The sequence below is a fragment of the Streptomyces asoensis genome (assembly GCF_016860545.1).
Taxonomy (GTDB): Bacteria; Actinomycetota; Actinomycetes; order Streptomycetales; family Streptomycetaceae; genus Streptomyces; species Streptomyces asoensis.
Genome location: NZ_BNEB01000003.1, coordinates 1 through 57,671, shown reverse-complemented (window position 1 = coordinate 57,671; position 57,671 = coordinate 1). Strand labels below are relative to the sequence as shown.

The following is a 57,671-nucleotide window of genomic DNA, read 5'->3' as shown; positions in this document are numbered from 1 at the left end:
GGGCCGCGCGAGACCGCCCGCATCGGCCTGGGCCTGGTCACCGCACTGCGCCAGGTGCACGCGGGAGGTGTGCTGCACCGCGACATCAAACCGGGCAACGTCCTGGTGGAAGGCCCGCCCGGTCAGGGCACGCGCGGCGCGGCGACGGGCGCCCGCAGGGTCGTCCTCACCGACTTCGGCATCGCCGCGATCCAGGACACGAAGGCGCTGACCATGGTCGGCATGCTGGTCGGCTCGCCCGACTACATGGCCCCCGAGCGCATCTCGGGGCGCCCGCAGGGCCCGCCCTCGGACCTGTGGTCCCTGGGCGCGACGCTCTGCGCCGCCCTCGGCGGTCGCTCCCCCTTCTCCCGGGACACCACCCTGGCGACCCTGCACGCGGTCCTCTACGAGGAACCCCGACTCCCGCCCCGGGCTGGCCCGTTGAACGACATCCTCGCCGCCCTCCTGGAGAAGGAGCCCGCGGCCCGTCCCACCCTCACGGACCTGGAGTCCGCCCTCGCCCCCCTCGCCTTCCCGCCTCCCGCGCCGACCCCGGCGGTGCCCGGGCAGACGGGAACGGGCGACGCGGGAGCGCCGGGCGCGGAAGGCGGCGCACCCGCCGACCGCGCCGGGGCACCCCACGCCCACACCCCCGTCGGCCCTGCGCAGGCCGGGACCGGGGCCGCCGGGACGGCCGCAGGGACCGGGGCGGCCTCGGAGCTGCGTTCGGAGTCGGGCTCGGAGCCCCCGTCCGAGGGCCCGCCGGCGGATCCGCGCGTCCGCCCCGGAATCTCCCTCGCCCGTCCGCGGCAGGCGACGGAGCCCCGCCCGGCCCCGGAGCCCCGCCCGGCCCCGGAGCCCCGCCCGGCCCCGGAGCCCCGCCCGGCCCCGGAGCCCCGCCCGGCCCCGGAGCCCCGCCCGGCCCCGGAGCCCCGCCCGGCCCCGGAGCCCCGCCCGGCCCCGGAGCCCCGCCCGGCCCCGGAGCCCCGCCCGGCCCCGGGGACCCGCCCCGCCCCGGATACCTCCGGGGCACCGGAGCCGCACCCCGCCCGGGAGCCGCACCCCGCCCGGGAGCCGTACGGCGTCCCGGAGGCGGACGGTGCGGCCCCCGTGCCGAGCCCGGACGCGCCGACGCGTCGCGTCAGGGGGCGGCCCGGCGGTGAGCCGCCCGGTCCGGCCGTCGCGGCCCGCTCCGCCACGGTCCGCTCCGGCGGGGGCGGGCCCGGCGGGGACGGGGAGGCGACGGGGGGCGGCGGCGGACGTCGTCCGGGGCGCGGCGGGGGACCGGCGCGCCGCCGTACCGGCGCGGTCGTCGCCGTCGGTGTCCTCGTGGTGGGTACAGTCCTCGCGATCGTGCTGGCGTCACCGCCCGGCTCGCACGACGGCGACGACCGGTCGGGCGGCGCCTCGCCCGAGCCGTCCGTGCTCACCACCGCGAACCCCGGCTCCGGCTCCGGTTCCGGCCCGGTCGACCCGGCGTCACCGACCGTCGAGGGGACGTTCCGCCCGCCGAGCCTGCCCCCGGGCGCCCACCAGGAGGCGGGCGGGTACGCGTGGGCGACTCCCGCGGGCTGGCGGCGGGACGTGAAGACGGGCGCGGAGGTGCACTACACGTCACCCGACGGCACCCAGGAACTCGTCGCCAGGTCCTCCCTGGCGCGGGGCGACCTGATGGACACCTGGCGGACCTCTGAGGAGAACGCCCGGCAGGGCAGGGACTACACCAAGATCCGTCTGGCGGAGACGACGTTCCGGGGCCGGCCGGCGGTGGTCTGGGAGTACACCTTCACCCTGCGGGGCACGCCCTGGCACGCCCGTCTCCTGGGCTTCGACGAGGACGGCAAGTCGTACCAGGTCAACACCTGGTACCGGCCGGGGACCGAAGCGCAGGCCCTGAGGACGTACGAGAAGGTCAAGGACAGCTTCACGGTGATGTGAGCGGCAAAAGCGGCGAGGGGCCCGCCGCGGCGGACCCCTCGCGCACTCGCGCCGGCCGCCGCTCGCACGCGCGAGCCGGCCGGCGCGGGACTACTCGGCCTCGACCCGGGACGTGGCCGGGACCTCGGAGGCGGCCCTGGCCCTGGCCCTGGTCCGGCCCTCCTTCACGAAGGCGACGGCGACCACGAGGGCGGCCACGAGCAGCGACAGCAGCACGGTCGTGCGGCCACTGCTCTCGCCCTCGGTGTCGGTCAGCATGTACCCGAGCACGAAGACGATCAGCGCGGCCGTCGCCCAGGTCAGGTAGGGGTACAGCCACATCTTCACGACGAGCTTCTCCGGCGCCTCGGCCTGGATGATCTTCCGCATCCGCAGCTGCGAGAAGCAGATCACGAGCCAGACGAACAGGGCGACGGCACCGCTGGAGTTGACGAGGAAGAGGAAGACGGAGTCCGGGAACTTGTAGTTGAAGAAGACGGCGACGAACCCGAACAGCACCGAGGCGACGATCGCCGCGAGCGGAACACCCCGACGCGTCGTGCGGGCGAACATCTTCGGCGCGTCCCCGCGCTGACCGAGCGAGAAGGCCATGCGGGAGGCGGTGTAGAGCCCGGAGTTGAGACAGGACAGCACCGACGTCAGCACGATGAAGTTCATGATCTGACCGGCGTGCGCGATCCCGAGGGAGTTCAGCGCGGCGACGTAGGAGCCCTGCTCCTTGATGGACGGGTCGTTCCACGGCAGCAGCGTGACGACGACGAGGATCGAGCCGAGGTAGAAGACGCCGATCCGCCAGATGATGCTGTTGGTGGACTTGGTGACCGCCCGCTGCGGGTCCTCGGACTCGCCGGCCGCCAGGGTCGCGATCTCGCTGCCCATGAAGGAGAAGACGACGAGCAGCACGCCGGTGAGGATGGCGCCCGGCCCGTTGGGCAGGAAGCCGCCGTGGTCGGTGAGGTTGCCGAGCCCGGCCTTGTCGCTGTCGCTGCCGGGCAGCACGCCGAAGACGGCCAGTCCGCCGACGACGATGAAGGCGCCGATCGCGACGACCTTGATCCCGGCGAACCAGAACTCGAACTCGCCGTAGGAGCCGACGGACACGAGGTTGGTGGCGGTCAGCACCACCATCACCAGGAGCGCCCACCCCCACTGCGGTACGGCGGGGATCCACCCTTCGAGGATCTTGGCGCCGGCGGTGGCCTCCACCGCGAGCACGACGACCCAGAAGAACCAGTACAGCCAGCCGATGGAGAACCCGGCCCAGCGGCCGAGCGCCCGGTCGGCGTGCGCGGAGAAGGAGCCCGAGGTCGGGTTGGCCGCGGACATCTCGCCCAGCATCCGCATCACCAGCACCACGAGCGTGCCGACGAGGGCGTAGGAGAGCAGGATGCCCGGTCCGGCGGTGGCGATGCCGGAGCTGGAACCGACGAACAGTCCGGCGCCGATGACACCGCCGATGGCGATCATCGACAGGTGCCGGTTCTTGAGCCCTGCGTGGAGCCCGGTCCCGGGCCCGGCCCCGGGCTCTTCGGAACCTCCGGGGCCGCCGTCGGCCTTGGTGAGGGTCGGCTGCGAAGTCATGAGGGTGTTTTCCTTTGCGCCGCGTGAGGGGAATCAAGTGGATCGTGCGTGGGGGGCGTACGAGCCGGTCCAGTGAATCCGAGGTGAATGAATTCGGGAACCTTCGATTCCAGATTGTTATTTGAGGTTTTCCTGAGGTTCTGTAGGATTACTCACAGTTTTCGGACGCGGCACCCGGCGCTGCTACCCCACGGCGCCCATGTCACACTCGACGCATGCGCGTGTATCTCGGCTCGGACCATGCCGGCTTCGAACTCAAGAACCACCTCGTGGAGCAGCTCAGGGCGGCGGGTCACGACCCGGTCGACTGCGGGCCCCACATCTACGACGCCCAGGACGACTACCCGCCCTTCTGCCTGCGCGCCGCGGAGCGCACGGCGGCGGACCCCGGCTCCCTCGGCGTCGTGATCGGCGGCTCCGGCAACGGCGAGCAGATCGCGGCGAACAAGGTGAAGGGCGTCCGTGCCGCCCTGGCCTGGAGCGAGGAGACCGCGTCCCTCGGCCGCCAGCACAACAACGCCAACGTCGTCGCCGTCGGCTCCCGCATGCACTCCCAGGACGAGGCGACGAAGTTCGTCGAGACGTTCCTCGCCACCCCGTTCTCCGAGGACGAGCGTCACATCCGCCGCATCGACATGCTCTCCGCGTACGAGACGACGGGCACCCTCCCCGAGATCCCGGCCCACCACCCCCAGCAGTAGCGACCCGCCCGGGGCGCGGCCCCGGACGGCCTCGGCGCTCACCCGGTCCTGCCGGGTGAGCGGCGCGAGGACGAGGAGACACCGGTGCCGGAAGGCCACACCATCCACCGGCTGGCGCAGGACTACGCCCGCTTCACCCGCCGACCCCTGGCGGTGAGCAGCCCGCAGGGCAGGTTCACCCCCTCCGCCGAGCTCCTCGCCGGCGCCTCGCTCACCCGCACCGAGGCCCACGGCAAACACCTCTTCCTCGGGTTCGCCGGCGGGCGCTGGATCCACATCCACCTGGGCCTCTTCGGCAAGGTCACCTTCGGTCCGGCCCCCGCGCCACCGCCCACCGACACGGTCCGCCTCCGCCTCGCCGGTCCCACCGGCTACGTGGACCTGCGGGGCCCCACCACCTGCGCCCTGATCACGGACGACGAGAAGCGGGCGATACACGGCCGCCTCGGCCCCGACCCGCTGCGCGCCGACGCCGACCCCGCGGCCGCCTACGCCCGCATCGCGCGCAGCCGGACGACGATCGCCGCCCTCCTCATGGACCAGAAGGTCATCGCGGGCGTCGGCAACGTCTACCGGGCCGAGGTCCTCTTCCGCCACGGCATCGACCCCTACCGGGCGGGCAGGGACATCACCCCGACCGAGTGGGACGCGATCTGGACCGACCTCGTCGCCCTCATGCGCGACGGCGTCCGCGACAACCGCATCGACACGGTCCGCCCGCAGCACACCCCGCAGGCCATGGGCCGGCCGCCCCGCGTCGACGACCACGGCGGCGAGGTGTACGTCTACCGCCGTACGCACCAGCCCTGCCACCTCTGCGGCGACACCGTCCGCACCGCCGACCTCGCCGCCCGCAACCTCTTCTGGTGCCCGACCTGCCAGCGGAAGTGACCCGCGGCCGGACCCGGCCGGACACCGGCGGCGCGCCCGCCCTCAGAAGCCGTGCGGCAGCCAGGGAGCCGTGACGGCGCCGAACCCCACGGCGGCCTCGGCCAGCGCGCCCCTCCTGAGCTCGTCGACCCGTCCGGCCCGCGCCAGCGGGGCCGGGCCGACGCCCCCGAGGTAGACCGCCCCCAACTCCCTGACGGAGAGCGCGAGATCGGCGGCGTCGGAGGTGCGCCCGCACACCGCGCCCTTGGTGTCGCCCGAAAGCCGCCAACGCCCCGCGTTCCAGGGGCAGAAGGCGTCCTCGACCTCGAACACCACGTCCACCGGCGCCTGGTAGGTACGGGCCTCCAGCGCCGCGCCCACGTCCACGAGCCGCACGTACAGCGAGTCCCGCACCCGCAGCTCGCACCGCCGTACGTCGGACACCAGGTACTGCCAGGCCTCGTCCACCGGCCGCCCGCGGACCTTCAGCGAGGTCGTGAGGTCGATCCCGAACAGGAACCGCCACAGCGCCGCCTCCGACGCCGGATCGGCGGCTGTCAGATCCTGGAGCAGCACCTGCCCGTTGTGTCCGCTGTCCCGCCACTCGGGCCGCACCCGGAAGCGGACGTACCCGGTGACCTCACCGTCCCGCTCGGCGAGGACGCACTGGAGCGGCGACGCCCCGCCCCGACCGCTCTCCGGGTCGAGCAGCCCCAGCCGCTCCCAGCCCGGCCGGCGCGCGAGCATCCCGGGCCGGTCGGGCACGGTCCGCGCGTACAGCGCCTCGCACACGTCGAGTTCCGCGACGGGATCGGCGTACCGCAGCCGTACGTCGTCCGTGCCGGGCGGGACGGACAGCCGTACCCGGCTCGTGTCGATCTCGGCGTGCAGCCCGAAGGCCGCCGCGGCGTACCCGAACCGTCCGTAGATGTCCGGTTCGGAGGCCGTGAGGACCGCGAGCGGCTCGCCCCACGCCCGCACATCGTCCAGCTGCCGCCGCATCATCGAGGTCAGCACCCCGCGCCGCCGGTGGGTCGCGCTCACACCGACCATCGTCACGCCCGCGGCCGGCACCGAGGCCCCGCCCGGCACGGTCAGCCGGAAGTCGTAGGCCCCCGCCGTCGCCACGCACCGCCCGGCGTCCCAGACGCCCAGGGAGCGGTCGTGCGGGGTGAGATCGCGGAACAGCTCCCGTTCCTCGGCCGGCTCCGGGACCCCGCCGAAGGTGCGCAGGAAGGTGTCGTACCACTCGTCCCATTCGTCCCGCAGCAGCGTTCGCGTCTCGCGTGACTCCCGCATCTCCCGCACCTTCCGCAGTTCGTGCCGCCCGGCCGCGGAGGAGGCCGAACGGCCTGCCGCGTCACCGGTCATGGCCCCATGCCTAGCAGCCCTCCACAGGACGGGCCAGGCAATTTTCCCCTCCTCGGGGCGTGAGCGCTTTCCGTGAAGTTCACTGTGAAGTTGAGCCTGAGAGGGGGGACAAGTGGGACCTCCCGTGCCAAGCGGCGGGTTCGATGGATAGGGTCCCGAACTAATGGCAGCAGGACGACAGCGGCGCGCGGAAGCCGAGACGTTGACGGCCCGGTTGAAGCACTTGTGGCACCGGGTCCGCACCGGCGTGCGCAGAAGCGCCGTGGACTACTTCCGCGGCGACGGCTCGGACTGGATCGCGCTGGCGTTCCTGCTGCTCACGGTCCCGCTGATCGCCGCCACCACGCTCGCCGACTCGGTGTGGTGCTCACCGGCCGCCCTGGTCCTGCCGATCGTCGCGGGCGGACTGCTGCTGCGCCCGTCGAGCCTGCTCGGCCTGTACGCCGCCGCGGCCACCGCGCTGATCGTGGAGTCCGTGCAGCTGGGCCCGTACACCGAGGGCCCCTCCCGGGTCACCCCGGGCGTGGTCCTGGTCGTCGCCGCATGCGGTTTCTTCGGTCTCCTCATCGCCCAGTTCCGCAGCCGGGTCGGCGTGCCCTGGCGGCGCGGCGGCACCATGCTCTTCGACCTGCGCGAGCGCATCCGGGTGCAGAGCAAGCTGCCCGGTCTGCCGCACGGCTGGCACCGCGAGATGGCCCTGCGGCCGGCGGGCGGGCAGTCCTTCTCCGGAGACTTCGTCGTCGCGGCCCGCACCAACGGCGGCCGCACCCTGGAGGTCGTCCTCACCGACGTCTCCGGCAAGGGCATGGACGCCGGTTCGCGCGCGCTCCTGCTGTCCGGCGCGTTCGGCGGTCTGCTCGGGTCGCTGCCCCCGCACGCCTTCCTCCCCGCCGCCAACGGCTACCTGCTCCGCCAGGACTGGGACGAGGGCTTCGCCACCTCCATCCACCTGGTCCTCGACCTCGACTCCGGCGACTACGAGCTCTACTCGGCCGGTCACCCGCCGGGCCTCCAGCTCAGCGCGGGCAGCGGCCGCTGGGAGGAGAAGGCCGCCGAGGGCCCGCTCCTCGGGGTGTACGACGGCGCCCAGTTCGACCCGGTCAAGGGCTCCCTGCGCCCCGGTGACGTGCTGATGCTGTTCACCGACGGTCTGGTGGAGACCTCCGACCGGGACATCGTGGAGGGCATCGACCGCCTCACCGGTGAGGCCGACCGCTATGTGGCCGGCGGCTTCCAGGGCGCCGCCTGGCACCTGATCGAGGCGGTGGCGAAGGACGTCAACGACGACCGCGCCCTGCTGCTGGTCTGCCGCGAGGGCCCGACCGCCCAGTCGCTCGCCCTGTCCTGACTCCGCCGAGACACCCGGGGGGAAGACCCGCCATGCTCACCCTGTCCGAGGTCGAGAGCCTCGCCCGCGCCGCCCACGAGGGACAGACCGACAAAGCGGGCCGGCCCTACACCGAGCACCTGCGGGCGGTCGCGGAGGGCGTCCGCGCGCGGGGCGGCGACGACGAGCTGATCGCCGCCGCCTGGCTGCACGACTCCGTCGAGGACGACGCCCTGTCCGCGACCTGGCTGCGCGAGGCCGCGCTGACCGACCGTACGAAGGCCGTCGTCCTCGCGGTCACCAAGCGGGCGGGGGAGACGCCCCAGGCGTACGCGGAACGCATCCTGGCGACCCCGGGCGCCCTGCTGGTGAAGGAGGCCGACCTGGCGCACAACGCGGACCCGGCCCGCCTCGCAGTCCTGGACGCGCCCACCCGGGAGCGGCTGACCGGGAAGTACGCGCGGATGCGCGCCCTCCTCGGCCTCTGCGCGCCCGGGGACGAAAGCGACTAAACCGCCGGATCCGCCGACCGTGTCCGCGCGTCCTTCGTGCCGGGATCCTGCCGCTGCGCGTCCTTCTCCTTCTCCCTCTCGCGTCCGCGGGCGAGCTCGGCCGCGTCCCGCTTGAACGCCCACTCCATCCTCGGCTCCACCACGCACCGCAGCACCCTGCGGACCGGGCTCGTGCACAAGGCGGTGACGGCCGCGGCCGCGGCGACGGTGACGGCGATCTCCCCGAGCGGGCGGTGCAGCGCCGGGTGGTCGAACCAGCCGCGGTAGTCGGCGGTCTTGAGCAGCAGGCCGTGCGTCAGATAGCCGTAGAGCGTGCCCGCGCCGAGCGTCGTGAACCACGTCGCGCGCCCCGGCACCCAGGACAGGAAGCAGGCGGTCAGCAGCAGGGAGCAGCCGAACAGGGCGAGCTGCATGACGGGACCGACCCACCACGGCACGCCCAGCTCCTGCGCGGAGTTGCGGTGGTAGAGCCAGCCGCTGTTCATCCGCGGCACCGCCCACCAGGCGAAGACCAGCGCGAAGGCGAACACCGGCACCGCCGCGATCCGGGCCGCGCGCCGGCGCACCAGCGCGAAGTGCTCCGGCCGCAGGTTCAGTCCCAGCACGAAGAAGGGGAGGAACTGAAGGACGCGCGGGAGGTCCAGGTCACCGCCGATGCCCGGGGTGGCGGACGCCAGCATGGCGATGCCCAGCGCGAGCGGCACCGGATGACGCACCAGCTTCCACAGGGGTGTGGTCAGCCGCCAGATGAACAGGGCGCACAGGAACCAGGTCAGGTAATAGGGGTCGAGGAGGCTGATGTCCTGGGGCGCGCCGCCGACGTACGTCTTCAGGAGCGGGTAGGCGGTCTCGAAGACGACGTACGGCACGACGACGCCCGTCACCAGCCGCTTGAGCTTGCCGGGGCTCGCGTCGAAACCGCGGGAGAAGTAGCCGGAGATGACGATGAAGGCCGGCATGTGGAACGTGTACAGCAGCACGTAGGCCGCCGTGAGCACCCGGCTGTCGCCCTTCAGCGGTTCCCAGGCGTGCCCCATCGCCACCAGCACGATCGCCAGGTACTTCGCGTTGTCGAAGAACGCGTCGCGCTTCGCGGCGGGCGGTGCCGACGGCCGTCCGGCGGGTCTGTCCGCGGGCCGGCCGGGTTCGTCCCCCGACCGGTCCTGCCGGTCGTTCTGGTTCTGGGACGGGCGCGGACTCGGAGCGAGGGACGAGGCGGCGTGGAACATTCGAGGCACCCTAGCGTCGCGTGTGCGTATTCGTAAAACGGCCCAGGTCGCCACCGGTTAAGGCGCTGTGGCTTATTCGCCGCACGGGTCGCCGGACCGGCTCCCGGGGCCGCCGTACGTCATTCACGGACCTTGATGTCATGATTCATCCCGACTAAAAGGTGCATAACGGCGGTTGTGCGGGCGCAGTTGGAGCACCTGCGGCGATAATTCGAATTACCTGCGCAGGCGTTGTGTGGGCACCGCAACCAAGTGCCCCGAATTCCGCGTGGATACGCACCTGAATTGCCGCGCCGGGCGCCCCCGGTCGAGGGACGGCGCGCGATGATGCGTCACGGGCCGCATAGGGAGGCCCTGTTGGTGGCACGATGGTCTCGGGAGTGCGGACCGACCGAGGGTGTGTGATCAGTTGTGGCCATTTCACTGTCAGTGGTGCTGCTGTTGGCGATCATCCTGGTGGTGCTGATCCGGGGAGGGTCGATCAAGGCGGGCCCGGCCATCGTCGCGATCCTGTTCGGCTTCTTCCTCGCCTCGACCGGCATGGCCCCGTCGATCAACCGCTTCCTCGACTCCCTCGCCGACACCATCAACTCGATCAGCTTCTAGCCGGGGCCGGCCGCAGCGGGGCCGCCCCCGGGCGGGGCGAAACATTGGCGGTCCGCTGGGCTGGCTCTGGACGCGGTCTTCCTGCGGTTCCGGCGCGCCCGCGACACCCCGCACGACGGCCCGGGCGGCGCCGTCCCCGCGCCCGCCTGTCCCGCCCGCCGCACCCGGACCACCGGACGACGCCGACCAGCCTGGACGGTCACGCAACGTCGTCGCGCCGCTGCGTCGAGTTGCTGCCTCATCGGGCCCGTGTCGTGATGGCTCCGGAAGGGACGAACCCCCGAGCGCGGCCGGCCCGTCACGGACGGCCGGCGCGGTGACCACGGCGCGGCCGGGCCGCGGAAGCCGAGGAGGACAGGGATGGCGAGGCGACCGGCCCGGGCGGACCCGGGCGGAGCGGAGCGGCGCAGCGGCGTCCTGAAGATCGGCGCGGCGCTGGCCGTGGTGCTCGTCGCGCAGGCGCTGCTGGCCCTGTGCCTGGTCAGCGCACAGCAGCTGCTCGTGCCGCGGAACATGCCCTTCGGTGTGACCGGCCCGCCCTCTCCGGTGGTCGCGGCGGTGGCGTCACGGGGCGGACTCGACCTGACCTCCTACCCGGACGAGTCGGCGGTCATGGACGCGGCGGGCCGGGGCGAGCTGTACGGGGCCTACCTCGGCCAGAAGTCGTCCGACACCCTGGTCGTCGTCCCGGCGAAGAGCTTCTTCGCGCAGACCGAGCTGGAGCCGGCGTTCCTGGCCGCCGCGCACAAGCTGGACCGGCCCGTCACCGTGCGCAAGGTCGCGCCCCTGGCCTCGGGCGACCCGGTCGGCGCAGTGACGTCACTGCTGTTGCTGCCGCTGCTGATCGGCGGCTATCTGGCCGCCGTGCTGGTCTTCAAGGCGGCTCACGGCGTCGCCGCCGCACCCTGGCGGGCGGCGATCCTGATCGGCTACGCCCTGGTGGGCGCTCTGCTCACCGACCTCATTGCCGGGCCGGGCATCGGCGCCTACTCCAGCAGCCACTTCTGGCCGCTGCTGCCCTGCTTCTGGCTCATCACCTCGGCCGTGGCGCTGGCGGCCGCCGCGGTGCAGGCTTTGGCGGGCAAGCTGGGCACGTTGCTCGTGGCGGTGCTGTTCATCGTCGTCGGCGGCCCGCCGGCGGGCGGACTGGGCACCTACCTGCTGCCGGTGTACTGGCGCAACATCGGCGTGCTCCTCCCACCGCAGAACGCGGTCACCCTGGTCAACCACGTGCTCTATTTCGACGGCAACGACATCACCACCCCGCTGATCGTGCTCTTCCTGTACGCCGCCGCCGCGACGGCCGTCATCGCCTGGTTCGGCCGCGTCCGCCCGGCCCGAGCGGCCACCGGCACCGGTGCTCCGCAGCTCCCCTCGCCGTCGCCCGGCCGTACGGCGGGTGCTCCCGGCCGCCGCCGGGCCGTGATCGGGATGTTGGCCGCGCTGGCCGTCTGCACCGTGATGCAGAGCCTGTTCGCCACCACCTACATGAGCGCCGGACACGCCCCCAAGGCCTCCGACCTGCCGTTCGGCGCGGTCGGCTCCTCGCCCGTCCTGGCCGCGGCCGAGAAGAACATCTCCCTGAAGGTCACGGAGTACCCGGACGAGGCGGCGGCCAGGACAGCCATGGACGAGGCCCGTATCTTCGGTGCGCTGGTCCCGTCGGGCGGATCGGACACCCTGATCGTGGTGCCGTCCATGAGCGACCTCGCGCCCCTCGACCTCGCCGTGCGCTTCGAGGAGGCGGCCCGCGCCACCGGGCACAGACTCCAGGTCCGGCAGTACGCTCCGCTCCCGCTGGTCGCCAAGGACCCGTTCGGCCTGGTGCAGGCGCTCATGCTCGTCCCCCTGCTCATCGGCGGGTACATGAGTTCGACCCTGCTCATGGCCGCCACGGGCAGGGCGGCGGGGCGCTGGCGGGCCGCCCAGCTGGCCGGGTTCGCCGTGGTCAGCGGTCTGGTCGTCGACCTGATCGTCTGCTACTGGCTCCAGGGTTTCCCCAGCAGCAGGTTCTGGATCACCTGGCCCATCTGCTCGCTGATCGTCGCCGTGGTCGCCTTCGTCGCCGCGATCCTGCAGAAACTGCTCGGACCGATCGGCACGCTCGTGACGGTCGTCCTCATGATCCTGCTGGGCAACCCGTCCTCGGGCGGAGCGAGCGGGGTGCCGTACCTGCCTGCCTTCTGGCGCGACCTCGGACCGTACCTGCCGCCCCGCAACGGCTACATCCTGCTGCACCACACCATCTACTTCGACGGCCACGGAACCAGCCAGGCGCTGATCAACCTGCTCATCTATCTCGGCGTCGCCGCGGCCGTCCTCATCGTGCTGGACCTGAGCCGCACCGAGGCTGAGGTGCCCACCGACGCCACCGAGGCCGCAGCCGTGTCCGTGCCGATCGGAGCCGTGCCCTGAGGGTGGGGCCGGACCGTTCCATGATCTTCGACACAGGGTGCGGGGAGCGGCGCGCGAGAGCCTGACGGGCCCCGGTCCGTACAGAGCGGGCGACGGGAATCGAACCCGCGTAGCTGGTTTGGAAGATCGCGGATGCGGATCGGGGCTGAGCCGGCGAGATGCTGACGTGCGGGTCATCCCACCGGTCGTCGCCGTTCCCCGTGGCTCCCCGTCAGCCGCCGCTCGTTCCCGGGCCCGTTCGGCGGCGGGCCGGGCCTGCCAGGAGGCCACCCGGCGATCACTGACGCAGCCGAGTCGGTCCCGCGGGTGCGGTCAACGGTCCAGAATGTGAGTAGTCATTGACCGATTGTTCTGGGGGCGGACAGCGTGGAACCACTCAGGGCCGAGGATCCGTCCCGGATCGGCGACTACCGGCTGCTCGGCCGGCTTGGCGCGGGTGGCATGGGGTTGGTGTATCTGGGGCGCGGGGCCCAGGGGCGGATGGCCGCGGTCAAGGTGATCCATGCGCAGCTGGCCCACGATCAGGAGTTCCGGCGGCGGTTCCGTGCCGAGGTGCGGTCGGCCCAGCGGGTCGACGGTGCGTGGACGGCTCCCGTCCTCGACTTCGACACCGAGTCCTCCACGCCCTGGCTCGCCACGGGCTACGTTCCCGGTCTCACCCTGCACGAGGCGGTGACGGGCCACGTCGGGCGGCTGCCTGAGGAGTCGGTGTGGTCGTTGGCCGCCGGGCTGGTCGGGGCTCTGCAGAACATCCATGGCAGCGGGCTGGTGCACCGGGATCTCAAGCCGTCGAACGTGATGCTCACCCTCGACGGCCCCCGGGTGATCGACTTCGGGGTGGCGCGGGCGGCCGATGCCAGCGTCGCCACCCGGACCGGAGCGGTGATCGGCTCGCCGGGATACATGTCCCCGGAGCAGGTCAGGGGGAGGCATGTCACCGCGGCCAGCGATGTCTTCAGCCTCGGTTCGGTGCTCGCGTTCTCCGCCACGGGCCGGCATCCGTTCGGCGACTCCGACAGCGGTAGCTACGCGCTGATGATGCGTGTCGTGGAGGACGATCCGGACCTGGTGGGACTGCCGGAAACGCTGGCCGGTCTCGTGCGTCGGTGTATGGCGAAGGACACCGGGCAACGCCCGCCGTTGCATGCGATCGCCGAGATGGCGGCTGCGGCGACGGCGGGTGAGCCGCAAAGCACATGGCTCCCACCGGCCTTGACGGCGGAGATCGGGCGCAGGAGTGCCCGCCTGCTCGGTCTCGACGACCCGCAGGGCCCGCCGCGGACTCAGGTCGACACTCTGCAGGGGGTGCACGCGATGCCGACGGCGCACGCTCCCGCATACGGTCGGCCCCTGGAACGGCCCATGCCGCCCCCGCCCTCCGTGCCGGCCCCGGTGCGGATGCCGATGCCGATGCCTACTCAGGTTCGAGCTCCAGGGGGACGGACCGTCGTTGCGCCGAATGGTGGAGGCGGCCGTAACCGCGCGCTCGTACCGGTTCTTCTCACCGTCGGCGCGATTGTGGTGGCCGTCGTCCTGACGCTCGTGAAGCCGGGTGACAACGGGCGGAACGACGACCGGGCAGCGGATCCGGGAACGGCCACCGCGTCGTCGCCCCCGAGCGACGGCAGCTCACCGGCGCATACGAAATCACCCTTGGCGAAGGCGTTCACCTACGAGGGACCGTGGAGCGGGCTGCTGCGGCAGGACGGGTCGCAGGAGTACACGGTGAAGGTGGACTACACCGGTGGGAAGGTCGGCGAGCGGGTGGCGACGGTCGACTACCCGTCCCTCGGCTGCAGCGGTCACTGGATCCTCACCGAGGAGTCGGCTGGCGGCGTCCGGGTCCGGGAAGAGATCACCAAGAACTCCACCTGTATCACCGAGGTGGGGATCCGCTTGACCCGCTCGGGCAGTGACCAGCTCTTCTATGAGATCACCGACCCTGTCACGGTGGTGGGCTCGCTGAACCGCAACGACTGAACGGCCGATGCTGGAGCCGCGGGCCGTGGCGCGACTGCATGGTTCTGCGGCCCCGGTCCGATCCGGCGTACCCGCGGCAGGGTCTGATCCCCCTCGATGCCGAACCACGGGCCGGACGGTCGGTGAGGTCTCCAGCCCTGCTCCAAAGGGCTGCCAGGGTTCTTGGCCGTCTTTCCGGGCTGTCCCGTCCAGGTCGGCACGTACTGCGACGGCCGTGGCCGCGAGAAGCACACCGGCGCCCGCACGGCTGCGCGCTACGTGTTGCGCATGCGGCTGCACCCACCCCGTACGCCTCGACGGCCACCGCACCGAGTACGCCGTCGACACGACGACCGGTGAGGTCGGGCGCGTCCTGCACCACCTCGGCTCCACCGCCCTACCCGTCGGAAACCTCCTCGTCCGCTGCACCAACCGCCGTACCACCCGGTGCGCGGCCTGCGCGGAGGTCTACCGCCGCGACACCTTCCACCTGATCATCTCGGCATCCGCCTGTGGTCCCGCGTTCCTCCGCCGGTAGCTCCGCTGGCACCTGGAGAACTACGCCGAGTCGGGCCCGGACGGGCTGATCTTCGTCGGTGGGAAGGACGGCCCCTTCCGCCGCTCGACCTTCGGCCACACCGGCAACACCCTCGCCGCCGACACCGGCGTCAAGCCGAAGGACCTGATGGTCCGCGCCGGCCAGTCCTCGGAGCGGGCCCATCTGATCTACCAGCGCTCGACGGCGAAGCACCAGCGAAAGTTGGCGCAGAGCATCGAGGTGGAGGTGCGGCAGCAGTTGCGGGAGTCGGATGCGGGGCGGCAGCAGGCACGTGGAGCGTAGTCGTCCACTGGAAGCAGGCACGAGGCCTCGTGCGAAGGAGAGGTGTATCCGTCCTCCGCTATAGCATCTTCAATGGCATACTCGGAGTCATGGCTGACGACGTGGACTTCCTCCCCGGTGACGGTCCCACCAACGGCATCTCCGTCACTCTGACCGCCGGCACCCTGCAGGCGATCCGTGATCGGGTCGGTAGGCGGGGCGTGTCGGCGTACCTGGAGAAGGCGGCCCAGCGGCAGATCGAGCGGGACAACCTCGACGAGCTGATCGCGGACTTCGACAAGGTGCACGGCCCAGCCGACCCGGAGGCGGTGGCGGCCAAACGTGCGCGCCTGAGCGGCGGCACCTCGGGCGCAGGGGCGGCCGCGTGAGCGGTGTCCTGGTCCTGGACAGCGAGGGCCTGGCGAAGGCGGTGCAGCGTGACCGTGAGGTCCACGAGTGGCTGACGGCCGCCCGTGACGCGGACCTGCCGGTCATCACCTCCGCGGCCGTCCTTGTCGAGGTCATCCACCCGAAGATGAATGAAGCCGCGCTGAGGTGGACGCTGTCCCGAATCCGCGTCGAGCCGGTCACGCAAGGCTTGGCGCAGGCTGCCGCCACCCTGCTGATGACAGCGGGTCTGCACGGCCACAAGTACGCCATCGACGCCATGCTGTGCGCGACCGCGCTCCAGCATCCTGGCCGGGTGACGATCCTGACGTCCGACGTCGAGGACATGGGTCTGCTCACCGCCGGGTATCCGCGCGTGCTGGCCGAGAAGGTGTGAGGGACAGAACCGCGCCACCGACTGATGGCGGGTCGGCGAGTCGGCGGGGCGGCGTCGGCACGCGGCGGACTCCCGGCCATCACCGATGCCCTGCCGCTCGCCGGAAGGCCGCCGGCGCGTAGGGGGCGGTGGCTGACCCGTCGGCTCCTACGCCACCACTGCGGTCCAGGGCGCTGCGACGGCCGGGGCCCCCGCGGCCCAGCCGTTCACTCAGGAAACGCCGGACTTTTCGTTAGGAGCTTGAACGGAAAGTCCGCTCCGAGCTTGAACGGTCTCGCAATGGTGGCAACCACCGGCACCCCTGCCCCGGTGGCGCGGTCTTCCCGCAGTCGACGTCAGCGCGAACTGGCGCTTTGCAAAACCGACTTCATTGGCCTGGCGCCCGGAAGTGGCGCAGGCCACAGAGCGTGTGTCTCGCCATTCGAGATGATTGGCTGACGTACCATCAGGAATGCCCCTTCGGAGTCGCCTCTGGTGGCACGGCGGTGCGACTTGGGGCACATGGAGGGCGCGGAAGCCTCAAATTGTCCTAGACGACAAATAAACCCCAAGCCGCCGCCGACCTGGGCTGTCACCTCCTGGACGCCGCAGCTCTGCACCACTACCGCACCAGATCCAGCGGGGAAGCTGGGCACGCTCCGTTCATCGAGGCGGATCTTCACCTGACGGTTGTGATCCGCGTGCCAGATCACCTCACAGGCGACAGCACCGCCCGCGCCGCGTTGATCTATCAGCATGCCGGCGCCGGACGCGACCGGCTGATCGACGACGCGGTGAGCGGTCTCGTCGCCAAGGGGCGGAAGAAGGAGCCGAAGATCAAGAAAAAGAAAGATCCAAAGCCCAAGGGGCACGCGGGGGACAGGCCGGACCGAACACAGTCCCCGAAAACGATCAGGGCCAGGCGGAGAATGCACTCTCCGACCTGGCCCCGGTCCGTACAGAGCGGGCGACGGGAATCGAACCCGCGTAGCTAGTTTGGAAGACTAGTGCTCTACCATTGAGCTACGCCCGCACACAGTGCGCCGCAGGTCAGCGACCGCGGCACTTCAGGCATCGTAGCGGGTCCGCGCCCCTCGGTGCACACCCCGTTTCCCCGGCCCGCCGGAGCCCTCCCCGTGGCTCGGCAAAAGCGGCGGTCGGACGGCCTGCGGCCATGTACCCTACGTGACGCACCAGACGGGGTGTGGCGCAGCTTGGTAGCGCGTCCGCTTTGGGAGCGGAAGGCCGTGGGTTCAAATCCCGCCACCCCGACCACCGGTCGGCGCGCGTCGACACGGACCGGCGGCACCGCCCGCCGACCCGGCCGTCACCGGTCACCGAACGGCCCTCACCGGGCGTCACCGGCCGTCCGCACGGTCGCCCCGCTTGATCGCCTTTGGGGCGTGTCCTCGCTGCCGTTACTATGCAAGCTGCACGCCCGTATGCCTCATCCTCTGGTTGGTCCTCCGGGCGGCGAATCCGCGGGAGCCGGTCTGGCTCCTGCAGAACCCGAGAAGTCAGCCCCCAAGGAGACCGAACCGTGAAGAGCGCCGTGGAGACCCTGAACCCGACCCGGGTTCGGCTCAGCATCGAGGTGCCCTTCGAGGAGCTCAAGGACAGCCTCGACGCGGCGTACAAGAAGATCAACCAGCAGGTCACGGTGAAGGGCTTCCGCAAGGGCAAGATCCCCGCCCGGGTCATCGACCAGCGCTTCGGCCGTGGCGCCGTGCTGGAGGAGGCCGTCAACGACGCGCTGCCGAAGTTCTACACGGAGGCCGTCAACGAGGCCGAGATCGACGTCCTCGGCCAGCCCGAGGTCGACATCACGGAGCTGAAGGACGGCGAGACGCTGAACTTCACCGCCGAGGTCGACGTCCGCCCCGCCCTTGAGCTCCCCGAGGACTTCTCCTCCATCGAGGTCGAGGTCGACGCGGTCGAGGTGTCCGAGGAGGACATCGACAAGGCGGTCGAGCAGCTCCGCGAGCGCTTCGCCTCGACCTCCCCGGTCGAGCGCGCCGCCGAGGACGGCGACGTCGTGACGGTCGACCTCGAGGCCAAGGTCGACGGCGAGGTCCTCGAGGACGGCGTCGCCAGCGGCGTCTCCTACACCATCGGCTCGGGCGAGCTGCTGGAAGGCATCGACGACGCCGTGAAGGGCCTGGAGGCCGGTGGCGAGGCCACCTTCACCTCCGAGCTCAAGGGCGGCTCGGCGGCCGGCAAGGAGGCCGAGGTCACCGTCAAGGTCACCCAGGTCGCCTCCCGCGAGCTGCCCGAGCTGGACGACGAGTTCGCGCAGCTCGCCTCCGAGTTCGACACCCTCGAGGAGCTCAAGGCGGACAGCCGCAAGCGCCTCGAGAACACCAAGCAGTACGACCAGGCCACGCAGGCCCAGGAGCGCGTCCTGGAGAAGCTGCTGGAGCTCGTCGAGGTGCCCGTCCCCGAGAAGCTGCTCGAGGACGAGGTCAACACCCGCAAGCACAACCTGGAGCACCACCAGCTCGGTCAGATGGGCCTCGACCTCGACAAGTACCTGGAGATCCAGGGCAAGACGGCCGAGGAGTTCGAGACCGAGACCCGTGAGGCCGCGGTCAAGGGCATCAAGACCCAGTTCGTGCTGGACGAGCTCGTCAAGCGCGAGAAGCTGAACGTCAACCAGGAGGAGCTCACCGAGCACCTCATGCGCCGTGCCGCCTCCTCCGGCATGTCGCCCGACCAGTTCGCCCAGGCGGTCGTCGAGGGCGGCCAGGTTCCGCTCCTGGTCGGCGAGGTCGCCCGCGGCAAGGCGCTGGCCACGGTCGTCGAGTCCGCCACGGTGAAGGACACCAACGGCGAGATCGTCGACCTGGACGACGACGAGGAAGAGACCGAGGAGGCCGCCGCCGAGGCGGAGACCTCCGAGGAGAAGACCGAGGCCTGATCCGCCTCGCGTCGACTCCGACGCGGACACGAGGGCCCCGGGGCGGTACACGCCCCGGGGCCCTTCTGCCACCCACCGCCGCACCGGCGGGACGGCGGGCGACGGCGACCGGCGGCAAGCCCCGTGGTCGGCCCCCGTCTACGCCCCCGGCGAACACCCGACTCTCCGGGATTCCCCGAAGGGACCCGCGCGTTAGGGTCCATGAGTACGAGGGCAGGGGAGTCTCCGTTGCCCCCGGCAGTACACGTGAGACGGCCCGGCGCCGTCGTAAGACGAGCAGGTGGATACGTGACGAATCTGATGCCCTATGCCGCCGGCGAGCCTTCCATCGGTGGTGGCCTCGGCGACCAGGTCTACAACCGGCTGCTCGGCGAGCGGATCATCTTCCTCGGCCAGCCGGTCGACGACGACATTGCCAACAAGATCACCGCACAGTTGCTGCTCCTTGCCGCCGATCCGGACAAGGACATCTACCTCTACATCAACAGCCCCGGCGGCTCGATCACGGCCGGCATGGCGATCTACGACACGATGCAGTTCATCAAGAACGACGTGGTGACCATCGCCATGGGTCTCGCGGCCTCCATGGGGCAGTTCCTGCTCAGCGCGGGCACCCCCGGCAAGCGCTTCGCGCTGCCGAACGCCGAGATCCTGATCCACCAGCCCTCCGCGGGTCTGGCGGGCTCCGCCTCGGACATCAAGATCCACGCCGAGCGGCTGCTGCACACCAAGAAGCGCATGGCCGAGCTGACCTCCCAGCACACCGGGCAGACGGTCGAGCAGGTCACCCGCGACTCCGACCGCGACCGCTGGTTCGACGCGTTCGAGGCCAAGGAGTACGGCCTCATCGACGACGTCATCCCGACGGCCGCCGGCATGCCGGGCGGCGGCGGTACCGGGGCGGCCTGAGGTCCACTGACGGCAGCCGGGCCCCGAAGGACGCTCCCCGGAGCTTCCTGAGCCCCCCGCGGTGTTCCGGGAGCCCCCGCGGCTCACGGGCCCCGCGGCCCCCGGAAACCGCCGGAGCCCCTCACGGGGCTCCGGGGCGGCCACCGCGACCCCGGGAGGCTCCAGAAGTCCTCGTGGACCGCTCGGAGCCCGCCGGAGCCCGCGAGAGCCCCCCGCAGGGCCCACCGGGGGCCCGGAAGCCGTCAGCACCCCGCCCAGCCCCTCCACCCCACCGCCCAGTCCTCTTTCCAGGAGACACCGTGAACGACTTCCCCGGCAGCGGCCTCTACGCCCGCACCGAGGCCGAGTACACCGGCCCCCGCGCCGAGTCCCGCTACGTCATCCCGCGCTTCGTCGAGCGCACTTCGCAGGGCGTCCGCGAGTACGACCCGTACGCGAAGCTCTTCGAGGAGCGCGTCATCTTCCTCGGCGTGCAGATCGACGACGCCTCCGCCAACGACGTCATGGCGCAGCTGCTGTGCCTGGAGTCGATGGACCCGGACCGCGACATCTCGGTCTACATCAACAGCCCCGGCGGCTCCTTCACCGCGCTGACCGCGATCTACGACACGATGCAGTTCGTGAAGCCCGACATCCAGACGGTGTGCATGGGTCAGGCGGCCTCCGCCGCGGCGATCCTGCTCGCCGCCGGTACGCCGGGCAAGCGCATGGCGCTGCCGAACGCCCGTGTGCTGATCCACCAGCCGTACAGCGAGACCGGCCGCGGTCAGGTCTCCGACCTCGAGATCGCCGCCAACGAGATCCTCCGGATGCGCTCGCAGCTGGAGGAGATGCTGGCCAAGCACTCGACCACGCCGATCGAGAAGATCCGCGAGGACATCGAGCGCGACAAGATCCTCACGGCCGAGGACGCGCTGGCGTACGGCCTGGTCGACCAGATCATCTCCACCCGCAAGCTGAACAACAACTCGCTCGTTTGACGCACGAGGTCGTCCCGTCGGGGCCCCTCCCAACACGGTGTGACACGGTCCACGTCACAGTGAACCGTGCCAAGGGGGGCCCGAACGGGGGGCCAGGCAAGGTACCGTCGGAATAAGGCAGCACCAGGAGCCGCTGGATTCGTAAGTGTCCAGTCGTCTCCCAGGCGAAGGGGAAGCACACCGTGGCACGCATCGGTGACGGCGGCGATCTGCTCAAGTGCTCGTTCTGCGGCAAGAGCCAGAAGCAGGTCAAGAAGCTCATCGCAGGGCCCGGTGTGTACATCTGCGACGAGTGCATCGATCTCTGCAACGAGATCATCGAGGAAGAACTCGCGGAGACGAGCGAGGTGCGCTGGGAGGAACTCCCCAAGCCGCGCGAGATCTACGAGTTCCTCGAGGGGTACGTGGTGGGCCAGGAGCCCGCCAAGAAGGCCCTGTCGGTCGCGGTGTACAACCACTACAAGCGCGTCCAGGCCGGGGAGAACGGCGGCGGCCAAAGCCGTGAGGACGCCATCGAGTTGGCGAAGTCCAACATCCTCCTGCTGGGTCCCACCGGCTCCGGCAAGACGCTCCTGGCGCAGACCCTGGCGCGCATGCTGAACGTCCCGTTCGCGATCGCCGACGCCACCGCGCTGACCGAGGCGGGTTACGTCGGCGAGGACGTCGAGAACATCCTGCTGAAGCTGATCCAGGCGGCCGACTACGACGTCAAGAAGGCCGAGACCGGGATCATCTACATCGACGAGATCGACAAGGTCGCGAGGAAGAGCGAGAACCCCTCCATCACGCGCGACGTGTCGGGCGAGGGCGTGCAGCAGGCCCTGCTGAAGATCCTGGAGGGCACCACCGCCTCGGTCCCGCCGCAGGGCGGCCGCAAGCACCCGCACCAGGAGTTCATCCAGATCGACACGACGAACGTGCTGTTCATCGTGGGCGGTGCCTTCTCCGGCCTCGAGAAGATCATCGAGACCCGGGCCGGCGCCAAGGGCATCGGCTTCGGCGCGACGATCCGCTCCAAGCGCGAGATCGAGTCCAAGGACCAGTTCGAGGCCGTCATGCCGGAGGACCTGGTCAAGTTCGGCATGATCCCGGAGTTCATCGGCCGTCTGCCCGTGATCACCTCGGTGCACAACCTGGACCGCGAGGCACTCCTCCAGATCCTGATCGAGCCGCGCAACGCCCTGGTCAAGCAGTACCAGCGCCTCTTCGAACTCGACGGCGTGGAGCTGGACTTCGAGCGCGAGGCGCTGGAGGCCATCGCCGACCAGGCCATCCTGCGCCAGACCGGCGCGCGCGGCCTGCGGGCCATCATGGAGGAGGTCCTCCAGGCGGTCATGTACGAGGTCCCGTCCCGCAAGGACGTGGCCCGCGTGGTCATCACGGCGGACGTCGTCCTGTCCAACGTCAACCCGACCCTGATCCCCCGCGACGCCCGCGGCGGCCGCGGCCCGGGCGAACAGAAGACGGCGTAGGGCAGCGCAACGCGAGAAGGGGGCACCCGGTGATCCGGGTGCCCCCTTCTCGCGTTGTCGTGCTGCCGCCTGCCACGAGGAAGATCAGCACTGGGCAGGAAGCGGACGTTCCTCTGTGGAGCGTGACGCTACGCCGCGATGCTGTGCGCGGGTCCTCACCCCGCTTCGTGCTACCAGTACTGGTTGGTTCCGGTGGGTGTCACACAAAGCTGGAGTACGGCGTCGCCCTCGAACACAGCCACTTGTGTCCAGGCTTGCCGGACCCCTGCGGAGTCCGTGAGGTTCGTTCCCCAGCTCTGCGTGTTTCCGGAGCCGGCGTAGACACGGTGCCACGCCCAGTAGGCATTCGTGCCGTCGCTCCTCCGCGTGACGAGTCGTACCCCCACACTGTGTCCGTCCGCCTTCCTGTCTGTGACGAACAGAGTCATCGGGTCCAGCTTCGTCCGGCTTGCGTAGTCCCACCTGCCTCCGCCGCTCGCCCCGGCCACGGCGACACCGGCGCTAAAACAAGAGTCCTCGTAAGTGGCAGCCGCTGCGGGCGTGGATATGACGGGTATCACCAGTGCCGCCGTGGACGCCGCGATGAGCAAGGAGAGCCGGTTACGCATGAATACCCCCGTTGGCCTCTTCGTTGACGTGGCCATGCTAGCGAAGCGGACAAGTCCGGTGGCGTGTGTTCTCCCGCGGGTTGCCTCCGTCAGGCCTTGACGCGGGCTTCCTTGCGTACGCCTGCTGCGATCTCCGCCGACTCGTCCAGCGTGTACGTCTTGGAGCCCGCGGTCGGCTCGACCACGCCCATGGTGCTGTAGTCCGCCCAGATGCACATGTAGGTCTTCTGGGTCTTCTTGGTGACCTCGTTCGAGCTTTCGGCCTGTTGGCACTTCATCACAGCTCCGTCGAGACCGTCGGGAGTGACCGTCTCGGCATCTCCGATCAGCTTCACGTCCTCGTCGGATCCGGACTTCATCTGGGCCAGGGTGGTGTCGAGAGCCTGCTCGGGGTCCTTCACTGTTCCGTAGACGCCGAAAAACGTCACGTTCTCCGCAGTCTGCGTCTTCGCGAGCTCGGACGGGTCCGTGGTGTCGATGGACGTCAGATCGATGGTGGAGTAGATGGCGCCGATGGAAGTGGCCTTGCTGACGCCCGCCTTGGCAAGGTCCTTCTCGTCGCTCGTGCTGGCCTTCTCCTCCTTGGAGTCCCCCATCCGCTTGTACTTGTTCGACACGAGGGAGGCCGGGGCCGTCAGCTTGTGCGGGCCGTCGTCCTCGAGGCCCGCGCCCGGGCTGCCGCCGAGCACGAAGTACGCGCCCACCCCGATCGCCGCCACGACCGCGATCGCGCCGATGACGATGCCCGCCTTCTTGCCGCCGCCGCCCGGCGCCGGGGGCTGCGGTACGCCGTAGGGAGGCTGACCGTACTGCGGCTGCTGGCCGTAGGGCGGGGTGGGGGGCTGGCCGTACGGCGGCTGCTGGCCGTAGGGCGGGGTCTGCGGGGGGACGCCCTGCGGCGGCTGGGCCGGGTAGCCGTAGCCGGGCTGCGGAGCGGGGGGCTGCTGGGGGTGGCCGTAGCCGGGCTGGGGCGCCTGCGGCGGCTGGCCGTAGGGACCTGGCTGGCCGTACGGTCCGGGCTGCTGGGGCTGCCCGCCGTACGGGCCCGGCTGGTTGTGACTCATTTCTGGGTTCCCCTCCAGATGCTTATGTGATTTTCACATCCTGGCTCAAAGCTCACACCTGCACGGCGGCGGGGCCCGCACCGTTACACAGCAAACACGTTTCGGGACGGCGCCGTGACACCCCTAAACTGGGCCCGTGACCGAGAACGCTCATCAGCAGCCATCAGCGCCCCCCACCGAACTGCCGACCCAGTACGCGCCGGCCGACGTAGAGGGGCCGCTGTACGAGCGCTGGGTGGAGCGGGGTTACTTCGAGGCCGACGCGAAGAGCGAGAAGCCTCCGTACACGATCGTCATCCCGCCGCCGAACGTCACCGGAAGCCTGCACCTCGGGCACGCCTTCGAGCACACCCTCATCGACGCCCTCACCCGCAGGAAGCGCATGCAGGGCTTCGAGACGCTGTGGCAGCCCGGCATGGACCACGCCGGCATCGCCACGCAGAACGTCGTCGAGAGGGAGCTGGGCAAGGAGGGCAAGTCCCGCCACGACCTGGGCCGTGAGGCGTTCGTCGAGCGGGTCTGGCAGTGGAAGGGCGAGTCCGGCGGCCAGATCAGCGGCCAGATGCGCCGCCTGGGAGACGGCGTCGCGTGGTCGCGCGAGCGCTTCACCATGGACGAGGGCCTCTCCCAGGCCGTCCAGACCATCTTCAAGCGGCTCTACGACGACGAGCTCATCTACCGTGCCGAGCGCATCATCAACTGGTGCCCGCGCTGTCTCACCGCGATCTCCGACATCGAGGTCGAGTACCAGGACGACGACGGTGAGCTCGTCTCCATGAAGTACGGCGAGGGCGACGACACCATCGTCGTCGCCACGACCCGCGCCGAGACGATGCTCGGGGACACGGCCGTCGCCGTCCACCCCGACGACGAGCGCTACAAGCACCTGGTCGGCAAGGAGATCCGTCTTCCGCTGACCGACCGTTCCATCCCGGTCGTCGCGGACACCCACGTCGACCCGGAGTTCGGCACGGGAGCCGTCAAGGTGACTCCGGCGCACGACCCGAACGACTTCGAGATCGGCCAGCGCCACAACCTGCCGTCGCTCACCGTCATGGACGAGCACGCCGTCATCACCGCCCACGGTCCCTTCCAGGGCCTGGACCGGCTCGAGGCCCGCTCCGCCATCGTCGCCGCCCTGCGCGCCGAGGGCCGGATCGTCGCCGAGAAGCGGCCCTACTCCCACTCCGTCGGCCACTGTTCGCGCTGCAAGACCACCATCGAGCCGCGCCTGTCCATGCAGTGGTGGGTCAAGGTCGGCCCGCTGGCGAAGGCCGCCGGTGACGCCGTCCGTGACGGCCGCGTCAAGATCCACCCCCAGGAGATGGAGAAGCGGTACTTCGACTGGGTCGACAACCTCCACGACTGGTGCATCTCGCGGCAGTTGTGGTGGGGCCACCGCATTCCCGTCTGGTACGGCCCGAACGGCGAGGTCGTCTGCGTCGGTCCCGACGACGAAGCGCCGACCGGCGAGGGCTGGCGTCAGGACACCGACGTCCTCGACACCTGGTTCTCCTCCGGCCTGTGGCCCTTCTCCACCCTGGGCTGGCCCGAACAGACCGAGTCGCTCGCGAAGTTCTACCCGAACTCCGTCCTGGTCACCGGCTACGACATCCTCTTCTTCTGGGTCGCCCGGATGATGATGTTCGGCCTGTACGCGATGGACGGCACCCCGCCGTTCCACACGATCGCCCTGCACGGCATGGTCCGTGACCAGTTCGGCAAGAAGATGTCGAAGTCCTTCGGTAACGCGGTCAACCCGCTGGACTGGATGGACAAGTACGGCTCCGACGCGCTCCGGTTCACGCTGGCGCGCGGCGCCAACCCCGGGGTCGACGTCCCGATCGGCGAGGACTGGGTCCAGGGCTCCCGCAACTTCGCCAACAAGATCTGGAACGCCACGCGCTTCGCGCTGATGAACGGCGCCACGGTCGACGGTCCGCTGCCGGACGCCTCCAAGCTCTCGGCGACCGACCGCTGGATCCTCTCCCGCCTCAACTCCGTCGTCGCCGAAGTGGACGCGCTGTACGAGGACTACCAGTTCGCGAAGCTCTCCGACGCGCTGTTCCACTTCGCCTGGGACGAGGTCTTCGACTGGTACGTCGAGCTGTCGAAGACGACGTTCATGGCCGGCGGCGAGCCCGCGAAGGTCTCCGGCCGGGTGCTCGGCGAGGTCCTCGACGTCACGCTCAAGCTGCTCCACCCGATCGTCCCGTTCGTCACCGAGACGCTGTGGACCACGCTCACCGGCGGTGAGTCCGTCGTCATCGCGCAGTGGCCCACGGACAGCGGGTTCCGGGACGCGGCCGCCGAGAAGGAGATCGAAAGCCTCCAGTCGGTGATCACCGAGGTCCGCCGCTTCCGCGCCGACCAGGGCCTCCAGCCCGGTCAGCGGGTCCCCGCCCGGCTGACGCTCGACGGCACGGCGCTGGCGCCCCACGAGGCCGCCATCCGCCAGCTGCTGCGTCTCCAGCCGGAGGGCGAGGAGTTCTCCGCGACGGCGACCCTGCCCGTCGCGGGCGCCACGGTCGCGCTGGACCTGTCCGGCACGATCGACGTGGCCGCGGAGCGCAAGCGCCTGGCCAAGGACCTGGCGGCGGCCGAGAAGGAGAAGGCCCAGGCGGTCGCCAAGCTCGGCAACGAGGCGTTCCTCGCGAAGGCCCCGGACAACGTGGTCGACAAGATCCGCGGCCGCCTCACCAAGGCGGACGAGGACATCGCGCGGATCCAGAGCCAGCTGGAGCGCCTGCCGCAGGCGTGAGGCGCCGGCCGCGCCAGGACGACGAAGGCCCCCGGGACCTCACGGCCCGGGGGCCTTCGCCCACGTCCGGCACCGGCCGTCCGTAGACTGGCCCCGTGAGCGAGCTCCCCCCGAACGGCAACCCAGACGACCTGCCCGCACCCTTCGACCCCCTCGACCCCTTCGACGAGATCGTGGCCGAGGAGACCGACCGCGACCCCGACCTCGCGGTCATCGAGGCCGGCAGCCGGACCCTGCGCACCCAGGGCGGCGCGCCGCAGGCCGACGTGCCCGTGCGACCCGAGGACCCCGAGGTCGACAAGGCCCTGCGCGAGGTCGAGGCGGAGCTGGCCACCCGCTGGGGCGAGACCAAGCTGGAGCCCTCCGTCACCCGCATCGCCGCGCTGATGGACGTCCTGGGGGACCCGCAGCGCTCGTACCCCTCGATCCACATCACCGGGACGAACGGCAAGACCTCCACCGCCCGCATGATCGAGGCGCTCCTCAACGCCTTCGAACTGCGCACGGGCCGGTACACGAGCCCGCACGTCCAGTCGGTCACCGAGCGGATCAGCCTGGACGGGGCGCCGATCTCCGCCGAGCGGTTCATCGAGACGTACCAGGACATCAAGCCGTACGTCGAGATGGTCGACGGCATGCAGGAGTACCGGCTGTCCTTCTTCGAGGTGCTCACCGGCATGGCGTACGCCGCGTTCTCGGACGCGCCGGTCGACGTCGCCGTCGTGGAGGTCGGGATGGGTGGCGAGTGGGACGCCACCAACGTCATCGACGGTGACGTCGCCGTCGTCACGCCCATCGACCTGGACCACACCGACCGGCTCGGGGGGACGACCGGCGAGATCGCCGCCGAGAAGAGCGGGATCATCAAGCAGGACGCCACCGTCATCCTGGCCCAGCAGCCCGTCGACGCGGCCCAGGTGCTGCTGAAGAAGGCGGTCGAGGTCGACGCGACCGTGGCCCGGGAGGGGCTGGAGTTCGGCGTCGTCGCCCGTCAGGTGGCCGTCGGCGGGCAGCTCGTCACCCTGCGCGGCCTCGGCGGCGAGTACCCCGAGGTGTACCTGCCGCTGCACGGCCCCTACCAGGCGCACAACGCGGCCGTCGCGCTCGCCGCCGTCGAGGCGTTCTTCGGCGTCGGATCCCAGCGCCCCGAACCGCTCGACACCGACACGGTCCGCAAGGCCTTCGCGGCCGTCTCCTCGCCGGGCCGCCTGGAGGTCGTACGGCGTTCCCCGACCGTGGTCCTCGACGCCGCCCACAACCCGGCCGGCGCCCGTGCCACCGCCGAGGCCGTCGGTGAGGCCTTCGACTTCAGCCGGCTGATCGGCGTGGTCGGGGCCAGCGGCGACAAGAACGTCCGCGGGCTCCTGGAGGCCTTCGAGCCGATCTTCGCGGAGGTCGTCGTCACGCAGAACTCCAGTCACCGCGCCATGGACGCCGACGAACTGGCCGCGATCGCCGTCGAGGTGTTCGGCGACGACCGTGTCCAGGTCGAGCCGAGGCTGCCCGACGCTCTGGAGGCGGCGGTCACGCTCGCCGAGGAGGAGGGCGAGTTCGCGGGCGGAGCGGTGCTGGTCACCGGTTCCGTCATCACGGTCGGCGAAGCCCGGCTGCTCCTCCGGAAGGGCTGAGGTCCCCCATCATGCGTACGCTCTGCTCATCGACCCTGATCGGCGAGTTCTTCGTGATCGGCTTCGCCGGTCTGGTCGCCATGAAGGACGCCGACCTGTCGACCTCCACGGTGTGGACGGTGTGCGGCATCGCCATGCTCCTCAGCCTGCTGCTGTGCGGCATGGTCACCCGGCCCGGGGGCGTCGCCCTCGGCTGGGCGCTCCAGATCGCGCTCGTCGCGTCCGGCTTCTTCGTGCCGATCATGTTCTTCCTGGGGGTGCTCTTCGCCGCCCTGTGGTGGGCGTCCGTGCACTTCGGACGCAAGGTCGACGAGGCGAAGGCGCGCTTCGCCGCCCAGGCCGGGCAGGCCCCGGCCGGTAGTGCTGACGCTGCGTGACAGCGGCCCGGACACGACCTGTAACCTCATCCCACCGCACACACCGGCTGTAGAACACACCGGCAGCAGAAGGAGTCCCCTCGTGAGCCAGCGCACCCTCGTCCTGCTCAAGCCCGACGCCGTCCGTCGTGGCCTGACCGGCGAGATCATCAGCCGCATCGAGCGCAAGGCGGGCTGGCAGATCACCGCGCTGGAGCTGCGCACCCTGGACCAGGAGACGCTGGAGCAGCACTACGGCGAGCACAAGGGCAAGCCCTTCTACGAGCCGCTGGTGGCGTTCATGGCCTCGGGTCCGGTCGTCGCGCTGATCGTCGAGGGCGAGCGGGTCATCGAGGGCGTGCGCGCGCTCGCCGGCCCGACCGACCCGATCGCCGCCGCCCCGGGCTCGATCCGCGGGGACTTCGGTGTGATCGTGCGCGAGAACCTCGTCCACGCCTCCGACTCCGAGGAGTCCGCGGAGCGCGAGGTGAAGATCTTCTTTCCCGGCCGGGTCTGACCCCGACAGCGGGACGAAGGGTCTGAAGCGGGCGATCGAGGGAACGTGAGCCCCCGAACGCCCGTCTCCGGAAGCGAACCCTCACAGCATCTGCAAACAATGGCGGAGACCGCTCCGCAGTGTTCGTGCAGGCGCGTTTACGATGGAAGCCTTCACGTCACAGCACCCACCTCGCCGACCTGATAAGCCCTCAAAGCTCATGGAAGGCCAGTCGAATCCTGATGGGGAACTCAATGTCGTTCATCGGCCGTGACATGGCTGTCGACCTCGGGACCGCCAACACGCTGGTGTACGTCAGGGGTCGCGGGATCGTACTCAACGAGCCGTCCGTCGTCGCGATCAACACCAACACCGGTGGCATCCTCGCGGTCGGCGCGGAAGCGAAGAAGATGATCGGGCGCACGCCCGGCAACATCGTTGCCGTGCGTCCGCTGAAGGACGGTGTGATCGCCGACTTCGAGATCACCGAGCGGATGCTCCGCTACTTCATCCTGAAGATCCACAAGCGGAGGTATCTGGCTCGGCCGCGGGTCGTCGTCTGTGTGCCCTCGGGCATTACGGGTGTCGAGCGCCGCGCCGTCATCGAGGCGTCGACCCAGGCCGGCGCCCGTCAGGTGCACATCATCGAGGAGCCCATGGCCGCTGCCATCGGCTCCGGCCTGCCGGTCCACGAGGCCACGGGCAACATGGTGGTGGACATCGGCGGCGGCACCACGGAGGTCGCGGTCATCTCGCTCGGCGGCATCGTCACCGCCCAGTCCATCCGCGTGGCGGGCGATGAACTGGACAACGCGATCATCCAGCACATCAAGAAGGAGTACAGCCTCCTCCTCGGTGAGCGGACCGCCGAACAGATCAAGATCACGATCGGTTCGGCCTACGACCTCGACGACGACCAGCACACCGAAATCCGCGGCCGTGACCTCGTCTCCGGGCTGCCCAAGACCGTCGTCATCTCGGCCGCCGAGGTGCGCAAGGCGATCGAGGAACCCGTCAACGCGATCGTCGACGCCGTGAAGACCACCCTCGACAAGTGTCCGCCGGAGCTGTCCGGCGACATCATGGACCGCGGGATCGTCCTGACCGGCGGCGGAGCGCTGCTGCGCGGTCTGGACGAGCGGCTGCGCCGGGAGACCGGCATGCCCATCCACATCGCCGAGGACCCGCTGGACAGCGTGGCGCTCGGCTCCGGGAAGTGTGTCGAGGAGTTCGAGGCGCTCCAGCAGGTCCTGGACGCCGCGCCCCGCAGATGACGTAACGCTTCGGTTCCGCCGTACGGGATGATCCCCTCTCGTGCGGCGGATCGTTGACATAGAGGCATAAGCTCCCACAAAGCGCCCTTGGTCATCCTGGCCCGGGGCTACCGCAATTCCCGAACCGCTTTCGACAACTGCTCGTCGACACCTGCTTCCTGATTCCTGTTCTTGGTTTTTTCTCGAGGAAGGGCACGGCCGCCGCACGTGAGGGACACACGAGAGAGCCGGCTGCTCCTGGTGCTGCTGATCGCCGTAGCGTTCGCGCTGATCACGGTGGACATCCGGGGTGGTGAGGACTCGCCGGTCGACGGTGCCCGGCAGGCCGCGGCCGCGGCCTTCGGTCCGATCGAGAACGGCGTGTCGTCGGCGGTGGATCCCGTCGGCAACGCCGTCTCCGCCGTCCGCGACTCCGGTGAGCGCCACGACCGGCTCACCGCGCTGGAGAAGGAGAACGCGGCCCTCAAGGCGAAACTCGGCAGCGACGACCGCAACCGCAGCCGTCTGGCCCAGCTCGACAAGATGCTGAAGATCGCCGGTACGGGCCAGTACGGCATCAAGGGCGCGGAGGTCATCGCGATAGGAGCGGCCCAGGGCTTCTCCTGGACCATCACCATCGACGTGGGCGCGAACGACGGCGTCCGGCGCGACATGACGGTCCTGAACGGCGAAGGGCTGGTCGGGCGGGTCACCACCGTCGGCCCGCACACCGCGACCGTGCTGCTGGCCAACGACCCCGACTTCACCGTCGGCACCCGGATGGAGGCGTCCGACGAGCTCGGTTTCGCCTCCGGGCAGGGCGACCGGCCGCTGCGCGTCGAACTCCTCAACGGCAAGGCCGACGTGAAGAAGGGCGACCGTCTGGTCACCTTCGGCTCGCAGGCCGACAAGCCCTTCGTCCCCGGTGTCCCGGTCGGCGTCGTCTCCCGGGTCGACCCCTCCGGCGGCGACCTCACCCGCACCCTCTACGTCACGCCGTACGTCAGCTACACCAAGCTCGACATCGTGGGCGTGGTCGTCGAGGCCCCGAAGAAGGACCCGCGCGACACCGTGCTCCCCTCGAAGCCCAAACCGGTCCCCACGCCGACGGTGACCGTCACGGTCACTCCGAACGCGAACGCACCCGTAGACGGCCAGCAGCAGTAGGAGCTGACAACCCCCATGCGCGTCAACCGGATCCTGCTCTCCGTCCCGCTCGTCGTCGTCGCCCTGGTGATCCAGGTGAGCGTCCTCGCCCGCCTCCACCTCCCGGGCGCCGTACCCGATCTGCTCCTGCTCACCGTGCTGGGCCTGGCCATGGTCTACGGCCATGTCGGCGGGGCCCTCATCGGCTTCGGCGCCGGTCTCCTCGCCGACCTCGCCCCGCCCGCCGACCACGCCGCCGGCCGCTACGCCCTGGTGCTGTGCGTGATCGGCTACCTCGCCGGGCTGATCAAGCCCGAGAGCGGCCAGATCAAGTCCGCCACCGGTCCGATGGTCGTCGTGGTCGGAGCCGCCATCGGCTCCACCCTGCTGTACGCCGGGGTGGGCGCCCTGGTCGGCGACACCGCGGCCCGTCACGTGGGCCTGACGGGACTGCTGTTCACGGCCGCCCTGTACGACCTGCTGCTCGCCCCGTTCGTCGTCCCCGCGGTCATGTTCCTGGCGCGGCGCGCCGACAACGACCCGCTCGCCGAGACCAACTCCGCCGCCAAGAGCCCCGACATCTCCTCGGGCTGGCTCTCCTCGGGGACGGGTCTGAGGATCGGCGGGCAGCGCGGCGGACTCAAGCTGAAGGCCGCCAGGTCGCGGGCGACCCGGGCGGGACGCATCAAGGGGGTCAAGCGGCTGTGACCAACATTCCCGAGACCGGTCGGACCCCACGGGTCCAGATCAGGCTCGTCGTGATCCAGATCCTCGTCCTCTCCCTGCTCGGCACGCTCGGCGGCCGCCTGTGGTACCTCCAGATCCGGGAGGGCGCCGCGTACGCCAAGGAGGCCTCCGGCAACCACGTGCAGCAGGTCGTCGAACCCGCCGTGCGCGGCTCGATCCTGGACGCGCGCGGGGTGGCCCTCGCGGACAACGAGACCCGCCTGGTGGTCTCCGCCTCCCGTACCGACCTGCTGAAGCAGAAGGACGACGGCAAGGCGGTCCTGACCAAGCTGGCGGGCGTCCTCGGCATGAAGCCCGACGAGGTCGCCCAGAAGGTCCGGCTGTGCGACGCGAAGACCCCCCAGCCCTGCTGGAACGGCTCGCCCTACCAGCCGATCCCCATCACCGACGAGGCCACCGCCAAGCAGGCGCTCCAGATCCGCGAGCGTGCCGAGGACTTCCCCGGCATCACCGCCGAGCCCGAGGCCGTGCGCCGCTACGCGGCCCCCGGCAACGCCAACACCGCGCAGGTCCTCGGCTACCTCTCCCCGGTCACCGACGACGAGATCACCAAGGCCCAGGACACCGACTCGCCCTACCTGCGCTCCGACCAGGTCGGCCGCAGCGGCCTGGAGCGCCAGTACGACAAGCAGCTGCGTGGCAAGGCCGGCGTCACCCGCTACGAGGTGGACAACCTCGGCCGGGTCATCGGCGAGGCCGAGGCGGACGAGGCGCAGCCCGGTTCCAACCTCGTCACCAGCATCGACGCCCGCGTCCAACGGGTCGCCGAGTACGAACTGAACAACGCGATGAAGATCGCCCGCACCCAGTTCGACAAGATCACCGGCGAGAACTACAAGGCCGACTCCGGCGCGGTCGTGGTGATGGAGGCCAAGACCGGCCGGGTCGTCGCCATGGCCTCCGCCCCGGCCTACGACCCCAACGTCTGGGTCGGCGGCATCTCCGCCAAGGACTACAAGAAGCTCACCGGCAAGACCTCCGACTACCCGCTGCTCAACCGGGCCATACAGGGTCAGTCGGCACCGGGTTCGACGTTCAAGGTGGTCTCCACGGCCGCCGCGGTCGAGGCGGGCTACGAGTGGGACGGCGGCTACCCGTGCACCAGTTCCTACTCGGTGGGCGGCCAGGTCTTCAAGAACTTCGAGGGGGAGAGCTTCGGCCCGATCTCGCTCGGCCGGGCCCTGGAGGTCTCCTGCGACACCGTCTTCTACGGCCTGGCGGACCGGGAGTGGAAGAAGGACGGCGGCATCAACCCGAAGAAGGGTGAGCCCAAGGACTACTTCTACAAGGCGGCCCACCAGTTCGGCCTCGGCCAGGAGACCGGCGTCGACCTCCCCAACGAGGTGACCGGCCGGGTCCCGGACCGCCAGTGGAAGGAGTCCTACTGGAAGGCCAACAAGGACTCCTGGTGCAAGTACGGCAAGAAGGGCGGCACGTACGTCGAGATGATCGCGTACGAGAACTGCCTCGAGGGCAACAAGATGCGTGAGGGCGACTCGATCAACTACTCCATCGGTCAGGGCGACACCCTCGTCACCCCGATCCAGGAGGCCGTGATCTACGGGGCTCTCGCCAACGGCGGCACGATGTACACCCCGACCATCGGCAAGGCCATCGTCAGCGCCGACGGGAAGACCGTCCAGGAGATCAAGCCCAAGCCCAAGGGCCGGCTTCCGGTCGACAAGGCCACGATCAAGGGCATGGACGCCGCCCTGGAGGGCGTGGTCACCCGGGGTACCGCCGCCTGGAAGTTCGGCGGCTGGCCGCAGGAGGAGATCCCGCTGCACGCCAAGACCGGTACCGCGGAGGTCTACGGCAAGCAGACGACGTCCTGGCTCGCCACGTACAGCAAGGACTACACGGTCATCATGACGATCGCCCAGGCCGGTACCGGTTCGGGCGCCTCCGGTGAGGCCGTGCGGCACATCTACAACGCGATGTACGGCGTCTCCGACGACGGCAAGATCGACAAGAAGAACGCCCTGCTGCCCTCCCCGCAGGTCGGCCTGCCGAAGGTCCAGGCCGACGGCACCATCAAGGCCCCGAAGGTCTCCAAGGACCCGGCGAAGGAGCAGCGCGCCAGCCAGCAGACCGCGCCGACGCCGGACGAGAGCCAGCCCGCGGGCACCGCACAGCAGAACACCAGCACCAACCGCGACACCCGCAGGCGACGGCGGAAGAGGGGAAGCCGGAGGATGTGCACATGACCGGCGCGAACGGTTTCTCCGTCTCCGGATACGGGCCCGAGCGGGCCGGCTGGACCCGGGTCTTCGCCCGGGACTCGGTGGCCCGGCGGCTGGACTGGCCGATACTGATGTCGGCGATCGCCCTGTCGCTGATCGGTTCCCTCCTGGTCTTCTCGGCGACCCGCAACCGCACCGAGATCAACCAGGGCGACCCGTACTACTTCCTCATCCGGCACCTGATGAACACCGGCATCGGGATCTGCCTGATGATCGGCACGATCTGGCTGGGCCACCGCACCCTGCGCAACGCGGTGCCGGTCCTGTACGGCCTCTCGCTCATGGGCATTCTGGCCGTGCTGACCCCGCTGGGCTCGACGGTCAACGGCGCGCACTCGTGGATCGTGATCGGCGGCGGTTTCTCGCTCCAGCCCTCGGAGTTCGTGAAGATCACGATCATTCTGGGCATGGCGATGCTGCTCGCGGCCCGGGTCGACGCCGGTGACAAGCTCTACCCCGACCACCGCACGGTGCTCCAGGCCCTCGGTCTCGCGGCCGTCCCCATGCTGATCGTCATGCTGATGCCCGACCTCGGGTCGGTCATGGTGATGGTGATGATCGTGCTGGGCGTGCTGCTGGCCTCCGGCGCCTCCAACCGCTGGGTCTTCGGACTCCTCGGCGCGGGCGCGGCCGGCGCCGTCGCGGTCTGGCAGCTGCACGTCCTGGACGAGTACCAGATCGCCCGCTTCGCCGCCTTCGCCAACCCCAGCCTCGACCCCGCGGGCGTCGGCTACAACACCAACCAGGCCCGCATCGCGATCGGCTCCGGCGGCCTCTCAGGCGCCGGGCTGTTCCACGGCTCGCAGACGACGGGCCAGTTCGTTCCCGAGCAGCAGACGGACTTCGTCTTCACCGTCGCGGGCGAGGAGCTGGGCTTCCTGGGCGCGGGCCTGATCATCGTCCTGCTCGGTGTGGTGCTCTGGCGCGCCTGCCGCATAGCGCGTGAGACGACGGAGCTCTACGGCACGGTCGTCGCCGCGGGTATCGTCGCCTGGTTCGCCTTCCAGTCCTTCGAGAACATCGGGATGACCCTCGGGATCATGCCGGTGACGGGTCTGCCGCTGCCGTTCGTCTCCTACGGCGGTACGTCCATGTTCGCGGTCTGGGTGGCCGTGGGGCTGCTCCAGTCCATCCGGGTGCAGCGGCCCATGTCGGCCTGAGAGGCGCGAGAACACGCCGGACCTCGCGCTTTCGGTGGCCCGGACCGTGATTCGGGTCCCGGGCGCACTGCCGTTCGGGCCCGACTCGGACTAGGTTCGGTTCATGACGGAGACGAAACGCGAGATCGAGCGCAAGTACGAATCCGACGAGAGCGGCCTGCCCGACCTGACCGGTGCCGGGGGTGTCGCGTCCGTCCTCGACAGAGGCGTCGCCGAGCTGGACGCGACCTACTACGACACCTCCGACCTGCGTCTGGCCTCGGCCTCGATCACGCTGCGCCGCCGTACCGGGGGCTCCGACGCCGGCTGGCACCTGAAACTGCCCGTCGGGCCCGGAGTCCGGGACGAGATCCGGGCCTCCCTCTCCGACGCCGTACCCGACGAACTCGCCGGACTGGTCCGCTCCCGGGTCCGCGAGGGGCAGCTCGTGCCCGTGGTGCGGCTGCGCTCCAGCCGTGACGTCCGCGACCTCGTCGACGCCCGTGGCCGGCTGCTCGCCGAGGCCAGCGTGGACGCCGTACGCGCCGACCGGCTGTTCGGCGGCGAGGGCAGCGCCCAGTGGACCGAGATCGAGGTGGAGCTCGCCGACGGCGGCGACCCGGCCTTCCTCGACAAGGTGGAGAAGCGGCTGCGCAAGGCGGGCGTACGGCCGTCCCGCTCGGCGTCGAAGCTGGCGCGGGCCCTTGCGGAGACCAAGGGCGGGCATCCGCGGCCCCGGGACACCGGCCCCGCCGAGCCGGTCACCGCCGGGGACCACGTCATGGCGTACATCCGCGCCCAGCGCGACGCGATCGTCGAGCTGGACCCCGCGGTGCGCCGGGACGCCGAGGAGGCGGTCCACGACATGCGGGTCGCCACCCGCCGCCTGCGCAGCACGTTCCGCTCCTTCCACAAGGTCCTCGACCGGGAGGTGACCGACCCGATCGGCGCCGAACTGAAGTGGCTGGCAGGGGAGTTGGGGGTGGGCCGCGATCACGAGGTGCTGGCCGAGCGGCTGGGCACGGCCCTCGGCGAACTGCCCTCCGCGCTCGTCTCCGGGCCGGTGAACGAGCGGCTGCACTCCTGGGCCAAGGCCGGCGAACACGGTTCGCGCCGCCGGCTGCTCGGTGTGCTCGACTCACCGCGTTATCTGACGCTCCTCGACACGCTGGACGCCGTGGTCGGCGATCCGCCCACGCGGAAGGCCGCGGCCAGGAAGCCGGACAAGGTGCTGGCCAAGGCCGTGCGCAAGGACTTCGACAAGGTGTCCGCGCTCGTCGGGGAGGCCCTGGAGCAGCCGCCCGGACACGGCCGCGACGAGGCCATGCACGAGGCGCGCAAGAAGGCCAAGCGGACCCGCTACGCGGCGGAGACCGCCACCCCGGCCGTCGGCGGGGCGGCCAAGACCCTGGCCAAGTGCATGAAATCGTTGCAGAGCCTGCTCGGTGAGCACCAGGACAGCGTCATGGCGCGGCAGACCCTGCGCGAGCTGTCGGCCGTGGCGCACGCCGCGGGGGAGAGCGCCTTCACGTACGGACTGCTCTACGGCCGTGAGGAGGGGCGGGCCGACCTGGCGGAGGAGGCACTGCCGCAGGTGTGGGCGGCCACACAGGCGTCGATGGAGGTTTAGCCCGTCGGCGGCGGGCTTTCGCGGGGGCGGGGGAGTGCTCCGGTCGGGTTACGCTTGATGGTCTCCCTTCCTCCGGCCCTCGGCCGGGGGCGCCCCCCGCCAGCTCACGAAGGTAATCCCGCGATGTCTGTCGAGTCGGTCTTCCCGCAGCTAGAAGCCTTGCTCCCGCATGTGCAGAAGCCGATCCAGTACGTGGGCGGCGAGCTCAACTCCACCGTGAAGCCCTGGGAGTCCTGCGACGTCCGCTGGGCGCTCATGTACCCGGACGCCTACGAGGTCGGCCTGCCCAACCAGGGCGTCATGATCCTCTACGAGGTGCTGAACGAGCAGGAGGGCGTCCTCGCCGAGCGCACGTACAGCGTGTGGCCGGACCTGGAGGCGCTGATGCGGGAGCACTCCGTCCCGCAGTTCACGGTCGACAGCCACCGCCCGGTGGGCGCCTTCGACGTGTTCGGGCTGTCCTTCTCCACGGAGCTGGGCTACACCAACATGCTCACGGCCCTGGACCTGGCCGGGATCCCCCTGGAGGCGAAGGACCGGGGTCTCGACGACCCGATCGTGCTGGCCGGCGGGCACGCGGCCTTCAACCCCGAGCCGATCGCCGACTTCATCGACGCGGCGGTCATCGGCGACGGCGAGCAGGCCGTCCTGGACATGACGAAGATCATCCGCGAGTGGAAGGCGGAGGGCCGGCCGGGCGGCCGCGAGGAGGTCCTCCTGCGTCTCGCCAAGACCGGCGCGGTGTACATCCCGCGCTTCTACGACGTCGAGTACCTGCCGGACGGCCGGATCGCCCGCGTGGTGCCGAACAGGTCGGGCGTCCCGTGGCGGGTGTCCAAGCACACGGTCATGGACCTCGACGAGTGGCCCTACCCCAAGCAACCGCTGGTCCCGCTCGCCGAGACGGTCCACGAGCGCATGTCGGTGGAGATCTTCCGCGGCTGCACCCGCGGCTGCCGCTTCTGCCAGGCCGGCATGATCACGCGCCCGGTGCGCGAGCGGTCGATCACCGGCATCGGCGACATGGTGGAGAAGGGCCTGAAGGCGACCGGCTTCGAGGAGGTGGGCCTGCTCTCGCTGTCCAGCGCAGACCACAGCGAGATCGGCGAGGTCGCCAAGGGCCTCGCGGACCGCTACGAGGAGGACAAGATCGGCCTGTCCCTCCCCTCCACCCGGGTCGACGCCTTCAACGTGGACCTGGCCAACGAACTGACGCGCAACGGCCGCCGGTCGGGCCTGACCTTCGCCCCCGAGGGCGGCTCGGAGCGCATGCGCAAGGTCATCAACAAGATGGTCTCCGAAGAGGACCTCATCAGGACGGTCTCCACCGCGTACGGCAACGGCTGGCGCCAGGTGAAGCTGTACTTCATGTGCGGTCTGCCGACGGAGACCGACGACGACGTCCTCCAGATCGCCGACATGGCGATGAACGTGATCGCCGAGGGCCGCAAGGTCTCCGGCCAGAACGACATCCGCTGCACGGTCTCGATCGGCGGGTTCGTGCCGAAGCCGCACACCCCGTTCCAGTGGGCGCCGCAGCTCTCCGCCGAGGAGACGGACGCCCGTCTCCAGAAGCTCCGCGACAAGATCCGCGGCGACAAGAAGTACGGCCGCTCCATCGGCTTCCGCTACCACGACGGCAAGCCCGGCATCGTCGAGGGCCTCCTGTCGCGCGGTGACCGCCGTATCGGCGCCGTCATCCGCGCCGTCTACGAGGACGGCGGCCGCTTCGACGGCTGGCGCGAGCACTTCTCGTACGACCGCTGGATGGCCTGCGCGGACAAGACGCTGCCCGCCTTCGGTGTGGACGTCGACTGGTACACCACCCGTGAGAAGTCCTACGAGGAGGTCCTGCCCTGGGACCACCTGGACTCGGGCCTCGACAAGGACTGGCTCTGGGAGGACTGGCAGGACGCCCTCGACGAGACCGAGGTCGAGGACTGCCGCTGGACGCCCTGCTTCGACTGCGGCGTGTGCCCGGCCATGGACACCCACATCCAGATCGGCCCGACCGGCAAGAAGCTGCTGCCGCTGACGGTCAAGCAGCCCGCGGGCAGCGGACACGCCCACTGAGCCGCCGAGTTGCCGAGCCACTGAGCCGCTGAAGTCCCCGGCCCGAGCCCCCCTTCCCGCGGGAAGGGGGGCTCGGTCGTGTCCGGGGCACGGCGCCGCGTCCGTGGCCCGGCGGGCACGGTTGCGGCCTGCCGGTGCATCCGGCGGGCCCCCTGTGGCGTCTATGCCGACATGGACCTGGAGAAACCACCCGCCGCGACCCCCGCGCGGACGCCCGACCGCACCCCCGACGGAACGCCCGAGGGGTGTCTCGTCGTCGCGGTCCGGCTGCCCGTGCGGATCGTCGTGCTCGTGCTGGTCCTGCCCGTGCGGATGGCGTGGGACGCGCTCGTCGTCGGGGGCCGGTTCCTCCGGGACACGGTGCTGCGGCCGGTCGGGCGGGGCCTGTGGTGGCTGGTGCAGACGCTGGTCCTGCGGCCGCTGGCCGGGCTGTGGCGGTATGTCGTCGTACCCGTGGCCGGGGCCCTCGCACGGCTGGCACACGCGCTGCTCGTGGTGCCGGTGGTGTGGAGCTACCGGTACGTCCTGACCCCGGTCGGGCACGGCGTCGGACGGCTGGTCCGGCTGATCGGGACCGGGCTCGCGTGGACGGCCCGGGTGACCGGAGCCGGGCTGGGGTGGGCGGCCCGGTGCGCCGGGGCCGGGCTGGGATGGCTGTACGCGCGCGTGCTGACCCCCGCCGGACACGCGGCCGGCCGGCTGCTGCGGGCCGTCGGGGGCGTTCTCGCCGCCGTCGGCACCGGCGCGTACACCGTGGTGGCCTGGCTGGTGCGCCACCTCGTCGTGGCGCCCGCGCGCTGGATCCGCGCCTGGATCCTCGCGCCGTCCGGCCGGGCCGTCGTCCGGTGCGCGCGAGGGCTGTGGCGCCTCGTCGAACTGCTCGTCACCGGAATCGGTCTGGTCCTGTACTGGACCGCCCGCATCCTGGTCGCGCTGCCCCTCCTCGCCCTGTGGCGCTGGGTCCTCGCCCCCGCCGGCCGCTTCCTCGCGGTCGTCGCCCGGGAGGTGGGGGAGGCCCTCGGCCACGCCTGGCGGATCGCGGGACGGATCTCCCTGACGGTCGGACGGTTCCTCGGGACCCTCTTCCGGTGGATCTTCGTGGAGCCGGCGCGGTGGGCGTACCGGACCGTCCTGACCCCGGTCGGGCACGCCGTACGGGACGCCGTGCTGAGGCCCGCCGCCCAGGCCGCGCGCAGCGTGGGCCGCACCGCCCGGCAGACGCTGGCCGCCGCCCGGGAGACGGCCCGGCAGGCCCGCGCCGACGTGCGCCGGATGCTCTTCGGCGAGTCCCGCCGGCCGTCGGCGGTCGCCCGGCGGGAACCATCGGCGGACGGGACACGTACTCTTGGTAGGAGTACGACCGCTCTCACGAAGGACTGAACGACACTGGGCAAGCGACAGCCCGAAGGCCCGCCGCCCGCACCCGCGGTGCAGCGCATCCGACTGCGCTACACCAAGCGCGGCCGCCTCCGGTTCACCAGCCACCGTGACTTCCAGCGCGCCTTCGAGCGTGCGTTGCGCCGTGCCGAGGTGCCGATGGCGTACTCGGCCGGGTTCACACCGCATCCGAAGGTGTCGTACGCCAATGCCGCACCCACCGGCACGGGCAGTGAGGCGGAGTACCTGGAGATCGCGCTCACCGCGGCGCGTGACCCGGAGCAGCTGAGAGCCCTCCTCGACGAGTCGCTGCCCACCGGGCTCGACGTCGTCGACGCGGTCGAGGTCCGGACCTCGGGGCTTGCCGACCGGCTGACGGCCTCCGTGTGGGAGCTGCGGCTGGACGGCGTGGACCCGGCCGAGGCCGACCGCGCGGTCGAGGCCTTCAACCGGGCCGGGACCGTCGAGGTCCAGCGCATGGCCAAGAACGGCGTCCGCACCTTCGACGCCCGTGCCGCCGTCGTCCACCTCGAAACGCACAGTGAACCCGCTGATAGGCCGACGGACCGGCCTTGTGCGATACTGCGCCTGGTTGTTCGGCACGTGACGCCTGCCGTACGACCCGACGACGTCCTGTCCGGTCTTCGCGCCGTGGCCGACCTGGCGCCGCCGGTCCCCGCTGCGGTGACCAGGCTGGCGCAGGGGCTGTTCGATGAAGAGACCGGCACGGTGACCGACCCGCTCGCGCCCGACCGCGAGGCAGCACAGGCCCCCACAACGGCCGAACCCGCTGCCGCCGCGAAGGCGCCCGCGTAGGGAAGGTTCCGCGAAGGAACGTACGCCGTAGCGCCGCCCTCGACTCGGGAGCCACCTGGGTCGGGCGGCGAACCGACCACAAGACTTTCGCCAGGCCGTCCGCATTCGGCGTACGGAACCGGCGAGACAGGACACAGAGAGCTCCCGTGCGGCGCCCGCGCCCCGGACGGCGGCACCGCGCATCGCGCGAGCCGCGGACGTCAACGGCGATCGATCCTCCGTGATCGACGCCGGACCAGGCGCGGCGCCCGGGAGCCCTGACGGGAGAAACGCCCGCATGCTCGAACCGACCGAATCCGCAGAGTCCGTCCAGGACTCCGAAGCGAACACCCCCAGCGACACCCTGCCGCCGCGCCGCCGGCGCCGTGCCGCCTCCCGGCCGGCGGGTCCGCCGACCGCCGCCGCCGACACCTCCGCCGAGATCACCACGCCGGCCATACCGGCCGTGGAGTCCGCCGAGCAGCTGGCGGACGAAGACCTCGAGGACGGGACGGCCGCGACCGCCGCCGCCGAGGCCGCGGCAGCCGTCGAGGCGCCCGCCGAGGCCGCGCCCCGCACGCGCCGCCGGGCCACCCGCCGCGCCTCCGCGCCCGCCGGCGCCCCGGCCGACGCCGAGGCCGCCGAGACCGTCGTGCCGGTGGCCGCCGAGCAGGACGCCCCCGCCGCGGAGGCCGCCGTGGAGGAGCCCGCCGAGGACGGCGGTCCCCGCCGCGCCCGTCGCCGGGCCACCCGCCGGGTGTCCGCGCCCGCCGCCGAGACCGCCGAGGCGACCGCCGAGACCGTCGAGCCCGCCGCCGGGACGGCCGAGGCCGACCGGCAGCCCGCCGTCGAGTCCGCGCCCGCCGAGCCCGAGACCGCGCCCCGTACGCGGCGCCGCGCCACCCGCCGGGCGACCGCGCCCGCCGGTGCGCCGGAGGCCGTCACGCCCGCCGTCGCCGAGACCGCGGCTCCCGCGCAGGCCGAGGTGCGGGCCGAGGCTCCCGCCGTGACCGAGGAGCCGTCCGCCGAGGCCGTCGAGCCCGCCCCCCGCACCCGTCGCCGCGCCACCCGCCGGGCGGCCGCGCCCGCCGAGGCCGAGGTTCCACAGGCCCCCCAGGCCCCCGAGACCGTCGAGGAGCCGGCGGTCGCCGCCGTCGAGGAGCCGAAGGCCCCCGAAGCCCCTGCCGCGCCCGCCGAGGCCGCTCCGGCCGAGGAGGACGCCGGTCCGCGTCGCGGACGCCGCCGGGCGGTCCGCCGGGCCGCCGGCGGTTTCACCGCGCCCTCGCAGGAGAACGCCGAGGCGGACGCGCCGCGTCGCCCCGCGCGCCCGGCGGTCGCCGTGTTCCAGGCGCCCGTGTTCGCCGAACCGCAGTTCCAGACCCCGCAGCGGGCGGCCGCCGAGGCCGCCGCGGCCGAGGCCGAGGTGACGGAGCCCGAGGAGCCCGAGGAGACCCCCGAGCTCGTCGAGGAGCCGGCCGGGTCGCGCCGCCGTCGCCGCCGCCGTGCCGCCGGCGCGGGCGAGGAGGCCGCTTCCGGCCGCACCGCCGCGCCCGCCGCGGCCACGCCGCCCGCCGCCGAGGAGGAGCCGGAGTCCGAGCCCGAGGAGGCCGACGAGGCCGCCGAGGACGTCGTCGACGGTGACGACGAGGGCGAGGACACCGGCTCGCGCCGCCGTCGCCGCCGCGGTGGCCGTCGCCGTCGCCGCGGCGATGCCGCCGACGGTGAGGGCGACTCCGGTGACGCCGAGTCCGACGAGTTCGCCGCCGAGCAGGCCGCGCAGGACGCCGAGGACACCGCCGAGCAGGAGGACGAGGACGCGGAGGACGCGGACGAGGAGCCCGGTGGCTCCACCGCGGGCAGCCGCCGTCGCCGCCGTCGCCGTCGTCGTGCCGGTGACTCCTCGGGCGAGGCCGAGCAGCCGGGCGACGGCGACCCCGAGCGCACGGTCGTCAAGGTCCGTGAGCCGCGCAAGCCGTCCGAGCCCTCCGACGAGGTGCAGTCCATCAAGGGCTCGACCCGTCTCGAGGCCAAGAAGCAGCGCCGCCGCGAAGGCCGCGAGCAGGGCCGCCGCCGGGTGCCGATCATCACCGAGGCCGAGTTCCTGGCCCGGCGCGAGGCCGTCGAGCGGGTGATGGTCGTCCGCCAGAGCGGCGAGCGCACCCAGATCGGCGTCCTGGAAGACAACGTGCTCGTCGAGCACTACGTCAACAAGGAGCAGGCCACCTCCTACGTCGGCAACGTGTACCTGGGCAAGGTCCAGAACGTGCTGCCGTCGATGGAGGCCGCCTTCATCGACATCGGCAAGGGCCGCAACGCGGTGCTCTACGCCGGTGAGGTCAACTTCGAGGCGCTCGGCATGGCCAACGGGCCGCGCCGCATCGAGGCCGCCCTCAAGTCGGGCCAGTCGGTCCTCGTCCAGGTGACGAAGGACCCGATCGGACACAAGGGCGCCCGCCTGACCAGCCAGGTCTCCCTGCCGGGCCGCTACCTCGTGTACGTGCCCGAGGGCTCGATGACCGGCATCAGCCGCAAGCTGCCCGACACCGAGCGGGCCCGTCTGAAGACGATCCTCAAGAAGATCGTCCCCGAGGACGCGGGCGTCATCGTGCGCACCGCAGCCGAGGGCGCGAGCGAGGACGAGCTGCGCCGTGACGTCGAGCGTCTCCAGGGGCAGTGGGAGGACATCCAGAAGAAGGCGAAGAACGGTGGCGGCTCGAACGCCCCGTCGCTGCTGTACGGCGAGCCGGACATGACCGTCCGGGTCGTGCGCGACATCTTCAACGAGGACTTCTCCAAGGTCATCGTCAGCGGCGAGGAGGCCTGGTCGACGATCCACGGCTATGTCTCGCACGTGGCGCCCGACCTGACCGACCGCCTGTCGAAGTGGACCTCCGAGGTCGACGTCTTCGCCACGTACCGGATCGACGAGCAGCTCGCCAAGGCGCTGGACCGCAAGGTCTGGCTGCCCAGCGGCGGTTCGCTGGTGATCGACCGGACCGAGGCGATGGTCGTCGTCGACGTCAACACCGGCAAGTTCACCGGCCAGGGCGGCAACCTCGAGGAGACCGTCACCAGGAACAACCTGGAGGCGGCCGAGGAGATCGTGCGCCAGCTGCGGCTGCGCGACCTCGGCGGCATCATCGTGATCGACTTCATCGACATGGTGCTGGAGTCCAACCGGGACCTGGTGCTGCGGCGCCTGCTCGAATGCCTGGGCCGTGACCGGACGAAGCACCAGGTCGCCGAGGTGACCTCGCTGGGCCTCGTCCAGATGACCCGCAAGCGGGTCGGACAGGGGCTGCTGGAGTCGTTCTCCGAGACCTGCGTCCACTGCAACGGGCGCGGTGTCATCGTCCACATGGAGCAGCCGACCGCCGTCGGTGGCGGCGGCAAGCGCAAGAAGCGCGGCCGCGGTGGCGACGGACAGGGCCACGACCACGAGCACGAGACGGTGGCCGCCGACCTCGTCGAGCCCGCGACGGTCGTCGAGGAGGAGACGGAGAGCGAGGCCGAGGTCGCCGCCGAGGTGGCCGAGCCGATCGCGCTCGCGTCCCCCGAGTTCGCGGCCGACGAGGAGCTGTACAGCAGCGTCGCCGAGGCGGAGGCCGCCGCCACGCGCGGTCGCGGCCGCCGTCGGGCGAGCCGCAGGGCGTCCGCTCCGGCGGGAGCGCCGCGCGGCGGTCAGCCGCGCAGGGCGGGCGGATCCGAGGCGTTCGCCCCGGCCGAGCCGGCCGGCACCCCCGTCGAGGAGACCGCCGAGGCGCCCACCGCGCAGGAGGTCACCGCCGAGGCGGAGGCCGGGCGTCCCGTGCAGCCGGCCGATGCGGTCGCCGCCCAGGCCGCGCCGGTCGCCGCCGAGGACCCGGTCGTCGAGGCCCAGGTCACCGAGGCACCGGTCACCGAGGCGGCCGTCGAGACGCCGCAGGCCGAGGCGCCGGTCGTCGACGACGCCGCGCCGAAGGGCCGTACGCGTCGGCGGGCCACCCGCAAGGTGTCCGCGCCGGCCGGTTCGCCCGCGGGGGCCGAGGCCGCCGTCGTGACGGTCACCGAGCCGTCGGTCGCGCCGGCCCCGGCCGCCGAGGTCGCCGAAGTGGAGCAGCCCGAGGCCGAGCAGGCCGCCGAGCCCGTCGCCGAGAGCGCGGCCCCGGCCCGCCCGCGGCGCCGTGCCGTGCGCAAGGCCACCGCGCCGACCGCGTCCGAGGAGACGGCCGTCGTGGTCGTCCCGTCGGCCGCGGCGGAGACCACCGCCGAGGAGGGCGACACGCCCGCCGAGGACGCGGAGGCCGCTCCGGCGAAGAAGACGGCCGCCCGCAAGACGGCGAAGAAGGCCACGGCGAAGAAGGCCGCCACCAAGAAGACGGCGGCGGCCAAGAAGACGGCCGCGAAGAAGACCGTCGCCAAGAAGACGACGGCGAAGAAGGCGGCGAAGGCGGTGTCGAAGACCACGGCGGCGACCCAGCAGAGCCAGCCGACCGTCACGGCCTCGACGCAGGAGTGATCCCCGCTCCCGCCTGACCGGTCCGACCTCGCGCGGGCACCCGGTGTCCCACCGGGTGCCCGCGACGGCCGGGGCCCGTGTGCCCCCGTCGCGTCGGATCACCCACCGGGTTACTCTGTGTCTCGTTTGTGAGGGAGCGCACTCGCTGCGTGAGTTTCACTGTGGTAACCCTTGGGAAAATCGCTGTCCGCGTGCTGGTAACGTGCTTCGTGGTCCCGGTGGCCAAGGACATGCACACCGTGACCACAGCCGATGAGCACAACCGGTCTCGCGACCGGACACGGCTGACTTCCCGCCAGGACCCTCGGGGGGCGGGGTCCTGTGTACGAACCGTCCGCCTGCCCACAGGTCTCGGCGGACAACCAGGGATGCGGCCGTGCTGGACATCGACACGGCCCCTCCCGACCCTGCATGACGTGGTGCGCCTTAGAGGTCGCCGTAGAGGAGGGGATGTCGATGACCGACGCCCATGAGTTCATACCGGCCGCCAAGCCTGTGATCGCCGAGGAGGAGATCGAGGCTGCCGTGCGCGTGCTGCGCAGCGGCATGGTCGTCCAGGGGCCCGAGGTGGCGGCCTTCGAGGAGGAGTTCTCGGAGCTGGTCGACGGACGCCACTGCGTCGCTGTCAACTCCGGCACCTCCGCGCTGCACCTGTCGCTCCTCGCCCTCGGCCTCGGCCCGGGCGACGAGGTCATCGTGCCGTCGTTCTCCTTCGCCGCCTCCGCCAACGCGGTGCGGCTGGTCGGCGCCGACGTCGTCTTCGCCGACATCGACCCGGAGACGTTCTGCCTGGACCCGGCCGCGGTCGAGGCGGCCCTGTCGCCGCGCACGGCCGCGATCATGCCGGTGCACCTGTACGGGCACCCGGCGGCCATGGACAAGATCATGGCGATCGCCGCGCAGCACGGTCTCGCCGTCGTCGAGGACGCCTGCCAGGCCCACGCCGCCGCGCTGCACGGCACCCCGGTCGGCGCCTTCGGCGCCGCGGGCACGTTCAGCTTCTACCCGACGAAGAACATGCACAGCCTCGAGGGCGGCATGATCTCCACCGGGGACGCGGAGACCGCCCGTACCCTGCGCCTGCTGCGCAACCAGGGCATGGAGAAGCGCTACGCCAACGAGATCGTCGGCGCCAACGTGCGCATGACCGACGTGTCCGCCGCCATCGGCCGCGTCCAGCGCCGCAAGCTGGACGGCTGGACCGAGCAGCGCATCGCCAACGCCGCGTACCTCACCGAGCACATCACCGCCGCGAACGTGGTCACGCCGAAGGTCGCCGAGGGCGCCCGGCACATCTACCACCAGTACACGGTCCGCATCCAGGGCGACCGCGACGCCGCCATGGCCAAGCTGACCGAGGCCGGCATCGGCAACGCCGTCTACTACCCGACCCCCATCCACCGGCTGAAGCCGTACTGGGAGCCGGACCAGAAGGCGGGCCGTGACTGGGACCTGCCCGAGACGGACCGCGCGGCCGCCGAGGTCGTGTCGCTCCCCGTCCACCCGGCCCTGTCCACGCAGGAGCTGGAGCGCATCGTCACCGCCGTCAATGCTCTGGGGGAGCAACTGTGAGTACCGGGAAGTCGCTGCGAGCAGGACTCGTCGGCCTCGGTTCCATGGGGCGTCACCACGCCCGCGTCCTGGCGGGTCTGGAGGGCGTCGAGCTCGTCGGCGTCGTCGACCCGATGGGCGACAAGTTCGGCGCCGCCCAGGGGGCGCCGATCCTGAACACCGTCGAGGAGCTCATCGCCCTCGGCGTCGACTACGCCGTCGTGGCCTGCCCGACCGCCCTGCACGAGCCCGTCGGTCTGGCGCTCGCCGAGGCCGGTGTCTGCGCGCTGGTCGAGAAGCCGGTCGCCGACACCGTCGAGGGCGCCCGTCGTCTCGTCGACGCGTTCGAGTCGCGCGGGCTGGTGGCCGGCGTCGGTCACATCGAGCGGTGCAACCCGGCGCTGCGCTCGCTGCGCGCCCGCCTGGAGGCCGGCGAGCTCGGTGACGTCTACCAGGTCGTCACCCGCCGGCAGGGCCCCTTCCCGCACCGCATCGCGGACGTCGGCGTCGTCAAGGACCTCGCCACCCACGACATCGACCTCACCGGCTGGGTGACCGGACGCCAGTACGTGTCCATCGCCGCGCACACCGTCTCCAAGAGCGGCCGTGAGCACGAGGACATGGTCTCCGCGGTCGGCCGCCTCGACGACGGCACCATGGTCAACCACCTGGTGAACTGGCTGAGCCCGCTCAAGGAGCGGTTCACGTCGGTGACCGGCGACCGGGGCTGCTTCATCGCCGACACGCTCACCGCCGACCTGACGTTCCACTCGAACGCCGCCGTGACCACCGAGTGGGAGGCCCTGCGGGCGTTCCGCGGGGTGTCCGAGGGCGACATGATCCGGTACGCCATCCCGAAGCGCGAGCCGCTCCAGGTCGAGCACGAGCTGTTCCGGGACGCGGTCCTCGGCAAGCCGGCCGACATCTGCACCCTGCGCCAGGGCATGCGCACCGTCGAGGTGGCGGCCGCGGTCCTGGAGTCGGCGACCACCGACCGCAGCGTGTCCCTTCAGCCGGAGGACCTGGCCGCACATGGCAGCTGAGCATCACACATCGGGGGAACGGTGCGTGCTCGGCAGGACTCCTATGTTCTGTGAGACTTTCCCCGCAGGACCCAGCCGGCCGTCGGCTGTCGGAGACCAGGAGCCGGAGCATGTCTGCTGCGCCTGACGTCAGCGTCATCGTTGCCGTCTACAACACGATGCCCTACCTGACGGAGTGCCTGAACTCGCTCGTCGGGCAGAGCATCGGCAGGGAGCGGCTGGAGATCGTCGCCGTGGACGACGGCTCCACGGACGACAGCGGCATCGAACTGGACCGGTTCGCGGCCCTGTACCCGGACACCGTCAAGGTGCTCCACCAGCCGAACTCCGGTGGCCCGGCGGCGCCCAGCAACCGGGCGCTGGAGGTGGCCACCGGCCGTTACGTGTACTTCATCGGCTCCGACGACTACCTCGGCGAGGAAGCGCTGGAGCGGATGGTCGACTGCGGCGACAAGCACGGCTCGGACGTGGTCGTCGGCAAGATGGTCGGCACCAACGGCCGGTACGTGCACCAGGCGCTGTACAAGAAGAGCGACCCGGACGTCAGCCTGTACGACTCCGCGCTGCCCTTCACCCTGGCCAACACCAAGCTGTTCCGGCGCGAGCTGGTCGAGAAGTACAAGCTGCGCTTCCCCGAGCACCTGCCCGTGGGCAGCGACCAGCCGTTCACCATCGAGGCGTGCGTGCGCGCGAAGAAGATCTCGGTGGTGGCCGACTACACCTGCTACTACGCCGTCAAGCGCGGCGACGCCAGCAACATCACCTACCGCGCCGACCACCTGGCCCGGCTGCGGGCGGCCGGCGAGATCATGGACTTCACGGCCGGCCTGGTCGAGGCGGGTCCCGAGCGGGACGCGCTGCTGCGCCGGCACTTCACCTGGGAGCTCGCCAAGCTCGTCCAGGACGACTTCCCCGCTCTGGACCGCGAGCTCCAGCGGCAGATCTGCGCGGGCATCGGGCGGCTCGCCGACGTCTACTTCACCGACGGCATCCGTGACGCGATGGACGTGAAGCGGCGGGTCCGCATAGCCCTGGCGCGAGCCGGTGCGATCGACGAGCTGGCCGAGGCGATCAGCGCGGAGAAGGAGCACGGGGCGCCCCCGTTCGTCCTGGAGGACGGACGGGCCTTCGCCCGTTACCCCGGGTTCCGCGATCCGCGCATCGGGCTGGCGGACCGGGTCTACGAGCTGGTCGGGGAGTCCGTGCCCGGCCGTCTCGCCCAGGGCACCCTGCTGCTGGCCTCCGCCTGGGAGCAGCGGGACGAGGCGCTCACGTACACGCTGTCCGTGCGGGTGCCGGTGCTCGGCGAGGTCGGCGGCAGCTCCGTCCGGCTCGCCACGAAGGCCATGCCGAAGTCGGCGGACAAGCCCGGAGCACGCCGTATGAAGGCGGACCAGGCGCTGCCGCCGGCGGCCGGCGAGGTGACGGCCGAGCCGTCCGAGGACGGTGCCGCGACCGTCCTGCACGTACGCGTCCCGCTGGAGTACGTCACCGCCAAGCGCGGGGTGCGGGTATACCTGGACGTGGCCGGTTCGACGTACGAGATCCCCGTACGGGGCAAGGACCTGCCCATGCCGCTGGCCCGCCGGTGGGGCCGGGAGGGGGACCCCTACCGGGCGTCGGCCGTGGTGAACGACAAGGGGCGTGTCGTGATCGACACGGCCCGGATGTACCCGCCGAAGGGAGCACTGCTCCTGCGGGCGCTGAAGGCTCCCGCCCGGAAGCTGAAGTCCCTGGCCGTGCGCGCGCGGGCGGCCGGCGTCAGAAAGTTGAAGTCCGCCGGTCTCAAGAAACCGACCGGTTCCAAAAGGAAGTAGCGACCCTCCATGAACATCTGTGTAGTAGCACTCGGCAAGATCGGCCTGCCGCTCGCCGTGCAGTTCGCCTCCAAGGGCCACCGGGTCATCGGCGCGGACGTCAACGAGAAGGTCGTCGAGCTGGTCAACGCCGGCGTCGAGCCGTTCCCCGGCGAGCACGACCTCGACGTCAAGCTGAAGCAGGCCGTCGACGCCGGTCTGCTGAGCGCGACCACGGACACCGCGTCCGCCGTCGCCGAGTCCGAGGCCGTCGTCGTGGTCGTCCCGCTGTTCGTGGACGCCGAGGGCACCCCGGACTTCGGCTGGATGGACTCCGCGACCAAGGCGATCGCGCAGGGCCTCAAGCCCGGCACGCTGGTCTCGTACGAGACGACCCTGCCGGTCGGCACCACCCGCACCCGCTGGGCGCCGATGCTGGCCGAGGGCTCGGGCCTGACCGCCGGCGAGGACTTCCACCTGGTGTTCTCCCCGGAGCGCGTGCTCACCGGCCGGGTCTTCGCCGACCTGCGCCGCTACCCCAAGCTGGTCGGCGGCATCGACGAGGCCTCGACGGCCCGCGGTGTGGAGTTCTACGAGCAGGTCCTCGACTTCGACGAGCGTGCCGACCTGCCGCAGGCCAACGGCGTGTGGGACCTGGGCACCGCCGAGGCCTCCGAGCTGGCCAAGCTCGCCGAGACGACCTACCGGGACGTCAACATCGGTCTGGCCAACCAGTTCGCGCGCTTCGCCGACCAGAACGACATCGACGTCAAGAAGGTCATCGAGGCCTGCAACTCGCAGCCCTACAGCCACATCCACCAGCCGGGCATCGCCGTCGGCGGTCACTGCATCCCGATCTACCCGCGGATGTACCTGTGGAACGACCCGGCGGCGACCGTCGTGCGCTCCGCCCGTGAGGCGAACGCCGCGATGCCCGAGTACGCCGTCGACCTGCTGGCCGCCGCCTACGGCGACCTGACCGGCGTGGGCGTGCTCGTCCTGGGCGCCGCCTACCGCGGTGGCGTGAAGGAGACCGCCTTCTCCGGCGTCTTCCCGACCGTCGAGGCCCTCAAGGCGCGGGGCGCGGTGCCGTACGTCTCGGACCCGATGTACACCGACGAGGAGCTCGCCGCCCACGGCCTCACCCCGCACGCGGGCGAGAAGGTCACCGCGGCGATCCTCCAGGCGGACCACGCCGAGTACCGCACGCTGACCCCGGCCGACCTGCCGGACGTCACCGTCCTGGTCGACGGTCGCCGCACGACGGACCCGGAGGCCTGGAAGGGCGTCCGCCGCGTCGTCATCGGCGGCTGACACCCGTACGCGAACACCCTCGTGGCCCCGCCCCGCACCTGGGGGCGGGGTCCTCGTGCAGGAAGGTTTTCCCATGTCCTGGCTGATCACGGGCGGCGCCGGTTTCATCGGCTCGCATGTCGTGAAGGCGATGACGGACGCCGGTGAGCGGGTCGTCGTCCTCGACGACCTGAGCACGGGCCGCGCCGAGCGGCTCCCGGACGGTGTGGTGCTGGAGGTCGGCACGGTCCTCGACGGCGACGCCGTCGGGCGGGTGCTGCGCGAGCACGGCGTCACCGGCATCGTGCACATCGCGGGCAAGAAGCAGGTGGCCGAGTCGGTCGACCGGCCGCTGTACTACTACCGCGAGAACGTCGAGGGCATGCGGGTCCTGCTCGACGCGGCCGTCGCCGCGGGCATCGGCCGGTTCCTGTTCTCCTCGTCGGCCGCGGTCTACGGCATGCCCGACGTCGACCTCGTCACCGAGAAGACGCCGTGCGCGCCGATCAACCCCTACGGCGAGACCAAGCTCGCGGGCGAGTGGCTGGTCGGGGCGGTGGGCGCCCGGCACGGCATGGCGACCGCCTCGCTGCGCTACTTCAACGTGGCGGGCGCGGCCACCCCGGAGCTGGGCGACGACGGCGTCTTCAACCTCGTCCCGATGGTCTTCGAACGCCTGGAGGCGGGCGAGGCACCGCGTATCTTCGGTGACGACTACGCGACGCCCGACGGAACCTGCGTACGCGACTACATCCACGTCGAGGACATAGCCGCCGCGCATGTCGCGGCCGCCCGGCGGCTCGCCGCCGACCCCGGCGCCCGGCTGGTCCTCAACATCGGCCGGGGCGAGGGCGTCTCGGTCGCCGAGATGATCGGCGTGATCCAGGACGTCACCGGACGGGCGGACGTCGAGCCCCTGGTGTCCGGCCGCCGCGCGGGAGACCCGGCCCGGGTCGTGGCCTCCGCCGACCTCATCCGCGAGGAACTCGGCTGGAGCGCTCGGCGCGGAGTGCGGGAGATGGTCGAGTCGGCGTGGGCGGGATGGCGGCTGCGGCACCCCTGACCGGCCCCGGGAGCGGGACGGTGAGCGGGTCGGTGAGCGCATGAGTGAGGGCCCCCGGGATTGTCCCGGGGGCCCTCACTCATGCGGCGCGGTGCCGGCCTCTCAGCCGGTCCGGTCCTCGCCGAGGAACAGCTTCTCGAAGTGCTTCTGCACCACGGGCCAGTCCCACACCGTCAGCGCGTGCTCGGCCGCGAGCTCGCCCGCCCCGCGCCAGGACTCCTCGGTGGCCGTGATCTTCAGGATCCGCTCGGCCGCCTCGGCGGGGGACGCCACCACCCAGCCCTCGGGGTAGAGGGTGCGGGCGCTGTTGGGCTTGCCCGCGTAGAACGGCCAGTCGCGGACGACGGGGACGGCACCGCTGGCGGCGCCCTCCATCAGGCCGACGTGGCAGCCCTCGCGCACCGAGGAGCTGAGGATCGTACCGATCTCGACGAGCTTCGACGGGACGTCGTCCGTCGCGCCGAGCCGGACCACCGCACCGGACTCCTCCAGCGGCTCCAGCAGCTCCTCGAACTCGTTCAGGTAGTCCTTGGTGGCCTGGCTGGTCTTCGGGTCCATGTCGCCGCCGACCAGGAGCAGCCGGTAGCGCTCGTCGTGCTTGCGGACCCGCTCCAGGACGTCCAGGGCCCACTTGGGGTCCTTCGCGACCTGGCTGATGCCGACCAGACCGAGGTTGAAGCGGGCCTCGGCCGGCTTCGGGCGGTTGAAGCCCGACAGGTCCATGGCGTTGTCGATGAGGTGGAAGCCCGGCGCCTGCTCGCCGCGCAGCGTCGGCACCAGCGAGGCGGTGAGGTCCTTCACGTGCGGGGCGACGAACACCATGTCGTCGATCCGGGAGAAGTCCGTCATGTGCGGCCAGCGGGTGAACGCCTCGTAGCTGTGCAGGCGCACGACGATCCGGGTGTCGCCCGGGTCGATCGTGGTGAGCATCCCGGCCGGACCGGCCGCCCACTCCAGGAACAGCGTGTCGGCCCAGTCGAGGTGCGGGCGCATCAGACGCTCCACCTCTTCCTGGTAGTCGCTGCTGTCGCCCGCCAGGCGGTCCTTGAGCATCCGCGGCGCCGCCCAGGAGATCCGCTTGAGGTGCTTGTTGGCGGCCAGGTCCAGGTAGCGCAGCTCGACGCCGGGGTGGCCGGCGAAGTGCTCCTTGATCAGGTGCAGGAAGTTGTCGTTGGCGCTCGTCGCCACCAGCAGCCGCAGCGGGCGGTCGGTGGGGGCGGGCGCGGCGGGCACCTTGCGGCCGCGGGGGCGGCTCAGTGCCTGGAACGCCTTGGAACTGTGCAGCGGGGCGATGAACCCCTCGGCGTCCTTCGCCAGCGGCGACGACAGCTGGTCGATGTGCAGCACCCGGTGGAAGTGCAGGAACAGGGCCCGGTTCAGCGCCTCGGCGGCGTCGTCGGTCCTGCCCCTGGCGAAGAGCGCGTCGGCGTTGGCGAGCTGCGCCGCGACCGCCTTGCCCAGGTAGCGGGGGCTGATGCCCTTCTTCAGCTCCTGCATGACGCCCTCGTTGTAGAGGTCCGCCCGCAGTTGCAGGTCCGGGATCTTCGAGGCGGCGTCCGCGAGGGTGAGCGCGGCGCCGCTGGTGCGGCCCGCCCACTGCATGCCCTCGGCGACGTACCGCGAGGTCGCGGCCCGCACTCTTATGGGCACACCGGGCGCGGTCACGGCCGAACGCCACAGCCGGGCGCCGACACCGGAACGCATCAGGGGCCGGGGGGTCGCCGTACGCACCAGCTGCGCGGGCAGCCGGTCCACCGAGCGCTTCACATCACGCGCGACGGCGCTCAGCGGCGGCAGGACGGTGGAGCGGCGGGCGGTGGTGCCGCCCTGCGCCTTCAGCTCCTCCACGGCCTTCAGCGCGGGCGCGAGCCCGAACTTGGCCGCGGCGGTGCGGTTGTACTCGGCGAGCCGCCACACCGTGTAGACGGCGGCCACGTCCAGGGCGACCAGGACGTCGGCCTTGCGGCCCTGCGAGCGCAGCCACGAGTCGCTGCGGACCTGCGTCCAGTTGCGCAGGCCGCGAGGGGCCTTGCCGAGCCGGCGGCGCACGGCCTGGCTGCGGTGCTTGAGGGTGCGCGGCAGCTGGTGCGCGTCGGCCAGCTCGACCTTGGCGAGCTCCTCCGGGACGCCTTCGGCCTCCAGGTGGAACATGCCCGCCAGACGCACCCGGGCGCCCTGGGCGTTGAACTTGCGCACCGTGTCGGCGAGCACACCGAAATTCGGGCGTACGGACGCCACGAGCAGGACTTCGGTCACTTGGCGAGCTCCTCGACAAGGTTCTTGACGGCGACGGACATCAGCGCCTCACGAGTGAACTGGTCGGCGTGGGCCATCGCCTCGGCGTGCTCCTCGTCCGTGGTCTCGACCGCCATGTGGGCGGCCTTGATGAAGGACTCGGTCAGGCCCGCCTCGTCGAGACCGGGGGCGCCGGTCCACAGCGGGTGGCCCCTCAGCACGTTCGAGGCGTCGTGCTCGACGGCGTGCGCCGACACGATCGGCAGGCCGGTCGCCATGTACTCGTACACCTTGCCGGAGGTGACGAACCGTCCGCCGATGAGGATCAGCACCATGGCGTCCCAGCGGGCGTAGATCGAGGAGACCTCGGCCTTGGCGGCGGGACCGCCGAAGACGACGCCGTCGGCCTCGGCCTCCTTGAACACCTCGGCGTGCCGGTTGGCCCCGCGGCTGGCGCCGTTGCCGAGGTGACCGCGCAGCTCGAAGCGCGCGTTCGCCAGCAGCGGTTCCTTCTCGCGGGCCGCGCGCCAGGCGTTGAGCACCGTCTCCAGGTGCGGGACGGTGAAGTTGACCGTGCCCAGGTAGCCGAAGACCAGTCCGGAAGCGGGGTCGGGGCTGTGCGACCGGCCCGGCGAGCTGTCCGCGTCGTAGCCGTTGCGCACGACGTGCACCCGGTCGGCGAGCTCGGGGTACCGGTTGCGGTAGTGCTCGGCGATCGGGTCGTTGACGACCCACAGCGAGACGGCGTCGTCCAGGATCTTCCGCTCCCAGACGCCCTCCGCGGAGTCGCGGGCGAAGGCCTCGACACCGTCGATGACGTCGATGGACCAGCCGTCGCGGAAGTCCACCGCGTACGGCACCTTCGCCTCTTCCCACAGCTTCCAGGCCGCGGCGAGGTTCACGTAGGGCACGCAGCTGGCGAGGAGCAGGTCCGCCGGGTGTTCCCGGTGGATCCGCAGCACCGCCTCTTCGAGGTCGCCGCGCCACTCACCGAAGTTGGGCTCGGGGAACGTCTCGGTCTGGCGCTTGCGCAGCTTGGCGACCCAGCCGTTGGGGTCGAGGGCACGCGCCTCGTCGAAGAGGCGGATGTCCGTCTCGAGGTCGTCGCGCGAAAGCGGCAGCTCGACGATCTTCACCCGGGGGTCGACCTGGTCCAGCAGGGAGAGGTCGATGCCCGAGTCGAGTTCCCAGGACTCCCGGGCGATGTTGACGACCGTGACGTCCCAGCCGACCCTCACGAACTGGTTGGCGGTCTCGCGCATCCGGTACGTGGAGCTCTTGGCGGCCGGCGGGAAGCCGATGGCGAGATAGATGACGTGCGGTCGCTTGCCTTCCGCAGGCGGCCCGGACGGGGGAGACGATGACATAGCGGTTGACGCTAGCACGCTGACATGCGCGGACTGTGGGTCCTGTGTGGCCGCCCGTGAGCGGGCGGCCACGGCACCCGGTTCCGCTTCCTCATGTCAGACGGGCCGGCTGCCCCCCTTCCATTCCTCCATGAGACGGACGACGTTGTGCGCGGCGCGGCCGTCGCCGTACGGGATGCCGGGATCGTCGGTCGGCACGGCACGGGTGACGGTCTCGGCCCACTTCTGGGGCGACAGCGTGTGCGGGTCGGGAACGAGGACGTTCCAGCCCGTCTGGACGGTTTCCACCCACTCGGTCTCCGGGCGGACGGTGGTGCAGATGCGCTCCAGCAGGAACGCCTCCTTCTGGAGACCGCCGGAGTCCGTCACCACGCCGGTCGAGGCCAGCACGGCGGCGACCAGGCCGGCGTACGGCAGCGGGCGGCCGACGTGCAGGTTGCCCTTGGACAGGTCGATGCCGTGCTCGTGGGCGCGGGCGACGAGGCGCGGGTGGGCGGCGAGCGCCACCGGCACCGGCAGCGCGGCGAGCGAGTCGACGATCGCGGCGAGCCGCTCGGGGTCGTCGGTGTTGTCCGGGCGGTGCAGGGTGGCGAACAGGAAGGGCTTCGCCGGGTCGATGCCCTCGGGCAGCTCCGGCGCCGGGAACTCGCCGGCGCGGACCTGGTCGCGGATGCGCAGGCAGATGTCGACCATGACGTCGCCGGCCAGCCGGGCCCGCTCGGCGAGGCCCTCGTTCGCGAGGTGGCGCATGGCCTCCTCGGTGGGCGCGAGGAGCAGGTCGGCGCTGTGGTCGGTGAGGACGCGGTTGTGCTCCTCCGGCATCCGCCGGTTGAAGGAGCGCAGGCCCGCCTCCAGGTGCGCCACGGGCAGGTGCATCTTCACGGCCGACAGCGCGCCGGCGATCGTGGAGTTGGTGTCCCCGTAGACGAGCACCCAGTCGGGCCGCTCGCGCTCGAGGACCGGGTCCAGGGCGGAGAGGACGGCGCCGGTCTGCACGCCGTGGCTGCCGGAGCCGACACCGAGGTGGACGTCGGGGTCCGGGATGCCGAGCCCGGAGAAGAAGACGTCCGAGAGGTCGGCGTCGTAGTGCTGCCCGGTGTGCACGATGACGTGCTCGTGCTCGGTGCCGGCGAAGGCGGCCGCGATGGCGGCGAGCT

Annotated in this window: 40 protein-coding genes, 2 tRNA genes and 2 pseudogenes (1 of these 44 running past the window's edge); 36 read left to right on the top strand and 8 right to left on the bottom strand. The window is 71.2% G+C overall.

What is annotated here, in order from left to right:
• Positions 1 to 1,920, top strand: the 3' portion of a protein-coding gene (locus Saso_RS12875) for a protein kinase domain-containing protein (protein ID WP_413790179.1). The gene continues 291 nt to the left of window position 1, outside the view; only the last 1,920 of its 2,211 coding nucleotides appear in the window; its start codon lies off the left edge, out of view; the stop codon is at positions 1,918 to 1,920.
• Positions 1,921 to 2,010: 90 nt separating this feature from the next.
• Here the strand turns inward: Saso_RS12875 and Saso_RS12870 are convergent, their stop codons facing one another.
• Positions 2,011 to 3,501 carry an amino acid permease gene (locus tag Saso_RS12870; protein WP_189917754.1) on the bottom strand — a complete coding sequence of 497 codons (1,491 nt, stop codon included), beginning with the start codon at positions 3,499 to 3,501 and terminating at the stop codon, positions 2,011 to 2,013.
• A gap of 215 nt (positions 3,502 to 3,716) precedes the next feature.
• Here Saso_RS12870 and Saso_RS12865 point away from each other — a divergent pair, with 215 nt between their 5' ends.
• On the top strand, positions 3,717 to 4,202 hold the full coding sequence (locus Saso_RS12865; protein WP_189917753.1) for a ribose-5-phosphate isomerase: 486 nt from the start codon (positions 3,717 to 3,719) through the stop codon (positions 4,200 to 4,202).
• Between the two features lie 84 nt (positions 4,203 to 4,286).
• Entirely contained in the window at positions 4,287 to 5,093 is an 807-nt protein-coding gene (locus tag Saso_RS12860; protein WP_189917752.1) for an Fpg/Nei family DNA glycosylase, read from the top strand.
• 42 nt (positions 5,094 to 5,135) lie between these two features.
• On the opposite strand, the gene Saso_RS12855 is transcribed toward Saso_RS12860, so the two are convergent.
• Positions 5,136 to 6,371, bottom strand: a complete 1,236-nt coding sequence (locus Saso_RS12855; RefSeq protein WP_229901076.1) for a GNAT family N-acetyltransferase — start codon at positions 6,369 to 6,371, stop codon at positions 5,136 to 5,138.
• A 235-nt stretch (positions 6,372 to 6,606) separates the two neighbouring features.
• Between Saso_RS12855 and Saso_RS12850 the strand changes: the two genes are divergently transcribed.
• Together Saso_RS12850 and Saso_RS12845 are read left to right on the top strand one after the other, a co-directional pair.
• Positions 6,607 to 7,791, top strand: coding sequence for a PP2C family protein-serine/threonine phosphatase (locus Saso_RS12850; protein WP_189917750.1), 1,185 nt, complete (start codon positions 6,607 to 6,609; stop codon positions 7,789 to 7,791).
• Between the two features lie 32 nt (positions 7,792 to 7,823).
• On the top strand, positions 7,824 to 8,282 hold the full coding sequence (locus Saso_RS12845; protein WP_189917749.1) for an HD domain-containing protein: 459 nt from the start codon (positions 7,824 to 7,826) through the stop codon (positions 8,280 to 8,282).
• Here Saso_RS12845 and Saso_RS12840 read toward each other — a convergent pair.
• Positions 8,279 to 9,511 (bottom strand): acyltransferase family protein, encoded by a 1,233-nt coding sequence (locus Saso_RS12840; protein WP_189917748.1) that lies wholly within the window; start codon positions 9,509 to 9,511, stop codon positions 8,279 to 8,281. The genes Saso_RS12845 and Saso_RS12840 overlap by 4 nt on opposite strands.
• A gap of 411 nt (positions 9,512 to 9,922) precedes the next feature.
• On the opposite strand from Saso_RS12840, the gene Saso_RS12835 reads away from it, so the two are divergent.
• The 7 genes and pseudogenes from Saso_RS12835 to Saso_RS12810 all read left to right on the top strand — a co-directional run bounded on the left by Saso_RS12835 (position 9,923) and on the right by Saso_RS12810 (position 16,095).
• Positions 9,923 to 10,117: a hypothetical protein gene (locus tag Saso_RS12835; protein ID WP_030779494.1), complete on the top strand. Its 195-nt coding sequence runs from the start codon at positions 9,923 to 9,925 to the stop codon at positions 10,115 to 10,117.
• Between the two features lie 360 nt (positions 10,118 to 10,477).
• Positions 10,478 to 12,532 carry a hypothetical protein gene (locus Saso_RS12830; protein WP_189917746.1) on the top strand — a complete coding sequence of 685 codons (2,055 nt, stop codon included), beginning with the start codon at positions 10,478 to 10,480 and terminating at the stop codon, positions 12,530 to 12,532.
• Positions 12,533 to 12,898: 366 nt separating this feature from the next.
• A complete protein-coding gene (locus Saso_RS12825; RefSeq protein WP_189917744.1) occupies positions 12,899 to 14,512 on the top strand; it encodes a serine/threonine protein kinase in 1,614 nt (537 codons plus the stop codon).
• A 214-nt stretch (positions 14,513 to 14,726) separates the two neighbouring features.
• Positions 14,727 to 14,987, top strand: a pseudogene (locus Saso_RS12820) (replication initiator); the annotation flags it as partial.
• Between the two features lie 42 nt (positions 14,988 to 15,029).
• Positions 15,030 to 15,332: pseudogene (locus Saso_RS39235) on the top strand (tyrosine-type recombinase/integrase); the annotation flags it as partial.
• 89 nt (positions 15,333 to 15,421) lie between these two features.
• Positions 15,422 to 15,700, top strand: coding sequence for a hypothetical protein (locus tag Saso_RS12815; protein WP_189917742.1), 279 nt, complete (start codon positions 15,422 to 15,424; stop codon positions 15,698 to 15,700).
• Positions 15,697 to 16,095: a type II toxin-antitoxin system VapC family toxin gene (locus Saso_RS12810; RefSeq protein WP_189917740.1), complete on the top strand. Its 399-nt coding sequence runs from the start codon at positions 15,697 to 15,699 to the stop codon at positions 16,093 to 16,095. Before Saso_RS12815 ends, Saso_RS12810 begins: the two co-directional genes overlap by 4 nt.
• Positions 16,096 to 17,036: 941 nt before the next feature.
• Here Saso_RS12810 and Saso_RS12805 read toward each other — a convergent pair.
• A tRNA-Gly gene (locus Saso_RS12805) sits at positions 17,037 to 17,107 on the bottom strand.
• A gap of 165 nt (positions 17,108 to 17,272) precedes the next feature.
• Here Saso_RS12805 and Saso_RS12800 point away from each other — a divergent pair.
• From Saso_RS12800 to clpX, 5 genes are all read left to right on the top strand, one after another.
• Positions 17,273 to 17,349 (top strand) — tRNA-Pro (locus Saso_RS12800).
• Between the two features lie 265 nt (positions 17,350 to 17,614).
• Positions 17,615 to 18,991 (top strand): trigger factor, encoded by a 1,377-nt coding sequence (gene tig, locus Saso_RS12795; protein ID WP_189917739.1) that lies wholly within the window; start codon positions 17,615 to 17,617, stop codon positions 18,989 to 18,991.
• A 300-nt stretch (positions 18,992 to 19,291) separates the two neighbouring features.
• Positions 19,292 to 19,900, top strand: coding sequence for an ATP-dependent Clp protease proteolytic subunit (locus tag Saso_RS12790; RefSeq protein ID WP_189709844.1), 609 nt, complete (start codon positions 19,292 to 19,294; stop codon positions 19,898 to 19,900).
• Between the two features lie 299 nt (positions 19,901 to 20,199).
• Positions 20,200 to 20,880, top strand: a complete 681-nt coding sequence (locus tag Saso_RS12785; protein WP_189917737.1) for an ATP-dependent Clp protease proteolytic subunit — start codon at positions 20,200 to 20,202, stop codon at positions 20,878 to 20,880.
• Positions 20,881 to 21,062: 182 nt separating this feature from the next.
• Positions 21,063 to 22,352 (top strand): ATP-dependent Clp protease ATP-binding subunit ClpX, encoded by a 1,290-nt coding sequence (gene clpX, locus Saso_RS12780; protein ID WP_189917735.1) that lies wholly within the window; start codon positions 21,063 to 21,065, stop codon positions 22,350 to 22,352.
• A gap of 697 nt (positions 22,353 to 23,049) precedes the next feature.
• Here the strand turns inward: clpX and Saso_RS12775 are convergent.
• Positions 23,050 to 24,024: a hypothetical protein gene (locus Saso_RS12775; protein WP_189917734.1), complete on the bottom strand. Its 975-nt coding sequence runs from the start codon at positions 24,022 to 24,024 to the stop codon at positions 23,050 to 23,052.
• 136 nt (positions 24,025 to 24,160) lie between these two features.
• On the opposite strand from Saso_RS12775, the gene Saso_RS12770 reads away from it, so the two are divergent.
• The 19 genes from Saso_RS12770 (at position 24,161) to galE (ending at position 52,912) form a co-directional block, all read left to right on the top strand.
• Positions 24,161 to 26,785, top strand: a complete 2,625-nt coding sequence (locus Saso_RS12770; protein WP_189917733.1) for a valine--tRNA ligase — start codon at positions 24,161 to 24,163, stop codon at positions 26,783 to 26,785.
• Between the two features lie 95 nt (positions 26,786 to 26,880).
• Positions 26,881 to 28,413 carry a bifunctional tetrahydrofolate synthase/dihydrofolate synthase gene (folC, locus tag Saso_RS12765; protein WP_189917732.1) on the top strand — a complete coding sequence of 511 codons (1,533 nt, stop codon included), beginning with the start codon at positions 26,881 to 26,883 and terminating at the stop codon, positions 28,411 to 28,413.
• Positions 28,414 to 28,424: 11 nt separating this feature from the next.
• Positions 28,425 to 28,790 (top strand): DUF4233 domain-containing protein, encoded by a 366-nt coding sequence (locus tag Saso_RS12760; RefSeq protein ID WP_189917731.1) that lies wholly within the window; start codon positions 28,425 to 28,427, stop codon positions 28,788 to 28,790.
• 82 nt (positions 28,791 to 28,872) lie between these two features.
• Positions 28,873 to 29,286, top strand: a complete 414-nt coding sequence (gene ndk, locus Saso_RS12755) for a nucleoside-diphosphate kinase (protein ID WP_189917730.1) — start codon at positions 28,873 to 28,875, stop codon at positions 29,284 to 29,286.
• A 233-nt stretch (positions 29,287 to 29,519) separates the two neighbouring features.
• A complete protein-coding gene (locus tag Saso_RS12750; protein WP_020127820.1) occupies positions 29,520 to 30,539 on the top strand; it encodes a rod shape-determining protein in 1,020 nt (339 codons plus the stop codon).
• Between the two features lie 207 nt (positions 30,540 to 30,746).
• A complete protein-coding gene (gene mreC, locus Saso_RS12745) occupies positions 30,747 to 31,685 on the top strand; it encodes a rod shape-determining protein MreC (RefSeq protein ID WP_189917729.1) in 939 nt (312 codons plus the stop codon).
• A gap of 15 nt (positions 31,686 to 31,700) precedes the next feature.
• On the top strand, positions 31,701 to 32,372 hold the full coding sequence (mreD, locus tag Saso_RS12740; protein WP_189917728.1) for a rod shape-determining protein MreD: 672 nt from the start codon (positions 31,701 to 31,703) through the stop codon (positions 32,370 to 32,372).
• Complete coding sequence (gene mrdA, locus Saso_RS12735; RefSeq protein WP_189917726.1) at positions 32,369 to 34,618, top strand: penicillin-binding protein 2; 2,250 nt, start codon at positions 32,369 to 32,371, stop codon at positions 34,616 to 34,618. Before mreD ends, mrdA begins: the two co-directional genes overlap by 4 nt.
• Positions 34,615 to 35,814, top strand: a complete 1,200-nt coding sequence (rodA, locus tag Saso_RS12730; RefSeq protein ID WP_189917724.1) for a rod shape-determining protein RodA — start codon at positions 34,615 to 34,617, stop codon at positions 35,812 to 35,814. Before mrdA ends, rodA begins: the two co-directional genes overlap by 4 nt.
• A gap of 103 nt (positions 35,815 to 35,917) precedes the next feature.
• Positions 35,918 to 37,423: a CYTH and CHAD domain-containing protein gene (locus Saso_RS12725; RefSeq protein WP_189917722.1), complete on the top strand. Its 1,506-nt coding sequence runs from the start codon at positions 35,918 to 35,920 to the stop codon at positions 37,421 to 37,423.
• A gap of 123 nt (positions 37,424 to 37,546) precedes the next feature.
• Positions 37,547 to 39,496, top strand: a complete 1,950-nt coding sequence (locus Saso_RS12720) for a TIGR03960 family B12-binding radical SAM protein (protein ID WP_189917720.1) — start codon at positions 37,547 to 37,549, stop codon at positions 39,494 to 39,496.
• Positions 39,497 to 39,667: 171 nt separating this feature from the next.
• Positions 39,668 to 40,876, top strand: coding sequence for a hypothetical protein (locus tag Saso_RS12715; protein WP_189917718.1), 1,209 nt, complete (start codon positions 39,668 to 39,670; stop codon positions 40,874 to 40,876).
• A 48-nt stretch (positions 40,877 to 40,924) separates the two neighbouring features.
• On the top strand, positions 40,925 to 41,689 hold the full coding sequence (locus Saso_RS12710) for a TIGR03936 family radical SAM-associated protein (protein ID WP_189917716.1): 765 nt from the start codon (positions 40,925 to 40,927) through the stop codon (positions 41,687 to 41,689).
• A 277-nt stretch (positions 41,690 to 41,966) separates the two neighbouring features.
• Positions 41,967 to 46,166 (top strand): Rne/Rng family ribonuclease, encoded by a 4,200-nt coding sequence (locus tag Saso_RS12705; RefSeq protein ID WP_189917714.1) that lies wholly within the window; start codon positions 41,967 to 41,969, stop codon positions 46,164 to 46,166.
• A gap of 456 nt (positions 46,167 to 46,622) precedes the next feature.
• The gene (locus Saso_RS12700; RefSeq protein ID WP_189917712.1) at positions 46,623 to 47,738 is read left to right on the top strand and encodes a DegT/DnrJ/EryC1/StrS family aminotransferase; all 1,116 of its coding nucleotides are present in this window, start codon (positions 46,623 to 46,625) and stop codon (positions 47,736 to 47,738) included.
• Entirely contained in the window at positions 47,735 to 48,760 is a 1,026-nt protein-coding gene (locus Saso_RS12695) for a Gfo/Idh/MocA family protein (RefSeq protein ID WP_189917710.1), read from the top strand. The genes Saso_RS12700 and Saso_RS12695 overlap by 4 nt, the downstream gene beginning before the upstream one ends.
• A gap of 110 nt (positions 48,761 to 48,870) precedes the next feature.
• Positions 48,871 to 50,577 (top strand): glycosyltransferase family 2 protein, encoded by a 1,707-nt coding sequence (locus tag Saso_RS12690; protein ID WP_189917708.1) that lies wholly within the window; start codon positions 48,871 to 48,873, stop codon positions 50,575 to 50,577.
• A gap of 9 nt (positions 50,578 to 50,586) precedes the next feature.
• Positions 50,587 to 51,870 (top strand): nucleotide sugar dehydrogenase, encoded by a 1,284-nt coding sequence (locus tag Saso_RS12685; protein ID WP_189917707.1) that lies wholly within the window; start codon positions 50,587 to 50,589, stop codon positions 51,868 to 51,870.
• Positions 51,871 to 51,943: 73 nt separating this feature from the next.
• On the top strand, positions 51,944 to 52,912 hold the full coding sequence (gene galE, locus Saso_RS12680; RefSeq protein WP_189917706.1) for a UDP-glucose 4-epimerase GalE: 969 nt from the start codon (positions 51,944 to 51,946) through the stop codon (positions 52,910 to 52,912).
• 102 nt (positions 52,913 to 53,014) lie between these two features.
• Here galE and Saso_RS12675 read toward each other — a convergent pair whose 3' ends face one another.
• From Saso_RS12675 to wecB, 3 genes are all read right to left on the bottom strand, one after another.
• A complete protein-coding gene (locus tag Saso_RS12675; RefSeq protein ID WP_189917705.1) occupies positions 53,015 to 55,168 on the bottom strand; it encodes a glycosyltransferase family protein in 2,154 nt (717 codons plus the stop codon).
• The gene (locus tag Saso_RS12670; protein ID WP_189918528.1) at positions 55,165 to 56,409 is read right to left on the bottom strand and encodes a glycosyltransferase; all 1,245 of its coding nucleotides are present in this window, start codon (positions 56,407 to 56,409) and stop codon (positions 55,165 to 55,167) included. The genes Saso_RS12675 and Saso_RS12670 overlap by 4 nt, the downstream gene beginning before the upstream one ends.
• A gap of 201 nt (positions 56,410 to 56,610) precedes the next feature.
• A partial coding sequence (wecB, locus tag Saso_RS12665) for a non-hydrolyzing UDP-N-acetylglucosamine 2-epimerase (protein WP_203833527.1) occupies positions 56,611 to 57,671 on the bottom strand: 1,061 nt, incomplete at its 5' end.

Bases quoted from the DNA above. Each gene is read 5' to 3' on its own strand.
- Saso_RS12870 (WP_189917754.1), bottom strand. From the start codon at position 3,501: ATGACTTCGCAGCCGACCCTCACCAAGGCCGACGGCGGCCCCGGAGGT.
- Saso_RS12865 (WP_189917753.1), top strand. From the start codon at position 3,717: ATGCGCGTGTATCTCGGCTCGGACCATGCCGGCTTCGAACTCAAGAAC.
- Saso_RS12855 (WP_229901076.1), bottom strand. From the start codon at position 6,371: ATGCGGGAGTCACGCGAGACGCGAACGCTGCTGCGGGACGAATGGGAC.
- Saso_RS12850 (WP_189917750.1), top strand. From the start codon at position 6,607: ATGGCAGCAGGACGACAGCGGCGCGCGGAAGCCGAGACGTTGACGGCC.
- Saso_RS12845 (WP_189917749.1), top strand. From the start codon at position 7,824: ATGCTCACCCTGTCCGAGGTCGAGAGCCTCGCCCGCGCCGCCCACGAG.
- Saso_RS12840 (WP_189917748.1), bottom strand. From the start codon at position 9,511: ATGTTCCACGCCGCCTCGTCCCTCGCTCCGAGTCCGCGCCCGTCCCAG.
- Saso_RS12830 (WP_189917746.1), top strand. From the start codon at position 10,478: ATGGCGAGGCGACCGGCCCGGGCGGACCCGGGCGGAGCGGAGCGGCGC.
- Saso_RS12815 (WP_189917742.1), top strand. From the start codon at position 15,422: ATGGCTGACGACGTGGACTTCCTCCCCGGTGACGGTCCCACCAACGGC.
- Saso_RS12790 (WP_189709844.1), top strand. From the start codon at position 19,292: ATGCCCTATGCCGCCGGCGAGCCTTCCATCGGTGGTGGCCTCGGCGAC.
- Saso_RS12775 (WP_189917734.1), bottom strand. From the start codon at position 24,024: ATGAGTCACAACCAGCCGGGCCCGTACGGCGGGCAGCCCCAGCAGCCC.
- Saso_RS12760 (WP_189917731.1), top strand. From the start codon at position 28,425: ATGCGTACGCTCTGCTCATCGACCCTGATCGGCGAGTTCTTCGTGATC.
- Saso_RS12750 (WP_020127820.1), top strand. From the start codon at position 29,520: ATGTCGTTCATCGGCCGTGACATGGCTGTCGACCTCGGGACCGCCAAC.
- mreD (WP_189917728.1), top strand. From the start codon at position 31,701: ATGCGCGTCAACCGGATCCTGCTCTCCGTCCCGCTCGTCGTCGTCGCC.
- rodA (WP_189917724.1), top strand. From the start codon at position 34,615: ATGACCGGCGCGAACGGTTTCTCCGTCTCCGGATACGGGCCCGAGCGG.
- Saso_RS12725 (WP_189917722.1), top strand. From the start codon at position 35,918: ATGACGGAGACGAAACGCGAGATCGAGCGCAAGTACGAATCCGACGAG.
- Saso_RS12720 (WP_189917720.1), top strand. From the start codon at position 37,547: ATGTCTGTCGAGTCGGTCTTCCCGCAGCTAGAAGCCTTGCTCCCGCAT.
- Saso_RS12715 (WP_189917718.1), top strand. From the start codon at position 39,668: ATGGACCTGGAGAAACCACCCGCCGCGACCCCCGCGCGGACGCCCGAC.
- Saso_RS12705 (WP_189917714.1), top strand. From the start codon at position 41,967: ATGCTCGAACCGACCGAATCCGCAGAGTCCGTCCAGGACTCCGAAGCG.
- Saso_RS12700 (WP_189917712.1), top strand. From the start codon at position 46,623: ATGACCGACGCCCATGAGTTCATACCGGCCGCCAAGCCTGTGATCGCC.
- Saso_RS12690 (WP_189917708.1), top strand. From the start codon at position 48,871: ATGTCTGCTGCGCCTGACGTCAGCGTCATCGTTGCCGTCTACAACACG.
- Saso_RS12685 (WP_189917707.1), top strand. From the start codon at position 50,587: ATGAACATCTGTGTAGTAGCACTCGGCAAGATCGGCCTGCCGCTCGCC.
- galE (WP_189917706.1), top strand. From the start codon at position 51,944: ATGTCCTGGCTGATCACGGGCGGCGCCGGTTTCATCGGCTCGCATGTC.
- Saso_RS12670 (WP_189918528.1), bottom strand. From the start codon at position 56,409: ATGCGCGAGACCGCCAACCAGTTCGTGAGGGTCGGCTGGGACGTCACG.